Genomic DNA, 55501 nt, shown 5'->3' with positions numbered 1-55501 from the left:
CACTCAGACCCTTCCTTCGACTGTCGATACGGCCATGCCCGGTTCAATCCTGGTGAACGTCGGCGGTGCGCTGGTGCTGATACTGATGATCATTGCCGTATTCGCCTGGCTTGCACGTCGCACAGGGTTTGCCCGCAATCACCCTAAAAGCAACCAGATACTTTCTGTGGTGGCCAGTCATTCTCTGGGGCAGCGCGAGCGTGTAGTCGTCATTGATATGAATGATAAAAGAGTCTTGCTTGGCGTCACGCCGGGCCAGATCAGTTGTCTCGCCACGTTTGATAAGCCACCGGATGAAGGTGCAACACAGGTTGTATCAGCGTCTGTCGATTTCCAGTCCACGCTGATGAATCTGCTGAAAAAACGTAAAACGGAGCCGGCGGAATGAGTTTATTTTCACGTCACAATTCCCGCCGGTGGCTGCCTTCGGGACTGTTTCTTTTAATGATTGTCGGGCTGATGTTACCTGCCCGTGATGTTTTTGCTGCCAACGGCGATGTGATGCTGACCCGTTCAGCCGATGGGGAAAGCTGGTCACTGCCGGTGCAGACACTGGTTCTGCTGACCTCACTCACTTTCCTGCCCGCAATCCTGCTGATGATGACCGGTTTTACCCGGGTGATCATCGTGTTAGGGCTATTGCGCAATGCACTCGGTACGCCCTCTACGCCGCCCAATCAGGTCTTGCTGGGGCTGGCGCTGTTCCTGACGTTTTATGTTATGTCTCCGGTTTTCAATCAGATCTACAAAGACGCCTGGCAGCCTTTATCGGAAGATAAAATCAGCATGGAAACCGCGCTGGAACGAGGCGTTCAGCCACTGCGCAGATTCATGCTGGAACAAACCCGCGAAACCGATCTGGCGCTGTATACGCGCATGGCTAAAGAAGAAAACTTCCAAAGTAAGGAAGAAGTGCCTCTGCGCATTTTACTGCCCGCGTTCGTGACCAGTGAATTGAAAACCGGTTTCCAGATTGGCTTCACCGTTTTCATTCCGTTCCTGATTATCGATCTGGTGGTCGCCAGCGTACTGATGGCGCTGGGCATGATGATGGTTCCCCCTGCGACCATTTCGTTGCCTTTCAAACTGATGCTGTTTGTTCTGGTTGATGGCTGGCAATTACTGATGGGCTCACTGGCACAAAGTTTCTTTAGTTAAGCCGTGAAAAGTTAAAAAGTTAACCGTTAAACAGGACGAAAAATGACACCGGAAAGTGTAATGGCGATGGGGTTTCAGGCCATGAAAGTCGGGTTAATGATTGCGGCACCTTTGTTATTTGCCGCATTGTTCACCGGATTGCTGGTCAGCATATTTCAGGCATCCACGCAAATTAATGAAATGACATTATCATTTATTCCAAAAATACTGATGATCGTGACTGTCGGTATTCTGATGGGGCCGTGGATGCTAAATCTGTTTCTGGATTATATGCGCACGCTCTTTACTAATTTGCCGTACGTCATCGGATAGTTATGCTTACGTTGTCCGTTGCCAGCTTATATGCCGTCATGAACCAGTATTTCTGGCCAATGCTGCGGGTGCTGGCTTTATTCACGACCGCGCCAATTTTTAATGAGCAGGGCATCGGGAAGAAAGCCAAGATAGGGTTGGCGATCGTGATTTCATTACTGATAGGACAACATCAGCCCAACACGCACATTGAAATTTTTTCTTTCGCCGGATTATGGGTAGGCGCGCAACAGTTCATTATCGGTGCAGCCATCGGGCTGACGGTGCAGTTTATTTTCGTGGCCGTGCGTAATGCCGGGGAGATTATCGGTCTGCAAATGGGATTATCCTTTGCCACATTTTTTGACCCGGCAGCGGGGGGAAATATGCCTGTGATTTCCCGCATCCTGAATCTGCTCGTGACGTTGCTGTTTCTGACCTTTAATGGTCATTTATGGATGCTTAATACTCTGGCGGACAGTTTTATATTACTGCCAGTCAGTGCAACGCCGATCAACGCAGATGGTTTGTTAGCGATTACTTACACCGCCGGAATGGTCTTTAAATGCGGGCTGATGCTGGGGCTACCCATTATCACTCTGCTTCTGACACTGAATCTGACGCTGGGACTGCTTAACCGCCTGACGCCTCAGCTTTCCATCTTTGTCGTCGGTTTTCCGCTGACGCTGAGTATTGGCATGATAGCGATGTCGATGATCATGTACACCCTTGCGCCGTTTTTTGAAAATATGATGGAGGATATTTTTGAGCAACTGACAAAAATAATCCTTCTGTTGACCTGACTTTTTTATATCGTAGATTATTGCAGAGGCTTTAATGGCATCCTTCAAAATATCGACCCTGATCAAGACTATTTTATTCCTGCTTTGCTTTATCCTGGTGATTACCTCGGCTTTTTCATTTAAATCCATGTCACAAGCCAGTGATTCTTTCAATGAAATGAAAACGCTGACTCAAAATCTCAGAGAGTTACGCCGCATGAGTACATTTCTTGGCTCTGTTCGCGGGGATATTAACTATGTGTACAATGACCCGACGGCTTCTCATGAGGTACTGGCAGAAAAAGCAGCAGTAATTTCTGAAGGAATTAAAAATGCACAGCGTCATGCCAGTAATTTTCAGCGCGCTGCTGAAAACAGTGAAGAGGGCAAAATTTTTTCGACCAATGTTTATAATAAATTTAACGCATTAATTGAAAACTACACCAATAATATGCGTTCTCTCGAAGCTTACAACAATACCGGCTTCGATAACGGCAAGCTGGAAAATGCGCTGGATGACGCAGTACAGGAATACGCAGATTATAGCGTGAAGGTTGAGAGTAATATTACTGACAAGTTTTCTGCAGACCGTCTTGCATTCCTGATCACCTCAGGGATCCTTCTGGCATTGACTGTCTGTATCTCATGTCTGTCATTTATTCTTATCAAACGATTTGTGTTCAATCGTCTGCAAACAGCGTCATCCATGCTGGATAAAATCAGCTCCGGCGAGTTGTTCCATGAGTTTGAAACAGGGGCTCGCAACGAAATTGGTGTGATGCTGGAATCGCTGCAGAACATGAAAGGATCACTGAGCGGGATTATTACTTCCGTCCGTCTTACATCGGGTAACATCAGAACCGATGCTTCGGAAATCGATACCGGTAACCACGATCTGGCTTCCCGAACTGAAGAACAAGCCAGCGCACTGCAACAGACCGCCGCGAGCATGGAAGAAATTAAAACCACCGTGTCTAACAATGCCGAAAATGCACGTCAGGCAAACCTGCTGTCTCAGCAGGCGCGTACCACTGCGGATAACGGATCTTCGGTGATGGCCAATGTGGTTTCCACAATGGATAAAATTTCCAAAAGTGCCCGCAAAATTTCTGAAATCAATGGCGTGATTGATGGCATTGCCAATCAGACGAATATTCTGGCACTGAATGCCGCGGTTGAAGCTGCGCGTGCCGGTGAGCAGGGCCGCGGTTTCTCCGTTGTCGCCAGTGAAGTTCGCAATCTTGCAGCCCGCAGTGCCGATGCGGCAAAAGAAATTAACCTGCTGATCAATGAGTCTGTTAAAAACGTCGATGACGGTGCGCGCCTGATAGAAGATGCAGGTAAAACGATGCATGAGATTGTCACGTCCGTCACCCACGTCAGCAATATCATGCAGGAAATAACCCAGGCTTCTGAAGAACAAAGTACAGGTGTTTCCCAGATAGCGATGGCGGTGAATGAAATGGATTTAGCCACTCAGCAGAATGCGGCAATGGTGGAAGAGTCATCCGTAATCACTCAAAACCTAAATAATAATGCCCGGCACCTGTTTGATATCGTCTCCTTCTTCCGTGTGGAAAAAGCCGATAATGCAACACAGCCTGTGACGCAGGAGTCTGCTCACGGAGAACCTGTCCGTCAGACGGGCCGGATTAAGAAAAACACTCAGGTGAAAGAACCTGTATTTAAAAAAGACGTCAGCACAACGGAAGGTGCCTGGACCGAATTTTAATTAATTTGATGACTCACGTTATTACCGGAAGAGGCAGATATGTCTCTTCCGTTTTTTTTTACCTGATAACTCTATTTGGTCGTTAAGTTGTCATCTTTTCAAACAATGGACTCTTGGGTTCTGATGATAAAATACCCCCATATTATTACTGTGTAAAAAATAAGGCTGCATTGCGCGAGTCGTGCGGTAGCTTTGCTTACAGATAACTAAAACAAATTTGAGATAACAGGATTTATATTTTGAAAGATTTGTATTCATCTCATCACTTTTCTCCTGCCGGAATTTATACCTCAGCGGCAATGTATGGCGTAAAAGGCGCTGATCCGAAAACGGCGAACGTTCTCCAGATCGGTTGTGGCGAGGGCGAGGATCTCATTCGCTTTGCCGTTGCGAATCCTTTAAGTTCGTCAGCAGGAATAGATGTTGACCCTGATTTTGTCAGAGAAGGGCAACAGAAGGTTTCCGCCTTTGGAATTGAAAATACCCATTTATATTGCCTCGGTTTACAGGATTTGTTTTCCATTGATCCGGGTAAGTTCGATTACATTATTATTCAGCAACTCTTCAGCCTGCTGGATGAGGAAACCCGTTATTCATTGCTGAGTTTCTGTGAGCAACATTTAACAGAACAGGGAATTATCGCGGTAAAGTGGAATACGTTACCGGGCGCACAGGTCACTGACACATTGCGTGAGGCCATTGCACTGCACACCCAAAATTCAGTCAGCGATGAAGAGAAAATCTCATCAGCCAGAGCGATGCTGGGATTTATGAATATTGCTCATCCTGACGGTGCCCTGAAAGAGCGTATCACTGAAGCATTATCATTGCCGGATGCAGAGCTGGCTGTACGTTATATTTACAGTAAAAACGATGCACGCTATTTGGTTAATTTTACTCACGACATTATAAAATCAAATGTTAACTACGTCGGGGATGTGACGCCTCAGTATGAAATAGCGCAGCACTACGGGAAAGAAGTCGCCACTGTACACACAACGGCCACAGAACGACTCGATAAAATCACCGCGCAGCAATATCTGGACTTTGCCGTCGACCGGCAGGTTCGCTTTAGTCTATTGATTTCAAAAAATAATCAATCAGTGATTCATGAACAGATGCAATTCAGCGAAATTGAAAATTTACACTGGGCGGGAAATTATCAAAGACAAGCGGATGCAATAACTTTCTATAATCGCCAGGGAGAATCCCTGACTTCAGATAATGATTTGCTGGGGCGGATACTTGATGTAATGGGAAACAGCTGGCCGCTGAGTGTCAGTACGCAGCAGATTATAAAGAATACGTATTTGCCAGAAGAACCTGAACAGCATGCCGGCAATGTGATTAAAACACTGCAGGCATTATATATTGAAAACGTTTCAGGTATTTATGCGTCTTTAACGCCTTCGCCGTATAACCTCTCACGCTTTGGTAATCTTAAGCTGATTTATCCGACTGACAACATTATCTGGCCCGAATGCGGATACATCGAATCAGAGAATCTGTGGGGGGAGAAGGCTGTTCTGAAGAAAAGTGAAGCCGGGTTTGTTCAGTCTGGTTTACGTCTTTCAGATGAGGAAAGTTATATGCTGGCGATGGATCTGGTGAGCAAAGGGTTGCTAACCGGTTCAGACATTGCCTGGTTGCGCTTATATCAGCAGGTAATGGCATTGCAAGATGTGGATATCGCCCGACGTCGGATTTCAAGCTTAATGCTGTTTTCTGCAAGCACAAAGGAAGGGGGATTCCGTCAGGAGCATGCCGGACATAAAAGCCTCAGTAAAAAAACAGAGAATGATGTAGACCAGAAAGCACTGAGTAAAGTGAAAGGCTTGTATTTATCCGGGCATGTTCAGGAATCTTTTGAAATCATGGAAGAACTGAGAGCCAGATACCCGGACAGTGTTACGTTGTTAAGCGATATATCCTCTATTTATCATCAGGCCAATAATGTCGATGAGGCATTAAGATGCCTTACCAAAGGTTTGTCGATCAATTCGGGGGTGTTTGAATTTTACAGCGGTATTGTATTGTGTCTCTCAAAACTCAATGATCGTCATTATCCTAAAAAGGTTGCACAGCATTTGCTGAGAAATTACCCGAAAAATGCTGAAGCGTGGGATTTACTGGGTAAAGTTTATAACGATCTGCGTAACAGCCTGAAATATGAATACTGCGCACGTAAAGCCGCAGACATGAACAGTAATAACGCAACATACCTGCTCAAATTAGGCAATGTGCTGAGCGAACGTAATCAGATGCGTGAAGCCAGAGAATATCTGGAAAAAGGTGTGAGATTGTCTGAGTCTTCACTCGGATATTTTGCCAATTACAGCAACATGCTTTTTGTCATTCTTCACGATCATCAATGTTCGCCAGAAGAAATCCTTGCCGAGCATCAGAAGTACGGTCAAAAGCTGAGCGCGTGGGCGAAAAATAAGACGGTTGAACGCCCGGTTTCAGTGAATGAGAATCCCCGCCTGCGGGTTGGTTTTGTATCGGGTGACTTCAGGGACCATCCGGTGAGTAACTTCATCTATCCCGTGCTCAGTTCAATCGATAAAACCCGCTTTGACGTCATTGGCTACAATGTTTCTCCGTCTAATGACCGCCATACACAGCTTTATGCGGCATTATCTTCAGAATGGAATGACGTTAAAAGTCTGAGTCATATTGAGCTGGCAGAGAAAATTGCAGCGGATGGGATTGATATCCTGATCGACTTATCGGGCCATACGGCATTCAACCGCTTACCTGTTTTTGGTCTGAAACCGGCGCCGGTTCAGATGTCGTGGATAGGATATCCGGGGACTACCGGCGTAAAAGAGATGGATTACTATCTTATTGACAGCAATTTTGCCGGGCCGGGGGTATTAGACAGTCACTTTACCGAGAAACTGGCTTATTTACCTGCGGCTAAGCAATTCGAACCTGCTGATTACAATATAGATGTTAATGCTCTTCCTGCGCTCAAAAATGGGTATATCACGTTTGCCACGTTTAACCGTCCGCAAAAAATTACCGCCGCTGTGCTCGATACATGGGCAGAAATATTAACTCAGCTTCCTGATGCCAGATTACTTTTCGCGTCAATGAGCGATGAGGAAATGATTGAAAAATACATGCTGGAGTTTGAAAGCCGTGGAGTCCGCAGGGAGCAAATTATTGCCCGTCTGAAGTGCGGATTTGGGCCTTATCTGCAAATGCATAATGACGTGGATATTATCCTCGATACCTTCCCATATACCGGCGGTACAACCACCAACCATGCCAGCTGGATGGGCGTCCCGTCGCTGACACTGGCAGGCGACAGTGTCGTGTCACGTCAGGCCGGCGCAGCAATGAAATTCCTGGGTCTTGAGGAGTTTGTCGCGAGTTCAACCGATGAGTACGTGGCGAAAGCTGTCGCGCTCAATGGACAGTTTGAGCATCTGAACAGTGTGCGCTTGTCTCTTCGTGACCGTATTCTGGAAAGAGAAAAAAGAGTCAGCCATCGCGCATTCTATTTTGAAAAAGTCCTCGAACAGGCCTGGAGCTTGCACCAGCAAGGGTTGCCCGCACAAGCCATAGTCCTTGCCGATGACTAAATTCTCAGATGCTATCGGGGGATATTTCCCCCTTGAGCTTCCCCGCTTGCAGGCGCATTTTTATCCGAATTTAGCGTTATTTTCGTCTGCCCGTGGTGCTTTTTACGCATTGCTGGTGTCAGGCAAACCCGATGCAGTGTGGGTGCCGCGCTATATCTGTGATGCGATGCTTTCACCCCTGGAAACATTGCAGATCCCGGTGAAATATTATTCGCTGGATAGCCAGTTGATGCCGGACTCAGAGGTGGTGCCAGCGGAGAATGAATGGGTATTGTGGGTCAACTATTTCGGGTTATGTGATGTTCAGGAGCAAAAAATGCTCGCCCGGTTTAATCCCCGTCATCTCATCCTTGATCATTCCCAGGCCTTTTATTCCCCGCCCGGCGATTGTCTGGCAACGCTGTATTCACCGAGAAAATTCTTCGGAGTCCCTGACGGTGGCCTGCTGGCAACGTCATTATCTGTGGATGTGCCGCAAACTGACCCGCTGGTTTCCCTGAACCGCTCGGCGCATTTGTTGCGGCGACTGGCAGAGAACGCGGAGTCTGGTTTTGCGGCCTATCAGCAGGCAGAAGAGACGTTTACACAGGCGCCGTCTGCCATGTCTCAGCTGACGGAAACACTGTTAAAAACGATTGATTATCAGCAATGCCGAAAGGCGAGGAACGAAAATTTTCAGTTCCTGCATCAGCACCTCGGACGCTTTAACGAGGCTGCATTTGATAACGTTACTGCTGACGGGGCTCTTTGTTATCCCTTTTTGAACAGAACATCCGGCCTGCGTCAGTTCTTAACTAATGAACGTATTTACACGCCTTCGTACTGGCATGATGCAGCCCGCAGAGTGATGCCATCAGGCATTGAGAGCGACTTTATTCATCATCTGATCCCTTTACCTGTCGATCAAAGATATGGCATTGCGGAAATGGAATTCATTGTTGAAAAAGTCGCTGATTTTCTTAACCCGTCTGCGGGTGTTTAAATGAAAAACTTAAATGAAAAAATTAAACGTTTTAGTATTCCCCTGCGGCTCGGAGAATGCGGGTGAAATATATCAGGCACTCCGGTATTCCGTGCATGTTAATCAGTTAGTGGGGGCGTCAGGCGTCAGCGATCATGGTGAATTCAGGTTCGAAAATTACCGGGGCGATTTGCCGCTGATTGATGACGAAAGTTTTGACGATGCTTTTCTGGCCCTGTTAGAAGAGTGCCAGACGGATATTGTTTTTGCTACCCATGACAGTGTGGCCGTAAAACTTGCGCTACTGGCGCAGCGGCAGGGTTTTTATCTGGTGAATGGCAATGCCACCACTGCACAAATTACCCGCTATAAAAGTGAAACCTATGCGCTTTTCCAGGATTGTCGCTGGGTGCCCGCCTGTTATCACCCGGAATATCCCGTTGCAGAATGGCCGGTGCTGATTAAACCGGATTGCGGGCAGGGGGGAAAGGATGTTCAGAGGGTCGATGATGCGGCTCAGTTACTTCAGGCCATTAAAAACGTTCCTCAGCCACTGGTGGTGGAGTTTCTGCCCGGTGAAGAAATCACGGTCGATTGTTTCACCGATCGAAAAAGGCAACTCATCTGGGCAGGGCCGCGGAGCCGGGAACGTGTACGTGCCGGTATCAGTATGCGTTCGCAAAAACAGAACCCGGATGATGAAATCATGGAAATCATTACCACGATAAATTCCCGCCTGGTGTTTCGTGGTCCGTGGTTTGTTCAGTTAAAAAAAGATAAATATGGCAAATGGAAGTTGCTGGAAATATCTTGCCGTATTGCAGGCACAATGGTTTTCCAGCGCGCGCGTGGAATTAATTTACCTCTGATGACGCTGCATGATTTTCTGGAGCGCAGTATAACGCCGCTCGCCAGTGAACATATCACTCTGGTTGACAGATCCGTTAAAACCGTCAGCCGTATCGATATTCCTGTTGAACATGTTTTTATTGATCTCGACGATACGCTAATCATTAACGGTCATGCGGTTCCGGCTGTGATGGCATTACTTTATCAATGCAAAGCACAGGGAAAATCACTTCACCTGATTACCCGGCATATCAGCGATCCTGTTGATACCCTGCGTCAGTCTGCCATTGCTGAGTCTTTATTCGATCAGGTTATTCATTTAACGGAAAGTACAGATAAGAAGTCATTTTATATTCCTGAGAAGAGTCTTTTTATCGATAACTATTTTATTGAACGTCAGGATGTCGCGAAGCTGAAAAATGTCGCAGTGATGGATGTGGATGCTGTTGAGTTTTTGCTACGTTAACCGGATACGGAAATTATTATGATTTATAAAGATGCTGTTATATTTTGCGAGGAGTTTGCGAAAACCACCCGTCCACGGTTTGTTTTTGGGGTGACGACTCATTCAAAAGATATCGCCAAAAAATTTGCGGTAACCGGATTTATCGATGAGTTTACTGATGCCACGTCGGTTGACGGTCTGCCTGTCGTTTCATGGTCAGAAGTGCCGGCGGATGCCATGGTGGTGTCCGGTATTGCAGATGGTCGTCCCCTGACTGCCCAGAAGATAATGGAACATAAACATTGTGACTGTTTAGATTTCTTTTCCTTCTATCGGTATTTCACGACTTTTTTAAACCCTGTCGCTTTTTACCATGGTCAGGCTTTTATCGATGATTACCGCCAGAATAAAAGCCGCTATGAAAACGTACGTCATCAGCTGGCGGATGCCCTCTCAGCAGAAACGTTCGACAAAATTATTAATTTCAGGCTGACAAACCGCTTAGCGGCACTTGAAGGTTTTACCTGCCGGACGAATGAGCAGTATTTTGATCTGCCGTTTGTCAAAGATTATGCCCGTCACTTCGTCGATTGTGGCGGTTTTGATGGCGCAACCAGCCTGGAATTTGCGAGACGGTTTCCGGATTATAAAAGTATTCAGGTTTTTGAACCCGACATCAGCCAGTGCCAGCGGGTCGCGCAAACGCTGAGTTCTCTCCCCGGTGTCAGGGTTTATCCTTTTGGTGTTTCGGACCAGTCAGAAACACTGCGGTTTTCACGATCCGGCAGTGCATCGAAGATTTGTGATTCAGGCGACGTCACCATTGAGGTTGTTACGCTGGATGGATTGCTTAAAGGAGATGTCAGCTGCTTAAAAATGGATATTGAGGGCTACGAATTGCCTGCATTAGCCGGTGCGCAGAATATTATTAAAACTCAAAAGCCCCTGCTGGCTATTTGTTGTTACCATAAGCCTGATGATCTGTGGACAATTCCTCAGCGGGTTCTCAGCTACAATCCGGACTATAAAATTTATTTACGCCATTATTCCGAGGGGCTTTTAGAGACCGTATTTTATTTTGTTCCTGAAAGTCTTACTGATGAGTGAATTAAAACGCGTTGCTATCATGCAGCCTTACATTTTTCCTTATTTAGGCTATTTCCAGCTGGCTGCTTCAGGCGATATTTTTGTGCTGTATGACAATGTTAACTATATCAAGCAGGGGTATATAAACAGGAATTGTATTCTCAGTGCCTGTCAGATTCAGCGTTTTGTTATTCCTGTCCCCGGAGCGTCCTCATTCAAACCTATAAAGGAACTTGAGTTCAGTCAGGACGTGGGGAAAGTCATCAAAAAAATACGGCAGGCCTATCAGAACAGGCCTTTTTTTGGCGCCGTTTTTCCCCTTATTGAGCAGGTGTTGCAGTCTGAACAGCGAAGTATTGCCCTGATGTGCCAGAAAATGATGCGCTGTATCTTTGATTATCTGGGTATGGAAAAGGCCGTCACTCTTTCCAGCCAGATTAATTATGCTCAGACGGGCAATGCCAGCGACAAAATTATTGCTATATGCCATTCACTTGGTGCAGATGTTTATATTAACAGTGCAGGTGGTGTTGATTTATATGACCGCGAACAGTTTTTAAAATCAAAGCTGGATTTGAAGTTTATAAAAATGAATGACATCCGCTATCCGCAGGGGTGTGATGAGTTTCATCCTAATCTTTCTATTATTGATGTGCTGATGAACTGCTCTGTAGAAACGGTTCGGGACTTATTATCAGAATATCGCTTGTTCTAACCTTTTCAGGATCGTAGCCGTCATGGAAAAAAACATATTTGTTACTCGTCCTTTATTACCTCCGCTTGAGGAGTTCATTCCTTATCTGGAAAATATCTGGGAAAGTCAGCACCTGACAAACGCTGGCCCGTATCATCAACAGCTGGAAAAAGAACTGGCTGAGTATCTGGGTGTGGAACATTTGTGTTTGTTTTCAAATGGTACGCTGGCCTTACTGACCGCTTTTCAGGTGCTGGGGATCACCGGTGAGGTGATCACGACGCCTTATTCTTTTGTCGCTACGGCACATTCACTGCTCTGGAATGGTCTTACGCCGGTCTTTGTCGATACCGATCCTGAGACGTTCAACCTTGATGCAGACAAGCTTGAGCAGGCGATTACTCCGGCTACAACGGCAATCTTGCCCGTCCATTGTTATGGTATCCCTTGTAACACCCGCAAAATCGAAGAGCTGGCGGATGCGTACGGGCTGAAGGTCATCTACGATGCAGCCCACGCTTTTGGTGTTAAACAAAATGGCGTCAGCGTCCTGCGTCAGGGCGACCTGTCTATTTTGAGTTTTCACGCCACCAAAGTGTTCAATACGATTGAGGGCGGTGCCATTATCTGTCACGACGCCAAAATGAAGCAGCGCATCGATTATCTGAAAAATTTTGGTTTCGTTAATGAGACTACCGTTGTCGCGGCAGGTATCAACGGTAAGATGAATGAATTACAAGCCGCATACGGGCTCCTTCAGTTGCAACACATTGATAAAGCTCTTGATGATCGTGGCAGACTCTATCGCCATTACAATATGCTGCTTGCGGATATTCCGGGGATTTCACTGATGTCGATCCCTGAGGATGTGACCTGGAATTATGCGTACTACCCGATCATGGTTAATGAAGATTTTGCTCTCACGCGTGACGAGCTGTACGAATTGCTGAAAGACAATCACATCATGGCGCGACGCTATTTTTATCCTTTAATCAGCAGTTTCTTTATGTACAAATTTGCTGAAAGTGCCAGCAGGGAAAATCTGCCTGTTGCGCACCAGCTCGCGGAAAAAGTCATCTGTTTGCCGCTTTACCCTAGTCTGGAAGAAAGCATACAGAATAAAATTGCCGGACTGATTAAAAATGCCGTCGCCACATCACCTCACTCCTCTCCATTAATCATGGCGCAGTAATCTGGTTAACAAGCTTGTAAAGACGGTGATTTTCAGTTTTTTCGGCTCTGATAATGCTCTACCATATCTGTACCTCTTTTATTGCATGGTTACGGATATCCGATGCGCCACCTGGCAATCATTCTTCCCCTGGTTCTTACACTTTCTGCCTGTAGCAGTAATAAACCCGCGCCTCAGCCCGAAGGGCCGCGTAATCCTTTCTCCGATGGAAGAAATGCCAGCGCCAGTACGGTGCCCGACGGCGGTTTTCTGCTCCAGCCTGAGCATACCGGCGCGGTGCAGACCGGCGATTTTGCCTATGATCCGGCCATGAATCAGTTTGTTGACAAAATGGTGCGTGAGCACGGTTTTGACCGTCAGCAGCTGCATGATGTGTTGTCGCAAACCAAACGTCTGGGATTTGTATTACGACTGATGGATCAGCAGGCACCTTCCGGTCCGCCATCGACCGTGCCAAACGGCGCGTGGAACCGTTATCGCAGCAAATTCATCACGCCGGATAACGTGCAAAATGGTGTGGTGTTCTGGAATCAATATCAGGATGCGTTGCAGCGTGCGGAGCAGGTCTATGGCGTGCCGCCGGAAATCATTGTCGGCATTATCGGCGTGGAAACCCGCTGGGGACGCGTAATGGGTAAAACCCGCATTATCGATGCGCTGGCGACCTTATCCTTTGCCTATCCGCGCCGTGCAGCGTATTTCTCCGGTGAACTGGAAACGTTCCTGCTGATGTCCCGTCGGGAAGGGGATGATCCGCTGAGTCTGCGCGGTTCCTTCGCCGGAGCAATGGGCTATGGCCAGTTTATGCCGTCATCTTATAAAGACTACGCCGTCGACTTTAACGGCGACGGTCATGCCAACCTGTGGGATCCAATTGATGCCATCGGCAGTGTCGCCAATTACTTCAAAGCCCACGGCTGGACTAAAGGCGCGCCAATTGCGGTGCCGGCAGCCGGTCAGGCACCTCTGTTGGAGAACGGCTTTAAAACCAAATATCCGCTGTATACATTGAAAGCCGCCGGACTGAGCCCGTTAGGATCGCTTGGCAACTATCAGGAAGCGAGTCTGCTGCGCCTTGATATGGGCACCAATTACCAGTACTGGTACGGGCTGCCGAACTTCTACACCATCACCCGTTACAACCACAGCGTGCATTATGCGATGGCGGTATGGCAACTGGGTGAGGCGGTGAAAGCCGCGCGCTGACGCCGGATCGTTCAACTCTCATGAGGGCCGCAGATCGTGGCCCTTCTTTTTTTGTTTTCACTCCTGTTCTGAATACATCGCGCAAATTGCTTCAACGGGACTCGCAGACCGGAAGAGAAATGCTAACATCGGGGTAGTTTCAGATGTCCCGCCGGGAGGGGATATGGACGAAAAACGTTTACATGAACTGAGTGTGGAAATCGGGGCGGCGCTGAAAGCCAGGGGATGGTGGATTACCTGTGCGGAATCCTGCACCGGCGGCCTGATTGCCAAGGCGATTACTGACATCGCCGGAAGCTCCGCCTGGTTTGATCGCGGATTTGTCACTTACAGTAATGCGGCCAAACATGAATTGCTGGGCGTGTCTGAAAGCACGCTGGAGCAATATGGCGCGGTGAGTGAGCAGGTGGTGCATGAAATGGCGCAGGGCGTATTGCACGCCGCGGGCGCAGATGTGGCCGTTTCGGTCAGCGGTATTGCCGGACCTGATGGCGGTTCTGCAGAAAAACCTGTCGGCACGGTCTGGTTCGGATTTGCCGGAAAAGACGGGCGGGTTCTGACGGCTAAACAGCAGTTTTCCGGCGATCGCGAAGCGGTGCGTTTGCAAGCTGCTGTTTTTTCGCTACAAACTGCATTGCGTGAGTTTATTAAAAATTAGGCTTGATACTGTATGAGCATACAGTATAATTACTGCCAATTACCTGTACATAAATTATATTCAGTGATGCGGGCGGGATGTTCCCCTGCATCAGACGAGGAGTAAAAATGGCTATTGATGAGAACAAGCAAAAAGCGTTAGCTGCAGCACTGGGCCAGATTGAAAAGCAATTCGGTAAAGGCTCCATCATGCGTCTGGGTGAAGATCGCTCCATGGACGTAGAAACGATCTCTACCGGCTCTTTGTCTCTGGATATCGCGTTAGGTGCCGGCGGCTTGCCAATGGGCCGTATCGTTGAAATTTACGGACCAGAATCTTCCGGTAAAACCACGCTGACTTTGCAAGTTATCGCAGCAGCACAGCGCGAAGGCAAAACCTGTGCGTTCATCGATGCAGAGCACGCACTGGACCCGATCTACGCTAAAAAACTGGGCGTAGATATTGATAACCTGCTGTGTTCTCAGCCAGATACTGGCGAACAGGCTCTGGAAATCTGTGACGCGCTGACCCGTTCAGGCGCTGTTGACGTGATCATCGTCGACTCCGTGGCTGCACTGACACCGAAAGCAGAAATCGAAGGCGAAATTGGTGACTCTCACATGGGCCTCGCGGCACGTATGATGAGCCAGGCGATGCGTAAGCTGGCCGGTAACCTGAAAAACGCCAACACACTACTTATCTTCATCAACCAGATCCGTATGAAAATTGGTGTGATGTTCGGTAACCCGGAAACCACCACCGGCGGTAACGCGCTGAAATTCTACGCCTCTGTGCGTCTGGATATCCGTCGTATCGGCGCGATCAAAGAAGGTGATGTGGTTGTCGGTAGCGAAACGCGTGTGAAAGTGGTGAAGAACAAAATCGCTGCGCCATTTAAACAAGCCGAATTCCAGATCATGTATGGCGAAGGTATCAACATCAACGGCGAACTGATCGACCTGGGCGTTAAGCACAAACTGATCGAGAAAGCTGGTGCATGGTACAGCTACAACGGCGAGAAGATTGGTCAGGGTAAAGCGAACTCCTGCAACTACCTGAAAGAAAATCCGAAAGTGGCTGCTGAACTGGATAAAAAACTGCGTGACATGCTGCTGAGCGGCACGGGTGAACTGAGCGCAGCAACCACGGCCGAAGTCGCTGACGACAACATGGAAACCAGCGAAGAGTTTTAATTTCGCGGTTGTCTGACAAAGACATTTGAAGGGCAGGGGACTTTGTCCGTAACTTTCAAACGTCGCTAAAATGCCAGTCTGGTTTCCAGACTGGCATTTTGCATATAAGGGGAAAACCTTATGTCCGATGAAAACATACCTGATAAAAAAATCGTGAATGAGAACGTCATTGACCTGAAAAAGCTGCTGGAAGAGGTGGCGCAAAACAGCGAGTCAACACTGTTTGAGCCGCCCAAAAAAGATGGCGATGCAGCGAAAATCAATACACTGATAAACCGCGCAATGCGTCTGCTTGCTCAGCGCGACCATGGCGAAACAGAATTACGCCGCAAGTTACTCATTCCTCCGATGCCTTTTGTTAAGCCTCAGAATAAGAAAAGCAGCTGGGCTTCGCGTAAAAAGCCAGCTCAAAATGAGTTCGCCGAAGAAGAGGCGGTGAGAGCCAAACCAGAGCCGCGGCCGGTGCCGGAAGAGATTCCGGAAGAACATGTACAGGCGGTGATCGACTACTGTTATCAACATCAGTGGCTTGATGATGCCAAATTTGCCAGTCGCTATATTTCGGGTCGCAGTCATAAAGGTTACGGTGCGCAGCGCATTCGTTCGGAATTACTGCAAAAAGGTGTCGATAAAGAAATCATCACAGTCGCACTGGAAAACACAGACGTCGACTGGTGCGCGCTGGCACGAGATTTGGCGGTCAGAAAGTTTGGCGAAAATTTACCGACTGACTGGAAAGAAAAATCAAAAGTTCTGCGTTATTTGCTCTATCGGGGCTTCTTTCAGGAAGAAATACAGTCTATTTATCGCGATTTTGACGATTGACCGCATACGGTATTTTACTTCCCCGCGCAGAAATTTTATCTTATCCGCACTTTTTCGTTCGTGAGCTGTACAGATTGCTGCCATATGCAGCGTTATCCGGCTCAAGAGCCGTTCTTCCAGCATGATTCCGGGATATTTATGAGCAAGAGCACCGCTGAGATCCGTCAAGCGTTTCTCGATTTCTTCCATAGTAAGGGACACAACATTGTTTCAAGCAGTTCGCTTGTCCCGACAAACGATCCGACACTGTTGTTTACCAATGCCGGGATGAACCAATTTAAAGACGTTTTCCTCGGTCTGGATAAGCGCGATTACAACCGCGCCACCACGTCCCAGCGTTGTGTCCGCGCAGGCGGTAAACACAATGACCTCGAAAACGTCGGTTACACCGCACGCCATCACACTTTCTTCGAAATGCTGGGCAACTTCAGCTTCGGTGATTACTTCAAGCATGAAGCCATCAGCTACGCCTGGGAATTACTGACCGGCGAAAACTGGTTCAATCTGCCGAAAGAAAAGCTGTGGGTCACTGTCTATGAGACGGATGACGAAGCGTTTGAGATCTGGGAAAAAGAAGTCGGCGTTCCGAAAGAACGTATTATCCGCATTGGCGATAATAAAGGCGGTGCATTCGCTTCTGACAACTTCTGGCAGATGGGCGATACCGGTCCTTGCGGCCCTTGTACTGAGATTTTCTACGATCATGGCGATCACATCTGGGGCGGCCCTCCGGGTTCTGCTGAAGAAGATGGCGACCGTTACATCGAAATCTGGAACCTGGTGTTCATGCAGTTCAACCGTCAGGCTGACGGTACCATGCTGCCATTGCCAAAACCGTCCGTAGATACCGGGATGGGACTGGAGCGTATCACTGCGGTGATGCAGCATGTGAACTCCAACTACGACATCGACCTGTTCCAGAAACTGATCGCTGCGGTGGCTGAAGTCACGGGTGCGACCGATCTGACCAACAAATCCCTGCGTGTTATCGCCGACCACATCCGTTCCTGCGCATTCCTGATTGCAGACGGCGTGATCCCATCGAATGAAAACCGTGGCTATGTGCTGCGCCGCATCATTCGTCGCGCGATCCGCCACGGCAACATGCTGGGCGCGAAAGACACCTTCTTCTACAAACTGGTTGCTCCGCTGATTGAAGTGATGGGCCCGGCTGCAACAGAACTGAAAGAACAGCAGGCGATGGTTGAGCAACTGCTGAAAACTGAAGAAGAGCAGTTTGCCCGTACTCTGGAGCGCGGTCTGGCGTTGCTGGACGAAGAATTGTCCGCTCTGAAAGGCGACACTCTGGATGGCGAAATTGCTTTCCGTCTGTATGACACCTTTGGTTTCCCGCTGGATCTGACCGCTGACGTTTGCCGTGAACGCAATCTGAAAGTGGACGAAGCTGGTTTTGAGAAAGCAATGGAAGTTCAGCGTCGTCGTGCGCGTGAGTCCAGCGGTTTCAGCGCTGACTACAACAGCATGGTTCGTGTTGATGGCGTGACGCAGTTCTCCGGCTACGAACATCTGCAACGCCATTCAAAAGTGGTGGCGCTGTTTGTTGAAGGTCAGCCAGTGAATGAGATCCAGGCGGGCGTTAATGCAATTGTCGTTCTGGATGACACACCGTTCTACGGTGAATCCGGTGGTCAGGTTGGCGATAAAGGCATCCTGAAAACGGCAGCAGGCGTGTTCTCTGTGTCTGATACCCAGAAATACGGCAAAGCGATTGGTCATCAGGGTTCCCTGAATAGCGGTAAGCTGAGCGTTGGCGACAGCGTTGAAGCTGAAGTTGATATGGCACGCCGCGACCGTATCCGTCTGAACCACTCTGCGACGCACTTGCTGCACGCTGCGCTGCGTCAGGTGCTGGGCAAGCACGTTGCTCAGAAAGGTTCTCTGGTCAACGATAACTATCTGCGTTTTGACTTCTCACATTTTGAAGCGATGAAACCAGAAGAGATCCGTCAGGTCGAAGATCTGGTGAATGCTCAGATCCGTCGTAACCTGCCAATCCAGACCACCATCATGGATCTGGAAGAGGCGAAAGAAAAAGGTGCAATGGCGCTGTTTGGTGAGAAATACGAAGACAGCGTTCGTGTTCTGACCATGGGCGATTTCTCCACCGAACTGTGTGGTGGTACTCACGCCAGCCGTACCGGCGATATCGGTCTGTTCCGCATTCAGAGTGAATCGGGCACAGCGGCAGGTATCCGTCGTATCGAAGGGATCACCGGCGAAAACGCGATTAATGCCCTGCATCAGCAAAGCGATTTGCTGCAGGATGTCGCGCATCTGGTAAAAGGTGATGTGAACAGCATTACCGATAAAATCCGTACCCTGATTGAGCGTTCACGTGTGCTGGAAAAAGAGCTTCAGCAGGTGAAAGGTCAGCAAGCTGCGCAGGAAAGTGCTTCACTTTCCAGCCAGACCAAAGAAGTGAAAGGCGTTAAGCTGCTGGTTCGTCAGCTGGATAACGTAGAGCCTAAAATTCTGCGTACGATGGTTGATGACCTGAAAAATCAGCTGGGTTCTGTGATTATTGTTCTGGCAACCATCGCTGACGATAAAGTCAGTCTGATTGCCGGTGTCACGAAAGATCTGACTGATCGTGTTAAAGCCGGTGAGCTGATTGCTTCTGTAGCACAGCAGGTCGGTGGCAAGGGCGGTGGTCGTCCTGATATGGCGCAGGCAGGTGGCAGCGACGTGCAGGCACTGCCTGCTGCTCTGGCGACTGTTGAAGCCTGGGTTGAAGCTAAGCTGTAAGAAGAAATAAATAGCTAACCCTGAAAACGCCATAATCTATTGTGCTGTATGGCGTTTTCAGTCTTAATGGCGGTGTGAGCTTCGCGATTAAAGTCGCGACAATGACGATATCGGCTAAACTTAAAGTACTCATGGCTGAAGTTGCAGGCTGCTTACATTTAATGTAGGGGTCATGGCTTACGTTTTACCCGCTTATGATCGATAATGGCCGGGAAACTGAGAGACCCGACTCTTTTAATTATTCAAGGAGCAAAGAATGCTTATTCTAACTCGCCGAGTTGGTGAAACCCTCATGATTGGCGATGAGGTTACTGTTACCGTTTTAGGTGTTAAAGGTAATCAGGTGCGCATTGGTGTGAATGCGCCAAAAGAGGTCTCTGTTCACCGTGAAGAGATTTATCAGCGCATTCAGGCTGAAAAGTCGCAGCAGACGAGTTACTGATTTACGAGGCGTCTCGCTAATGGCGAGGCGCTGAACCTCTTTTGTCCGCTTTTTCGATTTTCTTTCCCTTAATTTCCTGCTTTTTTCGTTTTTTCATTTCTCTCCGTGATGTATCCAAGAACGACTATTCCAGAAAATGAAGACGTTTTTTCTGCGTTTACACCCTGTTTTTGTCTTCAAACTGCGCAGGTTGCGCGTGAAATGTCCAAACGGGTGATTGTTATCAAAAAAGGGTTTGACTTATAAGGGCCAGAAAGTAATATGTGCGCCACGCAGTGCCGATGAGCTTAAACAAAGTTAGTCAGCACACTCGCAAGAGGCGTATGGTGAGGTGGCCGAGAGGCTGAAGGCGCTCCCCTGCTAAGGGAGTATGCGGTCAAAAGCTGCATCCGGGGTTCGAATCCCCGCCTCACCGCCATTTAAAATGCACCCATAGCTCAGCTGGATAGAGTACTCGGCTACGAACCGAGCGGTCGGAAGTTCGAATCTTCCTGGGTGCACCATACTTTCCTGAACGTATGTTGATTTGCAATCAAATGAGCGTGACGGGCAAAGGCGAAAGCCGATGTAGTACGGAAAAATGGTCAGGTAAATCTGCAGTAAGAATCAAAATGCACCCATAGCTCAGCTGGATAGAGTACTCGGCTACGAACCGAGCGGTCGGAAGTTCGAATCTTCCTGGGTGCACCATTCTTTCTCTTAGTATTTTCCGAAAAAAACTCAGCACGACCCCCAATGCACCCATAGCTCAGCTGGATAGAGTACTCGGCTACGAACCGAGCGGTCGGAAGTTCGAATCTTCCTGGGTGCACCATATTCCAGACATGTTGCAGCGACGGCTTTCATATAGAGTCCTCCGGCATGTCAGAGAAACCCGCTTCGGCGGGTTTTTTGCTTTCCGGTTTTCACCTCTGTTTTCATCTCTTCCTTTTCATTTCCCTGACCTTTCCTACGTGTTCGGATGTGCTGTAGGTGTGCACAAAATGCGACTTTCGAAAGACTTTGCGATAAAGTAGTTTTCCTGTTTTTTCGTGATCATGGAGCTTTCGATGTACGATCGATACGAAGGGCTAATATTTGATATGGATGGCACCATATTGGATACCGAACCGACGCACCGTAAGGCATGGCATCAGGTATTGACCAAATACAGCATGCAGTATGATGTCGAATCCATGGTTGCTCTGAATGGTTCTCCGACCTGGCGCATCGCGAAGTTTGTGATCGACAGTAATAACGTTGAGATGGATCCCCATCTTCTGGCGGCTGAGAAAACGGCAGCGGTTCAGGAAATGTTGCTGGATACCGTCCGTCCTTTGCCACTGATTGATGTCGTGAAGGCCTATCATGGTCGCCGGCCAATGGCGGTAGGGACGGGCAGTGAGCACTGGATGGCGGATGCTCTGTTGCGACATTTAGGCCTGCGTGATTGCTTCGATGCGATAGTGGGCGCCAATGACGTGCAGAACCACAAACCTGCGCCTGACACTTTTTTGCGTTGCGCTGAGTTAATCGGCGTACCTCCCGAAAAATGCGTTGTGTTTGAAGATGCAGATTTCGGTATTGAGGCGGCGAAACGCGCCAATATGGCTTTTGTGGACGTGCGCACGCTGTGAGCAGCGCCGTGGCGCTGGCTTCCTTATTCGGCAGCAGCTTTTTAAGTGCCACACTTTTGCCCGGAAATTCAGAAGTTTTATTAGCGGCTTTATTGTCAGCTGGCAGCGCAATGCCAGCGGCACTGGTTTTGTCTGCAACTGTTGGCAATACCTTAGGTGGCATAACCAACATCATCATCGGACGCTTTCTGCCACAGCTTAAACCTCAGCGTGGGCTCCACGTTGCACAGGGTTGGTTAAAGCGCTTTGGACCGGCAGCTTTATTGCTGAGCTGGTTACCGGTGATAGGTGATGTGTTATGCGTGTTAGCAGGTTGGCTGCGAATGCCGTGGGGGTCTGTGGTTTTTTTCATGCTTATTGGAAAAGCGGTGCGTTACATCCTTTTGACGGTTGTGACGCTGCAGGGGCTCTCATGGTTCGGTTAGATTGGCATCAGCTATCAATTATGGTCACATCTATGCAGACTCAGTATGCTTGCAAATTAATGGTTTCACCGAGCGGGAGGTCAATTTGATCCCGGATGTATCTCAGGCGCTTTCCTGGCTGGAAGCCCACCCTCAGGCATTAAAAGGTATTCGTCGCGGTATTGAGCGTGAAACGTTGCGGGTCAATCCCGATGGTTCATTAGCGACAACCGGCCACCCGGAATCTTTAGGTGCGGCACTGACGCATCGCTGGATTACCACCGACTTTGCTGAAGCCTTATTAGAATTTATTACGCCCGTCGATGACAACATCGAACATCTGATGGCGTTCCTGCGTGACATTCATCGTCACGTAGCCCGTGAGCTCGGCGACGAGCGCATGTGGCCATTCAGCATGCCGTGCTTTATCGAGTCCGGACAGGATATCGAGCTGGCGCAGTACGGTTCATCTAACGCCGGGCGCTTTAAAACGCTTTATCGTGAAGGCCTGAAAAACCGTTATGGCGCGCTGATGCAGGTAATTTCCGGCATCCATTACAACTTCTCGCTGCCGCTGAGTTTCTGGCAGGAAAAGCTGGGCGTGACAGATGCTGAAAGCGGTAAAGAAGCAATTTCTGCGGGTTATTTCAAACTCATCCGCAATTATTATCGCTTTGGCTGGGTGATCCCTTATCTGTTCGGTGCGTCGCCTGCGATCTGTTCTTCATTCCTGAAAGGGCGTGAAACAGATTTGCCGTTTGAATATACCGAAGCGGGATTGTGCTATCTGCCGTATGCGACATCGTTGCGTCTGAGTGATTTGGGTTACACCAATAAATCACAAAGCAATCTGGGCATTACCTTCAATGACCTGACCACCTACGTTCAGGGTGTGAAGAAAGCGATTCGTACCCCGTCTGCTGAATATGCGGAAATGGGTGTGCAGAAGGACGGGAAATATCTGCAACTGAACACCAATGTGTTACAGATTGAGAACGAACTTTATGCGCCAATTCGTCCTAAGCGTGTCACCAAATCCGGTGAAACACCTTCTGATGCCCTGATGCGCAGCGGGATCGAATACATTGAGGTCCGTTCGCTGGATGTCAATCCGTTCTCTCCGGTGGGTATTGATGCCACTCAGGCGCGTTTCCTGGATCTGTTTTTGGTATGGTGTGCGTTAGCCGATGCCCCGGAAATGAACAGCGATGAGCTGCTCTGTACGCGTAAGAACTGGAACCGGGTGATCCTGGAAGGGCGCAAACCGGGTCAGACGATCGGTATGGGGTGTCACGATGAACGCCAGCCGTTAGCTAAAGTGGGTAATGAGTTATTTGCTGATTTGAATCGTGTGGCTCAGGTCATGGATAACCAGAACGGCGATACCCTTTATCAGGACGTCTGCAAAGAGCTGGTTGCTGCGTTTGATGATCCTGAGCTGACTTACTCGGCACGTATCCTGAAAGAGCTGAAACAGCAGGGCGTCGGTAATCTCGGGCTGGAACTGGCGGAGAAGTATCGTCAGATGCTGGTCAGTGAGCCGCTGGAAGTATTAGATGCCAGCGCATTAATGGCTGAGCAGGACGGTTCATGGCAGCGTCAGCGCGCACTGGAAGCGGCGGATAAGCTAAGCTTTGAAGAATACCTGGCTGCGAATGCAGGCAGTAGCGTTGAGTAGAAAAGAAAAAGGCCACAATTAATGTGGCCAAATAAACATCTCTGTTTACAGGGATGATGATAACAAATGCGCGTCTTTCACTAATTAAGACCCGCATGCTGGGAAAAGGTTTCCTGAGTTCGTAAAAAAAATTAATTTATTTAGGAGAGGTGACGATATGCCACTGTTGGATAGCTTTACCGTAGACCATACCCGTATGGCAGCACCTGCTGTTCGCGTCGCAAAAACCATGCATACCCCGCACGGCGATACCATTACTGTGTTCGATCTGCGCTTCTGCCGCCCGAACCTTGAAGTGATGCCAGAGCGTGGTATTCATACTCTTGAGCACCTGTTTGCAGGGTTCATGCGTAACCACCTGAACGGTAGCGGTGTTGAGATCATCGATATTTCTCCGATGGGTTGCCGCACAGGTTTCTACATGAGCCTGATCGGTGTGCCAGAAGAGCAACGCGTGGCGGATGCCTGGAAAGCGGCGATGGCGGATGTTCTGAAGGTAAAAGAACAGCGTCAGATCCCTGAGCTGAATGAATATCAGTGCGGTACTTTCGAGATGCATTCCCTGAAAGAAGCACAGGAAATCGCGCAGCACATTCTCGACCATGACGTTGTGGTAAACCATAACGACGAACTGGCTCTGCCGAAAGAAAAACTGTCCGAGCTGCACATCTAGTTTTGATGTGTTCCAAAGACAAAAAAGACGCGATGTTCGCGTCTTTTTTTATGCCTGAACTTCAGAAGGTTAGTGCTGGTTTACAGTGTTTTTCAGCGGCTGTAACGGACGAACCTGCACCTGTTTGATCATATTGTCCTGCACATCAAGAACCTCAACCTCATAGTCTTCAATGCGCAAACTGGTACCGATATTAGGAATTTCTTCCAGTACTTCCAGCAGCATGCCGTTGATGGTGCGGGGGCCGTCTTCCGGGAGATGCCAGTTAAAGGCTTTGTTCAGCTCACGGACGTTCGCACTGCCTTCAATCAACACAGAACCGTCGCTTTGCGGCGTGACTTCTTCGGCAAGCGTGGGTGACATAGACGTGGTGAAGTCACCGACGATCTCTTCGAGGATATCTTCGACGGTAACCAGCCCCTGAATATCACCGTATTCATCCACCACGATGCCCACTTTCTTTTTGTTGCGCTGGAATTTCACTAACTGAATGTTCAGCGGCGTGCCTTCCGGGATGTAATAAATTTCGTCGGCGGCACGCAGCAGGTTTTCTTTGGTGAACTCTTTTTTCTCGGTCATCAGACGATAGGCTTCACGCAGGCGCAGCATACCAATCGCATCGTCGAGTGAATCACGATAAAGCACGATGCGGCCATGCGGCGAGTGCGTCAGCTGGCGGATGATCGACTTCCAGTCGTCGTTGATATCAATACCGACGATTTCATTGCGCGGCACCATAATGTCGTCCACCGTCACTTTTTCCAGATCCAGCACGGAAAGCAGCATGTCCTGATTGCGACGGGAGATGTTCGAGCGTGATTCGTTAACGATGGTTCGCAGCTCTTCTTTACTCACCGCATCGCTGAGGCTGGTGGTGGTTTTGATGCCGCACATTCTCATCAGCAAACGCGAGAGGCTGTTGAGGATCCACACCAGTGGCATCATGATTTTTTGCAGCGGACGCAACAAAATGCTGCTCGGGAACGCGATGCGTTCAGGATTTAGCGCGGCAAATGTTTTTGGCAGCACTTCAGCAAACAGCAGGACGACAAACGTCAGCACACCGGTGGCAATCGCCACACCGGCATCACCGTAAAGACGAATGCCCACAATTGTTGCCAGAGCGGAAGCAAGGATGTTGACCAGGTTGTTGCCGATGAGCACGAGGCTTATCAGCTGGTCCGGGCGTTTTAACAGCTTTTCGACGCGGCGTGCCCCGCGGTTACCCTGTTTGGCCAGGTGACGTAACCGGTAACGGTTGAGTGTCATCATACCGGTTTCGGAGGCTGAAAAATAAGCCGAAACCACCACCATGATGATCAATGTGATGATCAGGGTTGTTGTCGAGACGTGCTCCAACGGGTATTCCTTTTAATTAATGAACCATGATTTGCTGGATCAGGCGGCTGCCGAAATAGGCAAGAGTAAGCAGGATGGCGCCTGCCATGCTGAACCATACCACGCGGCGGCCACGCCAGCCTTCGTGATAATGGCCCCATAACAGGACGATATAAACGAACCATGCCAGTATCGATAAGACGGCCTTGTCGATATTTTCCGGGCTGAACAGGTTGTTCAGGTACAGCAATCCGGTGCACAGCGTCAGCGTCAGTAAGATCACGCCAATCTGGGTGATGTGAAACAGCTTACGCTCGATGCTCATCAGCGGCGGCATGTCGGCTGTAAACGTCAGGCGTTTATTCTTCAGCTGGTAATCCAGCCACGCCAGTTGCAACGCGTAAAGTGCGGCGATCATCAACGTAGCATAAGAGAACAGCGCCAGACCGATGTGCACCAGTAAGCCTTTGCTTTCTTCCAGATGCGTGATGAATTCGCCCGGAAGAAAGGTGACGAATGCCAGATTGATCAGCGAGAAGCTGTAAACAATCGGTAACACAAACCAGCCGCGGTTGCGTGATGCCACGATGGTCATCACCGTGCCGATGATTAAGCTGACCACAGAGCCGATGTTCACCAGGCTGAGATTCTGGCCGGTGCTGACATCGAAAATACGCTGCTGCAATGCCACCGCGTGGCAGACAAGCGCTACCACAACAGAAATCAGTGCTAAACGCCGGTATGCGCTGTTCTTCCGGATGATGCTCGGAATGATCAGTGCAAGGCTGAGCAGATAGGCCAACATGGCGACGAGAGCAAAAACTGACATAGCGTTTCAGTAGCATCGAAAAGTGAATGAGAACCGCAGTATAACGTTACCGGCGTCACGCTCCAACCTATCTGAGATGCCAAAGCAGAGATCGTCCGCGCTTCGTGTTATAATCCCGCAATTACGTCGCAAAAGCGGCCTGTCATAACGTTGAGCAAGAGACGATGTTTGAGAATTTAAGCGATCGATTGTCGCGCACACTGCGCAATATCAGCGGCCGCGGGCGGCTGACCGAAGAAAATATTAAAGAAACATTACGTGAAGTGCGTATGGCATTACTGGAAGCGGACGTTGCGCTGCCGGTGGTTCGCGACTTCATCAACCGGGTGAAAGAGAGCGCCGTTGGCGTTGAGGTCAATAAGAGCCTCACACCGGGTCAGGAATTCGTCAAAATTGTCCAGAAAGAGCTGGAAACCGCGATGGGCGAGGCGAACACCGAGCTTAACTTAGCGGCGCAGCCGCCGGCTGTGGTTCTGATGGCGGGTTTACAAGGTGCCGGTAAAACCACCAGCGTCGGTAAACTGGCGAAATTCCTGAAAGAGAAGAAAAAGAAAAAAGTACTGGTGGTGTCTGCCGACGTTTATCGCCCTGCGGCGATCAAACAGCTGGAAACCCTGGCACAACAAGTTGAAGTGGATTTCTTTGCGTCTGATGCGCAGGAAAAGCCGGTTGATATCGTCACCCGCGCCCTGCAACAGGCCAAACTGAAATTCTACGACGTTCTGATTGTCGATACCGCCGGCCGTTTACACGTCGACGAAGCGATGATGGACGAAATCAAACAGGTTCACGCCGCGATTAATCCGGTTGAAACGCTGTTTGTTGTCGATGCCATGACCGGTCAGGATGCCGCGAATACCGCGAAAGCGTTTAATGAAGCGCTGCCGCTCACCGGTGTTATCCTGACCAAAGTCGACGGTGATGCGCGTGGCGGTGCTGCACTGTCGATTCGTCACATCACCGGCAAACCGATCAAATTCCTGGGTATGGGTGAAAAAACCGATGCTCTGGAGCCGTTCCATCCGGATCGTATCGCTTCGCGTATTCTGGGTATGGGCGACGTTCTCTCTCTTATCGAAGACATTGAGAGCAAAGTTGACCGTGCGCAGGCTGAAAAGCTGGCCAGCAAACTCAAGAAAGGCGACGGCTTTGACCTGACCGATTTCCTCGAGCAGCTCAAGCAAATGCGTAATATGGGCGGCATGGCGAGTATGATGAGCAAACTGCCGGGTGTCGGTCAGTTGCCGGATAACGTCAAATCCCAGATGGATGACAAAGTGCTGGTGCGCATGGAAGCGATCATCAACTCGATGACGCACAAAGAGCGCGCCAAGCCAGAAATTATTAAAGGTTCCCGTAAACGCCGCATCGCGGTGGGTTCCGGCATGCAGGTGCAGGACGTCAACCGCTTACTGAAGCAGTTCGACGATATGCAGCGCATGATGAAGAAAATGAAGAATGGCGGCATGGCGAAAATGATGCGTGGCATGAAGGGTATGATGCCACCAGGTTTCCCGGGCCGTTAATCGACATCACTGTCTATATATCAGCCACATAGGCGGCTCATGCAAATTGCGGGCTAGGCTATCTACGCTTTAGATTGCTTTTTGCGCCAAAATGAGTAAAATTTTCGGGCTTTTTATATTGCAACCAGACCCCGTTCCCCGATGGGGTCTGGTTGTTTTATTAACTAAAGAGGATGTTATGGTAACAATTCGTTTAGCACGTGGCGGCGCAAAAAAGCGTCCGTTTTATCAAGTAGTAGTGACCGACAGCCGCAACGCTCGTGACGGTCGTTTCATCGAACGCGTAGGTTTCTTCAACCCATTGGCTTCTGGCCAGGCTGAAGCTCTGCGTCTGGACCTGGATCGTGTTGCCCATTGGGTAGATCTGGGTGCAACCGTTTCTGATCGCGTTTCTGCGCTGATCAAAGACGCTAAGAAAGCAGCTTAATCTGTCGCGGTGGTGGCAATGAGCAAGCAATCCAATCCAGTGGTACCCGCTGAGCCGTTAGTACTCGGCAAAATGGGTTCAACATACGGCATTCGTGGTTGGCTCAGAGTGTTTTCATCCACCGAAGACGCTGAAAGCATCTTCGATTACCAGCCTTGGTTTATCCAGCGTGCCGGTAAGTGGCAAGTTGTCGAGCTGGAAGGCTGGAAACGCCACACTCAGGACCTGATCATCAAAGTCAAAGGCGTTGATGACCGGGATGCAGCGAATCTTCTGACCAATTGCGAAATTGTCGTCGATTCAAAGCAACTGCCTCCACTGGAAGACGGTGACTACTACTGGAAAGACCTTTTTGGTTGCCAGGTAGTGACAACTTCCGGTTACGAACTGGGCAAAATCATCGATATGATGGAAACCGGTTCTAACGATGTGATGGTAGTTAAAGCCAACCTGAAAGATGCCTTCGGACTCAAGGAGCGGTTGATTCCGTTCCTCGATGGGCAGGTTATCAAGAAAGTCGATCTCGCTACTCGCACTGTTGAAGTAGATTGGGATCCTGGTTTTTGACCTCCGTAGTGTTTATACACGTAAACAAGGTCTGGTTGAGCGGTCAAACATTTGGAAGGGGTAGGCTATGTGGATCGGTATAATTAGCCTGTTTCCTGAAATGTTCCGCGCAATTACGGATTACGGGGTAACTGGCCGGGCAGTTAAGAATGGCCTGTTGAGCGTAAATTGCTGGAGTCCTCGTGACTTCGCATACGATCGACATCGTACCGTGGATGAGCGCCCTTACGGCGGTGGTCCCGGAATGCTGATGATGGTGCAACCCTTACGGGAAGCGATTCATGCAGCAAAAGCAGCGGCAGGCGAAGGTGTGAAAGTGATTTATCTTTCACCTCAGGGTCGCAAACTGGATCAAACCGGTGTTTGCGAACTGGCGGCTCATCAGAAAATCATTCTGGTTTGTGGCCGTTATGAAGGGATTGATGAGCGCATAATCAAAACCGAAATTGATGAAGAATGGTCAATTGGCGATTATGTTCTCAGCGGTGGAGAGTTACCCGCAATGACTCTGATTGATTCAGTATCCCGCTTTATACCGGGCGTTCTGGGTCGTCAGGCTTCAGCAGAAGAAGATTCTTTCGCTGACGGATTGTTGGATTGCCCCCACTATACCCGCCCTGAAGTGCTGGAAGGCATGGAGGTACCGCCGGTTTTACTGTCGGGAAACCACGCAGATATACGTCGCTGGCGCCTGAAACAGTCGCTGGGTCGAACCTGGCTTAGAAGACCTGAACTTCTGGAAAACCTAGCTCTGACTGACGAGCAAGAGGTGTTGCTGAGAGAGTTCCAAAAGGAACATCGGCTCAGTCAACAAAACTATGAAGGGAACGCCAAAGCGTAACGCGAGGCCGTCCCGATATATCAGTTTACCTAGGGTAAGAGACATATTATGAGCAATATCATTAAGCAAATCGAACAAGAGCAGATGAAGCAAGACGTACCTGCTTTCCGTCCAGGTGATTCCCTGGAAATTAAGGTATGGGTCGTTGAAGGTTCTAAAAAGCGTCTGCAGGCATTCGAGGGCGTGGTTATCGCTATTCGTAACCGCGGTCTGCACTCTGCATTCACTGTTCGCAAAATTTCTAACGGCGAAGGTGTTGAGCGTGTATTCCAGACTCACTCCCCAGTAATCGACAGCATTACTGTTAAACGTCGTGGTGCCGTTCGTAAAGCTAAACTGTACTACCTGCGTGAGCGTACTGGTAAGTCTGCACGTATCAAAGAACGTCTGGGCTAAGGTATCGCTAACGCGACATCTACTAGTTAATATAGAACAAGGGGTTAGCCATCGGCTAACCCCTTTTTTTTGCATCCGTGCCTGCAAAATAACTATGCAGCGGATGGCTGGGTACCGGGTTTTGAGATAACCCGGGCGACCGATTCGTGCGTGGCAAAGGTGCAGCTGCATTCGATATTCTGACACTGATGATAGCGTTCTTTCGTTGATTCACTCAGATAACGGCTTGAACGTGTATGGGCTACTTTTCCACAAAGCGGGCAATGCATCATAAAAACCTCCGGCATGACAGGTAAGCAATGGAGTCATTATGAAACCTGAACCTTGCAAAAGCAAGTCGTGATTATGATATTGAAGATAGGTAAGTGATATCTGCAACATACGGTTTCAGGTTTAATGTGGTCGTGAACCCTTTCTCATTCATCTCGTGTACAGCAGAATCAATCACCCAGTTCTGGCTGTCGATCACGTCTTTAAATCCCTGCACATTCACCGGCGTTTGTGCGCTGAGATCGGCGCGTCCCAATGCCAGCCGTATGCTGAAAGACGCAGAATCATTCTGAATCTGATAAAACACGGCATCTGCTGCGCGCCTTGCGGTCTCTTCATCAGGAAAGATTTTAGACAGTTGCAGAATATTATCGCCTGAGCCTGCGGTATAACTCTTTTCTCCTGAGTTTTTCAACGCCACATTGCTGGTGGTCGCCTTTTGGAGATCGTGCCACTGTGCCTTCACGCCTGTGTAAGCCTTCTTGTCCATCATCTGATAGTTGTGATTATCGCCATCACTGCGGACAATTGTTTTCCAGGGAATAGTCTGCCCGGAAGCAGTCCTGCCGGTGCCAGCTTTAAAAAACAAGATTGCGCCGTTTTTGACAGTCACCTGCGCACCATAGCTTTGTGCCAGACGGGTGATGAAGTAGCTGTCAGTCTCAGCTGTCTGGTCGATATGTGGGATCTTAATGCTATCGAGTTCCTGAGGGATAACCGGCAGATCCAATTTATTTCGGCTCGATATGATGCGCACAATGGCGCCCAGCGTGTAATCGTCATAAGACTGGCTGAGTTTGGTGGTAAACGAACCGCGGAAATCTGCGCTGCGGGCAGTGACTACGATTCTGTCTGGTGAACCTGAATAAACCACGGTATCTACCGTGAAATAGCCGCAGTCATAAAGCGCCTGTTTCGACCATCCCAGATGCAGATGCAAAACGGCACCGCGAACAGGCATCTGTAATTGTCCGTCGCTGTCGTCGAAGGTTAAATTCAAGGTGTCCGCGGTAAAACCGCTGTTATCCGTGACGGATAGACTGATGATCCGATCCGAGATGTTTTCTTCCAGCACCTTATTTTTTATCACCAGGGTGAACACTGGCGCGATGCGCGCCCCCACGGGTAACTGAAGATCAGTAAGCATGTTCAGACTCCGCTTGCGAAATTGCTGATGGTTGAGCTGGCTTTGTTATACAAACCTTCGGCCTGAGTCAGCAAATCACCGAACATGGCGGCCTGCGACCCATCGACGCGGGTCAGGTTGAGCGTAAAATTAATACTTCGCGCCTGGCCGCTGGAATTAAACTCAGCATTGTCATTGGCAATATTTTTGATGACATACATGCCATAAATCGTGCCGCTGCCTTCAATCAACGGCCATGCACGGCCGGAGTCGGCCATGCTCTGTAGTACCTGTAAATAGCGCATACCGCCGGTCATTTCAGGCAATAATTGCCCGGTAATTTTTACCGTTTCCTCACCCAATCCGAGAAATTGCGAAACGGGACGCTGTCCGAAACGCGCGTTCGTGCCCCAGCCATAATTCACCTGACGGGACGTATTCTGATAAGGCAGCGTGCTCAATTTAAATACAAATAAACCCAGCGACATCATCATGAGTAAATCCCTCCGTTGTTGTACTGGCTGAGAAGATTGTTGGTATCGTTCCATTTCTGCTGGTTTATTGAATCTTCAATCCAGGTTCTGATCTGGTTATGATCTGTCTCCGGTGTGGCCGTGAAGCTTAAGTTCACGGTCGTCGCCCGGTTATCCGTCAGGGTATTCGCTACGGAAGTTTTAGCAGGCTGATACAGGCTCAGCGTGCCGCCCGTCGGAGAAATGCTCTCCACCGGCGCTGCCGGAATACCCTGACTTTCGGCATCGTCATTGCCAAAAATCGCATCCCAACCTTTTTTCGCCCAGCTGAAGACTTCACCTATTTGAGAAACCGCTTTATTAAGCGTGACGAAAATCTCTGCAATTGCTTCCCCGACCACTTTGCCAATATTGGTGAAGCCGCTCAGGGTATCCTGACTGAATTTTATCGGTTCAAACAAATCGGTAATCCATCCCAGCGCGGTTCTGAAAGGTGTAAACGCAGCAGTTATTGGTCCCATTACCGAGCTAAATCCTTCAATCACTCCGCCAACAAACGCACTGATCGGCTCCCAAAGTTTCATTACGGCGATACCGATACCGGCGATCAATGCGATCACGGGCAGCAGCGGAAGTCCGATGGCGGCAAAGGCGGTGGCAATAACGCCGCCGGTGCCGGTAAAAATGGTTCCAAGCAGTCCTGCACCTGCCATCAGCATATTGATTCCGCTCAGTACCGGCGCGATGGTCATGCCGAGCGCACCCATTCCGCCGACAATGCCCGTGATGCCTAATGCCAGACCGAGCAGGGAATTCACCAGCACCGGATTATCAGTGATCCAGGTATTGATCGTGCCCAGCCAGCTGGTGGCCGTTTGCGTCAGTTCTCGCAGGGCGGCAGTTTGCCCGTCGAAAAGGTTGATACGGATAGTGTCCCAGGTGGCAAAAAGCTTAGTGATATCACCGTCAAGGTTGTCGCCTTTCACAATCACCGCCATCTGTGCCGCAGGCGTTGTGCCATTCAGTGCTGCCGGTGTTTGTTCCAGAACCTGATCGGCATTCATTCCGTTTTTAGCGAGTGTCTGCTGTTTAGCGACCACTTCCGCCGGTGAATGACCGGCTGCCGCCATCGACAGACTTTGCTGCCGTAAAGCGGCAACATGCGGATCGCCATTTTTCAGACCGAGAACCGACTGCACTTCTTCCAGTCCGGCTTCCAGAGCTGCGCCCGGTTTAAGAAAGTTTTGAGCCAGCGCCAGTTTCGGTTGTGCAAAGGAAAAGGCAGACGAGCTGATATTTTTTAACTGGTCAATTTTCAGTTCACGATTTTTATATTGCTGCCCGATTTCCAGCCCTCGTTGTTCCATTTGCATCGGGCGTTGCTGGCGCAGCTTTTCTGCCGACTGGCTGGCCACTGCCTTTTGCAGACCGGAAAATGCCTGCGTTTCGGTTTCGCTGTCCGCGGCGAAAAGCGACTTTTCAAACTGGAGGGAAGCGTCAGTGATATCTTCTGAGAAGACGCTGAATAACGTCTTCCCGGGCAGTGTCAGCAGGTTGTTTCTGACCTTGTCAGTTTCGGCCCTGAAGGCGGCCAGATCCTGATTTATTTTTTCCAGCGTATGAGGTAACTGTTCGAGATTACTCATCTGTTTTTACTCCGCTGCGTTGCAGTGCCTTATGTCGCCAGTTCAGCAGATCGGTGAGTGACATGCCGTCCATCTCAGACGGCGGCCAGTGAAATATCACCGCGATATCTGCCATCAGGTCATCCACGGTGAGGCGGGGCGCAATACTTACACCACCGGTTTCGGCGATAAAAAACCAATCACCTTGCCTGCGAGCGCAATCAGATCCGGCAGCTCCAGGCGCGAGCACTCTTCTTTGGTCAGGTTCGGAAAGGTGATACGCGGCAAAATGGTGATCAGCGCGTCCACATCTGCGTTCGCCAGTGCCGCAAGACCGATACCGCGTAAGCTGCCCGCAGTGGGTCTGGTGACCTGAACTTCGGTGATTTCCATTTCGCCGCGTTTGAGCGGAACGTCAAGAATCACGGTGTTGTCATTAATGTCAGTCGGGTTCATGTGTTTTCCTGCTTGAGTGGGAAATGAAGCCGGCAATGGCTGCCGGCTTTGGGAGGGAATTACAGGCCGAGTGCGGTACGGTGTTCCGCCAGACGGTCAACGCCGTTGACGACTTCGACCATATTGACGGTGTCGATCTCAATCAGCTCTTTGCCATCGATGGTCAGTTTGAAATACGTACACTGGGTGGTGACTTTGGTTTCAGTGTCTTCACCCTGTTTGTACTCGCCGAAATCAAACTCTTTGTGACGGCCGCGCATCATCACTTCGACCGCGGAAACATCACCGGTGTCGTCACGCTGCAGCGAACCGGCAAAACGCAGTGGAATATCAGATGTGCTGCCCCATTGCTGCAGAACCAGCTCATCCAGACCGCCGATGGACCATTCCAGCGTCAGCGCATCGTCGTCCAGACCGAAGTCCACTGCGACCGAACCGCTCATGCCGCCGCCACGATAGTTTTGCAGTTTGCGGGTGAGTTTCGGCAGCGTCAGCGAAGAGACCAGACCGAGGTAGCTGTTCCCGTCATTAAACAGGTTCAGGTATTTCAATTTCTTAGGAAGTGCCATGAGTCATTGTCTCCTTAGCTGTTAATGGACGCGGCAAAGTTCACCAGGTAAGAGTCGGTGATACGCTGGCGCAGGGTCAGATCTTCCAGTGGAGGAACCGGGGTGTAGTCGTAATCGATATACAGTTTGCCGGCTTTCAGGGTTTCCGCTGTGTTAGCGGTTTCGTCGTACCAGCAGTCACCGTCAATGATGTAACCCGCTGATTTCATTTCGCGCATTTTGGCTTTGATGCCGTCGATCATGTCGCGAACCAGTGAGGGCGTCATTGGTTTATCGACCGCCCACATATGCGCTTCTGCCATGGTATCGGCCAGCACTTGCGCGGTACGGGTGTAGTTTTCAAACAGGAACAACGTGTCATCGCTGCAGGTACGGTTGCCCCAGAAACGGAAGCCGTCTTTGCGAACCAGCGTGGTGACACAGGCTTCGTTCAGCAGATCGGCGTCTGTGCCGGTCGCCTGCAAATCCCAGAAGACGCTGGCTGAAAGGCCGGTCACACCGTTCACGCCGACGTTTGACAGCGTTTTATGCCAGCCGGTTTCCTGGTCGATTTTGGCGCGTAAGCCCAGAGCACGAGCAGTGGCATAAGCGATATCCGACTGGCTGGTGGTGGTATTCCAGTTAATAAAGTCCGGCCAGATCAGCATCAGTTCGCGCTGACTGAAGTTCTCGCGGTATTTAATCGCATCGGAAATGGTTTTTGCGCCATAGACGCCGACATAACCAAAGGCACGAAGCTGCTGGCAAACACCTGCCAGCGCGGTTGCGACTGCCTGATTATCCAGACCAGGAACGCCGAGAATGCGTGGTTTAACGCCAAGCTCAGCCTGAGCAGAAAGCAGCGCTTTCATGCCGGTATAACGGCCATTGGCATCAGAACCGCCGATGATATTACTGGTGGTCTCAGCCTCATCTTCGCCCGTGGCAACACGCACCACGACTGTAACCGGTTTACACTGGTCAGCAATCGCCAGAAGCGCTGCGCGCAACGTGCCGCTGGTGCCTGCTTTACCGCTGGCGGCCAGAACATCAGTGATCAGGACCGGAGTATTCAAAGGAAAAACGGTCGCATCCGCATCTTCTGCGGTACAAACCATGCCGATAATTGCTGTGGAAACGGTAGAAATAACGCGGGTGCCGTCGTTGATTTCAACAACACGTACGCCGTGATGATAATCAGCCATCAGGTTGACTCTCTCTGTTGTGGGTGGTGAAGCAAGGATGCCGGTTCGCAACACAAAGCGCATTTCCTCAGGGGCGTGGGGGCGGTGGCACAACAGCGGGGGGAATAAAAAAGGAGATAAAATATTATCTCCTTTAGCAAAGGTTAGTAAAATCAGTGGCTTAAATAATAATCAGGCTGCCCGTACAATATAATTAAAGGCGATATTACGGGGGCGCATAGTGATCCATATACCATAAGGATCTTTAAGGCTGGCAGGTAACTGTTCTGCTGACATACGGTTGTCCGTCATAATAGAAGCAAGTTCATTATTAGCAGGACTTTTTGCTCCTGTAGGCTGTGCAGCAATAGCTGAATCGGCAGCAACAAATGCAGTCCCTATTGTTCCTCCTATTGTTGTTTCATCGACTCCGAAGTAATCCAACGCAGCGGTTCTTATACCGGTTGCACCCTGAGCGCCATAGATAGCTCGCCCTGTATCAACTCCCCTTCCATCGTCCCAGCCACGAATAAATTCGCCTCGTAAATCAGGCAACAAGCCCAGTGGGTAAACAGCGGCGAGTTTTGGATACTTTGCCTTATCAAATGCCGCGCCATTACATTTCAACCATCCTGCTGGTGGTGTTGCTATCGGCCAGGGAAGGGGAATGCCAACGGGCAGATCGTATTGTGGATGTGGATTCACAGCCGCCACATGCCTCGCCATCAGATCATCCGCATACGCCTTAACCTCAATGACTTTATCATCGACATATTTGCGTGTTGCCAGTACCACAGACGGATCAATTTTCAGCGTTACCGCGTCAGTGCTGTTTACCACTAAAATCATACGTACGGTTTGAGTGCGGCCGCTGCCTTCCTGTAACTGGGGTTTATAGGTTTCAGGGCAGTTGGCGATAGCAATCAGCGTGTTGTCCTGATCAAATAAGCCAATCTCGCGGATCCAAAATCCTCCCTGATCTTCAGGAATGATCTGTTCGGCGATAATCTGATTAGTATTTGCCGGATCAACACTCAGAGAATTAAGTGCTGCCCGGCGTTTCTCACCAATTAACTGAGTTTGAGCCGGGTCCGGTGTTGGCAAAATACCGCCGCCATCACCGACAGCCATTTGCGTCAGACTTAGTTGTGTACCCAGCGCGGTAGCATTGGCCAGTTTCGCTGCACCCAGATTGGTCAGCAACGCATAATATTTAGCTGTCATAATTAACTCTCAGGTTGTCGATTAAATGAATGGCTGAACCGGTATAGACAGAGCCGGATGCAGTAATGGTTTCAGGGAAATAGGGATAAACCGTCAGTTCTTCGCCGTCGTAAGTCGCTGCGGCGATATAAAAATCACCGGTGACGTCCAGATTGATGGAGAGCCCGATCAGATGACGGCTACAGGGTTTGGCATCGGTGATCAGGCGTTCGAGTTCCTGGTACATTTCTTCCGTAATGCCCGTTTCAAGTACGCCGACATCAAGGCGAAAAGTGCCCGGAACATCGTGGGTCTGCCACCATTCGGTGACGCGAATTAAATATCCCAGCGGTTCAACGACCCGTCGCAATGCGCCGATGGTGCCTTTGTGTTTATGAACGAACCAGGCGGCGAGAACGGCAGAGCGTTTCGCCGGTTCGGTCCAGTTTTCATCCCAGCGATCGACCGAAAATGCCCAGGCAAGATAAGGCAGTAACTCCAGCGGACAGGTATCAGGATCCCAAAGTTCACGCAGAGGAACGCTGAGATTACCGATTTGCGATAGTGCCTGTGCGGCCGCAACTTCAAGCTGAGTAGAGCCGGAAGGTAACAGACGATCACTCATCCGAGCCTCCCACTGTCAGTGAGTAATCGGTACAAAGTGACGCCTGAGTTTTATCAAGCACGATATCTGCCAGCGGTGATGACAGTTCAACCCGCTGAACGCCTTCAACATGCAGAGCGGCATAAATTGCAGAAAGCCGGATATCGCGACCTAACCGGCTTTGCGTGTTGATGTAGGTTTTCAGCTGCGCTTCAGACGCCGCACGGACGGGCTCAATTTCAGGTGTAGGCAAAACATACAGCACGGCATCAATCTGATAAGGCACAATCTCAGCTGCCTGTACTGTGACGCGATCGGCAACCGGACGGACATCTTCATCGTTCAGGGCTTTCTCCACGGCAAGGAGCAAATCACTGGAGGCAACGCCGTCGTCATCACGTGACAAAATAGTGACGGTCACTTCAGCGGGCGACGGGCTGATTGCCGATGCATCCGCAATGCGCCCGTCTGCCGAGCGGGCATGATATTCGTAAGCGCCTGTCGGACCGGCCACGCTTAACCCTTCAAATGCCTGAGGGATGCGCATACGTAAATCACTATCAGCTTCCAGAATGGCAGCCGTTGGCGGGATGGTGGTGTTATCCGCTGGCTGTAAAACCAGGCGCTGAACATTAAAATTCGCCGCCAGCTGATCCAGATCGCTGCCTGTCGCATACGCCACCATTACCGCGCGGGCGGATTCGTTAACTCGCTGGCGCAGGATCAGTTCGCGGTAAGCGTTCTCCTGCAACAGCTTGACCAGCGGTTCGGATTCCAGCGTCAGTGTCCGACTGATGGCTTCCTGCTGGTCGGCGGGATAGAGCGAAATCAGCGTCGTTTTACGTTCTTCAAGCAGGGTTTCATAATCCAGTTGTTCGACCACATCGGGGGCCGGTAACTGGCTCAAATCGATCGTTGCCATAAGTGTCAGCTCACAGGAATATTCAGGGAAAAATCCGTCGCCGTATCGTTACGGCTTCCGGTCAGTTCAATCACCATCTTGCCGTCGTAGCCGGTGTTAAAAGTGATAGCAGTCAGTGAAACGCGGGGTTCCCACTGCAACAGGGCGGTGTAACACACGGCCATCATCTGTAGCCGCAGGGCGCCGTTTTGCGGCTGGTCAATCAGCTCCGAAAGCAGCGAGCCGTAATTGCGGCGCATCACTCTTGAGCCCACCGGCGTATTCAAAATATCGCTGACGGACTGGCGAATATGGTCGAGATCTTCGATAGCCAGACCGCTATTTCTGTCCATCCCCAGGTATTTCGGATTGCTCATTGCGGGCCTCCAGTCTGACCGCCACCGGTCTGAACACCGCTGTGGCGATGGGTATGCACAACGATGCCGTTGGATGTCAGGCTGCCGCCGCTATGGATTAAGTTGCCGGTCAGCGTGCCACCTTGTTTCACTTCAAGGGATCCGGTGGTCAGCTTGCTTGTGCAAACTACTTCCGGCGTGTCCAGCGTGATGCGGGTGCTGGCGGTGCAGCGGATTTCCGGCGCTGTTACCTCAACTTTCTGCGATGCGTTGATGACTGCGGTTTTAATTCCCGTCACTTTCAAAGCGCTTTGTGCCGGTTCGTATTCAAAAACGGCGCCGTCCGGGAAGACCAGATGAAGGGCATCTGGCGAAGCCGATGGCGCGGGTGAGGCATCGGAGAAAACGGCGGGTAAGACGAACGCCGTATTCAGTTCGCCGCCCATCGAGAGCAGCAAAACCTGCTCGCCGACGGAAGGCGCCCACCAGCTGCGCGTGCGGCCAGCGCGGTGCGTCATCCACGGCAGCCACGCCGTTACGTTGCTGCCCGTCGCGACGCGGCAACGTGCGTTGGCCAAATCCAGTTCAGAGACGTTGCCGATGCGCACCAGATTGCCAATCAGCCGCATTATGTCGTTGAGTTGAAGAGTCGTATTCATGGGATAAAGGATGCCGTTTCAGAGGGTTGAGCGACAACCGGTGACCGTTCGCCAGCGGCTGACACAACAAGGTTTACCGGGTCACACCGTCCAGCTGCTGATCAGTTCTCCGTTGAGATAAACCTCACGCGGCAGCGTCACGTTTTCCGGCAATGGGGGTTCAGGCAGATGCGTGATGGTGCGGACATCTTCTGAATCTGAAACCTGCACGCGCTCAGTCAGTTGCAGCGTCAGGACCAGGCTGTTCGCCTGCTGAGTGAAAGTGAAATCACTCAGCCGGTGCGCCGCGTTGCCGAGGATCTCAGGCTGATTAACCTGCAGCCAGTCGAGGACGGTGACCACGCTCAGATCGACCAGCGTTTCGCTGATCGCTTCATCCGTAATCGTCACTGTCAGCGGATAGCGATATTCAAAAGACAGCGAAGGTGCCGACGTGGCCACCACGTTGCCGGCGCCGGTAGTCAGGGCCAGTTTTTCCGGTGCGACAGTAAGCTGAGGGATTTGTTCAGTCAGCCGTTGTTGCAACTGAATCGGTTTTTGCATGTTGTGCCTCCTGACACTTTTTGATGGCTTCGATTTGTAAGCTGCAATCCATCAGCGCAGATTCCAGCTGGAGAATGTCGGCGCTCAGATCTTCATTGGTGACCGGTTTGCTGGCCGGGATCGGGCATGAGCTGACCGCCGGACAGCCAACGTAAATAATCGATGGCGGAGCTGAAGGCGGGACGCTGGTGCAGCCGGCTAACATCAGCAGGCAGCCCGGTATCAGCCCACTGACGGGTTTGCAGATTTTCATGAAGGCTCCTCTGCCTTTGTTTTTCGCGGCTTTGCATCATTTGCCGGGCCGTGCTCAGGTCTTCGCGTAACGCCAGTTCAGCCTGCTCGCGCTGGCGCATTTGCTGGTTCAGGACGGTGATCAGCTGCTCCCGTTGCTTCACCTGAGCCGCCAGGGCATCGCGTTGCAGACCAGCGTTGTTGAGGTCGTGCTGTAATGAACGGTTGGAAAGCAGCAGGATGGCGATCAGCAAAACCATCCCGGCCAGAAGTGCCGGTAACAGGCGCATTCAGACCCCTTTCAGGCAGACGGCACGCTCGGCATTTCGCCTGCGTTCGAGCCCGCGATTACGTTCACCATTAACGAAAACCCAGCGCGGGAGCTGATCACAAGCTTTCTGCCACTGCTGCTGGTTGATGAAAAATGCCAGCGTGGATTGACAGGCTGCTCCGGTGCCGACGTTAAAACCGAAGGACACGACGGCATCAAAAACCGGCTGTGGCATGGTCACCGGCATACATTTTTTAATGGCGCGCTCGGTCTGCTGAATATCTGCCAGCAGGTTTTCAGCGGCCTGATGTTCGGTAATGGTTTGTGCCGGTTTAACCCCTGCCGTGTGGCCGATGCCGCTGGTCCATACACCGGCACTGCACTGGTAGGGCTGCAGCTGACAGCCTTCAAAATCGGTGATAAGCCGCAATCCTTCTGCCGACACCTGCAGTGACAGATAGCCCGGCAATACCGCCATCAGCCCTAACACGACGGCAGCACTGCAGCGTTTAAGAGTTGAGGTTTTCATAGGTGTCTTTGCGCAGGCCGCTGCGTGCCAGCAACTGATAGCTTTTGCGCCGGTAATACCAGTTGATCAGAAACGTACCGACCCCGACACCAGAGCCGACCAGAAAGGCGACGTCCTGCGATGTCAGGCTGGCGAGCCAGGTCAGTGAGGTGGCAATAAAATAGGCGCAGCCTGAACTGATGCGCTCAGTACTCAGTCCCATAATTTGATCGCCTCCTGAACCGGTTGTTCTGCAATGTCCGGTAAATCAACGGCCGTACCGTGAGGCAATAACGGGCCTAAATCGGCGATGCCTTTATTGGTGGCAAAGACTTTTTCGACGACCGCAGCGGTACGGTTGTAATAACGCCAGCATAGGGAATCGAGGGTGTCGCCCTGTTGTGCATAGACTTTCATGGGTTTTCTCCGCGAGTGAGTAGGATCGTCAGTTGATGAGATCAGTCTGCGGAATAGGGCGTGGAGCGGCAATCTGGAAGGGATGTGAAACGACTGGCACAACAGAGAAGCAGATAAATAACACAGGGAGAGGGCGGGGCGCTTAGTCCGGAGGGAAACCGGTCGGGCAAGCGCCAACAATGTTGACAACTACCGCCGCAGGGTCTGGCAATTAGTGAGGGTCGTCAGTACTCCCGTTATAGCAGACTGCGTTCTGGTTCTCGTCAGTCAGCGCCTGACCTGCCAGTTCTGAAATCAGCGACATCATGACCAGAAATTCTTTTGGATTGCATTGGGCTGTCTGCGATATGTCTGCGATCAGTTGTATCCTGGACAACGTTAGCTGTTGTTTAGTCAGGTTTTCCATTTTCTCCCCTCGCCAGATACTGTGTTTATATACAGTATTCTTTAATTGATCTAATACGTCAACACTTAGGGCATTTTAAAAATTATAATTCATTGAATTTATGCATTAATTTTTATTGATCCGATTTTTGTATGAATTGATGACTTTGTGCGAAAGCCGGCGATCCACAGTTATTGACAGAACTCCAAGGTAAGCGAATCTCCGGCATTTCCACATAACAAGGCCGGTGACGGACAATCCGCCATTGTTCGGTATGTGTCAGGTAAATAAGCGAAGTACCAAGATGCGGCGCGTAAATGCCGATGACTTTATGACGGGGCTCGCCCCAGGCATTGGTTTCCCCGCTGAGCTGGCGCGCAACGCGAACCGTTTGCTCTTTTCGCGGAATATGTATGCCGCCCTGTGCCTGAATATAACCGGCAAAATCCCCCTGGTCGGCGGCGCTGCGGACGTCCTCAACGCGTGTATCAAAGCGGCTGCTCAGACTCTGATGTCTGATCCGCCGACATTCACGCCACGCGCCGACGGCAGGAATGCCAATGGCGTGAAATTGCGGGATCCGCCACGTCGATGCCCATGAGGTGACCGCGGTCGCGACATCAGTAAGCAGGTGTCCGGAGTCAAAATCCTTTTCGCCATCAAGCGCATAACCATCAATATTCTTGGAGACATATTTCGCAATGTAACCCGCCGCACCGCCGCGGTTCAGCGGCTTACAATTAAAACGTGACTCCGCAGCGCCTGGCTCATCCGGATCTTCTTCCAGTGCGTAACGGCGCATTACTTCAGTCACCTTTTGCTGCTGATCCGCTGGTGTGAACAGCATCATGTGCCAGTGCGGGGTGCCGTCGTGATGCGGTTCGACGACGCGCACACCGTACACTTTCAGGTTCCGGTCTTTAAACGTGGTGCGGATTTTTGCCCAGACCGCGACCAGATAACGTTGTGCATCTTTGGGTGTAAACGCGTGCTGATCCCATTTCTGGTTAAAAATGGGTGATGATCCGGCGCCAGTCGTTTTCAGCGGATGGTATTTTGAAGGTGTGGTCAGCGTGATAAACAGGCCGCAGTCCCGCTGCTGGTCAGCAACATCTTCGATACCGGCGATCAGCGTCATAAGTTCCATACGGCGAAGTTTAGGGTTGGAAATGCTGGCTAATACGGTCTCCAGCAGGCTCAGTGTTTCCCCTGATTCGACATTTTCGAGCTGGCATTGTTTCAGGTAATTAATGGCGGATAAGCGGCGTGACACCACATCACGGATGGCGTTTTTACTGGCATATGGCGATGTTGCGCGGCTCACATAACCGCAGGCAATCATCAGGGCTTCGCGCCATAAACGTTGTTTTGAACGCAGCTGTTTTTCCCACCATTCACCACTGACCAGACGGGAAATACTGGCGACGGCTGAATGTGCGGTCATACGGCCTTTTTGCCATTTCTGCCAGTAAAGAGGCTGTACGCGACACGAGCGGGCCATCGCGGCGATATGCCCGTAAATCTCGTGCTGCGTGCTGTCTTGCAATAACACGTCAGGTTGATCAGGTCGATTTTGCAGCCAGCGTTCACAGTGATATTCGTAAGCATCTTGCATATGCACTGCCAGCTTGCTGGCCAGCCTTCTCAGGCTGTCATCATTAAGATCAGGCAGGCGGTTAAACATTTCTTCTTCCATGAGGAGCTTTTGCGAGATCTGACGGTTCAGGGTGTTTCGCGCATTCACCTGCTGAATCCGCGGCCACAAACGCTGCGTAAACACTGTCATCAGAAAATGAACCGCCGCGCGGACTCCCTTTGTTTTCAGCAAAAACGCATACCGCTGATGTAAAGGCGTACGCAGACAGCGAGGCAATGCCGCCATCCGGGAAAGGGCTGTTTGCTGGCGCAGGCAGAAATCACGGTTAAGAGGTTTTTCCAGCGGACTGCTGAGCGCCGGTCGCGGGGCATTCCACTCCCATTTCCCTGCGAACAATTGCCCCGCTGCCCGGTTAAAAGCCGGCGGCGGGGAAGGCATTACCCTGCCTCTGTTATCTGACATGTTTATTTCCGAAAATTAGAATACAAAAAACCTTCTGGAAATAAGTTTATTTCCAGCGCAGACACGAAAATTAATAGCATTAATCTGAGGGTTTATACGGGGCGATAATTCTTTCTTTTAATTTCCTCAATTTCCTGGCACTCAATACATCGCTGTACGCCGGGAATGATTTTCCTGCGTGGCTCTGCAATGGGAGTGTCACAATCCACGCAGAAGAAGGCAGACGGCGAAGGCTGCGTGCGGATAGCCTGCGTAATCTGTGCTTGAAGGATTTTTAACTGATACTCCTGCGATTCATCTATCCAGTCTGCCATCAGTAAAGTTCTCCTTTAAATATCGCCGTGAAATGGCGTAGTGATAATAAGGCCTGTGTTATTTTCATTTGTTCCTCATCATTTAATTGTGAATATGTCAGTAAGGTATGATGACGTTTAAGGCCGGCATGAAAACATAAGGTAAGTTTCCATTTTTCACTGGCCTGATCATAAATAACCTCAACCCGATCCTTACTCTGAGCGAAATAAATTTCTTTCAGATGAGCGATATGGCGCAGTCCGGTCTGGCGCTGCTGCTCTGTTCCTAAAAACATCGCGTCTCCTTATTTCTCCACGACGCCGTAAATTTGGTATCATGGTCGTCAGTCGGTACATTACATAATCAATCTAAGCTCGTATTTGCGAGTTGTCAAGATGATATTTACAGATTCAGGGGTTTTCGCCAGATGCAATTAGATGAACTTGAAGGTGGAAAAGCTGTTCTGACGCGTATGCTTCAGGCTTACGGCTTCAGCATGCAGAAGGAGCTGGGGGATCTGTACGGTTTGTCATCTGGAACAATAAGTACCTGGGTAAGAAGAGATTATTTCCCCGGTGATGTGGTCGTGGCCTGTGCGCTGGACACCGGCGTGTCATTACGCTGGCTGGCGACAGGCAAAGGAAACATGCAGGATTCAGCGCTTTCAGGCGCAGCAGCGTCCGGTGACATCCGTCAACTTAAAAAATTGAGATTGCGTGGCGGAGCGCTGGAAGAAGAGGGCGTCTGGTCTGTTGATCCTTCGCTGCTGGATGATTCGCTGACTCAACCGGCTTATGTTGTGAAAGGCCATCACTCGTGGATTATTGATCTGGGCAGCACCCATCCGGGCAATGGCCGCTGGTTGCTGGATATCGATGGTGATCTGGATGTTTACGATGTGGCCCGTATTCCCGGTAACCGACTTAGCGTGACCCGTCAGGAAAGCCACTTCGAGTGTGGCGTGGATGAAGTGACTGCCCTGGGGCAGGTCTTTATTACTCTGGATCGTAACCTTTAAATTCTGTTTCCTCAGCAGCATCCCCGCTGCTGAGGGCATTCCCTGCCTCATCCTCTCTATATCTTGTCCTGAATTCCCATGACTTTCCTGCTAACCCGTATGTAACAATTACGGTACACCTGTTTGAGCTAAGATTCTCTTTGTGTAAATATAACTTTCCATTATATGCTTGGTTACGTTGTATTGGTAATATTATGTTTACAAGTAAGGCTTGATAAGTTTACGTGCTGTGTTAATGTTGTCCGCAGATGCCTCTGTGGCAGCCCATTTTCCTTATAGCGGAACACGATCATGCAAAAAGACGCCCTGAATAATGTTCACATCACTGCTGAACAAATCCTTATCACTCCTGAAGAGTTGAAAAACCGTTTTCCTTTAAGCGTCAGCGACGAAAACAGTATTTCCGAAGCACGTAAAACCATCGCCGATATTGTGCATGGTCGTGATCCTCGTCTTCTGGTGGTGTGTGGCCCTTGTTCAATTCATGACGTTGATGCAGCGCTCGATTACGCACGTCACCTGAAAACGCTGGCGGCTGAGCTGAGCGACCGTTTGTACATCGTGATGCGCGTTTACTTTGAAAAACCACGTACCACTGTCGGCTGGAAAGGGTTGATTAACGATCCGCACATGGACGGTACGTTTGATGTGGAAGCAGGGCTGCATATTGCCCGTGATTTGCTGCTGCAACTGGTCGGCATGGGTTTACCGCTGGCGACAGAAGCGCTGGATCCAAACAGCCCGCAATACTTAGGCGATCTGTTCAGCTGGTCAGCAATCGGTGCGCGTACCACTGAATCTCAGACACACCGTGAGATGGCGTCTGGTCTGTCAATGCCGGTTGGCTTCAAGAACGGCACCGATGGCAGCCTGGGCACGGCGATCAACGCCATGCGTGCAGCTGAAATGGCGCACCGTTTTGTAGGCATTAATCAGGCCGGGCAGGTTTGCCTGTTGCAGACTCAGGGCAACCCGGACGGGCATGTGATTTTACGCGGCGGTAAGACACCAAATTACAGCGAGCAGGACGTTCAGGCTTGTGAAAAACAGATGACCGACGCGGGACTCCGTCCTTCCTTGATGATAGATTGCAGTCACGGTAACTCAAACAAAGACTATCGTCGCCAGCCTGTTGTGGCTCAGTCCGTCATCGACCAGATTAAAGCCGGTAACCGCTCTATCACGGGGCTGATGCTGGAAAGTCATCTGAACGAAGGCAGCCAGTCTTCTGAACAACCGCGTTCAGCCATGAAATACGGTGTGTCTGTGACGGATGCCTGTATCAACTGGGAAACGACTGAAGACCTGCTGCGTACCATGCATCAGGAACTGGGCGATGCGCTGGCGGCACGAATCGCAGGAGAGTAAGTTTTTATGGTGGCAGAACTTAACGCGTTGCGCGATCAGATCGACGACGTTGATAAAGCGTTATTAGATCTCTTATCACGGCGTCTTGCGCTGGTGGCCGAAGTCGGGGAAGTCAAAAGCCGTTATGGTTTGCCGATTTATGTGCCTGAACGTGAAGCAGCGATGCTGGCTTCACGTCGTCAGGAAGCGCAAAACCTCGGTGTTCCGCCGGATCTGATTGAAGATGTATTGCGCCGCGTGATGCGTGAGTCCTACTCAAGCGAAAACGATAAAGGCTTCAAGACGCTGCATCCGGCACTGCGTCCGGTGGTGATTATCGGCGGGAACGGGCAGATGGGGCGTTTGTTCACCCGTTTACTGGAGCTTTCCGGTTATCAGGTGAAAGTGCTGGAGCAGGAAGACTGGCCGCAGGCAGAAACATTACTGGCGGATGCCGGAATGGTCATCGTCAGTGTACCGATCCATCTGACCGAAGAAGTGATCGCACGTCTGCCGAAACTCCCTGATGACTGTATTCTGGTGGATCTGGCGTCGGTAAAAAACCGTCCGCTGCAGGCAATGCTGGCAGTGCATGAAGGCCCGGTACTTGGTCTGCATCCGATGTTCGGTCCGGATGTCAGCAGCCTGGCTAAACAGGTGGTGGTGTATTGCGATGGCCGCGAACCTCAGGCATATCAGTGGCTGCTTGAGCAGTTGCAGGTCTGGGGCGCACGGTTGCATAAAATCAGCGCCGTCGAACATGATCAGAATATGGCGTTTATTCAGGCATTGCGCCACTTCGCGACCTTTGCGTATGGTCTGCATTTGTCAGAAGAGAATGTGCAGATCGAGCAATTGCTGGCACTGTCTTCACCGATTTACCGCCTCGAACTGGCGATGGTCGGACGATTGTTTGCGCAGGATCCGCAGCTTTATGCTGACATTATTATGTCGTCAGAAAGCAATCTAGCGCTGATCAAACGTTACTATCAGCGTTTTGGTGATGCGCTTGCTCTGCTTGAAAGCGGCGATAAACAGGCGTTTATCGACAAATTCAGAAAGGTTGAGCACTGGTTTGGCGATTATGCGCCACGCTTCCTGAAAGAAAGTGGTGCGTTACTGAGACAGGCTAACGACAACCGTAAGTAAGTTGTCCTGAAATGAAAAAAGGGCGCTGCCATTGTGTGCAGCGCCCTTTTTGTTTGCGAGAAATTACAGGTTGTTTGTGAAATTACAAATCAACAGAGACGACGTTCTCGCTTGGATAACAGCCGAGCACTTTCAGCGAACGGGTGATCGGAGCCAGATCCTTCAGCGCCTTTTTCATCTCTTCAGAACGCAGGTTGGCCTGCACATCGATATAAAACATCTCTTCCCATGGATTGCCGTTAATCGGGCGAGATTCCAGTTTGGTCATGATGATGCCCTGATCGCGCAGCACCAGCAGCGCATTTACCAGCGCACCTGCCTGCTGGCCGGTCGCCATAATCAGCGTAGTTTTGGCCGGAACCTGATCTGTGACCTCAATCGCTTTGCGCGCCAGAACAATGAAGCGGGTAATGTTTTCCTGCTGGTTCGCCAGATTATGTTCAAGCACCTGCAGTTTATACAGCGCGCCACCGGCTTCGCTGCCGAGCGCCGCCACGTGTGGAGAATTGGCCGCGGCCACTTTTTCCATCGCCGCCGCAGTGCTTTCGCAGTATTCAATTTTCCAGTGAGGGAAGCGGTTGATGAACTGACTGCATTGCTGGAAAGGCTGAGGATGGCTGTAAACCGTCTGTATCTGCGACAAATCAGTATCGGTCGCGACCAGTACGCAATGATTGATAGGATTGGTCAGCTCACCCACAATCGACAGGCTGGTGTGTTGCAGCAGGTCATAAACGTCATTGATTGAACCGGAGCTGGTATTTTCAATCGGCAATACGGCGTAATCGGCCTGACCGGTTTCTACCTGAGAGAAGATATCCTGGAATTTCTGGCAGCCACATTCGATGAACTGGTCGAAATGGCGGGCGGCAAACTGGCGTGCGGCAAGATGTGAATAAGAACCTTTCGGACCGAGGAAAGCGATACGGGCGGAATCAGAAGGGGTTTTATTCAGATGTTGCTGGAGCAGAGCCTGCTGGGTCAGAACGGAATCTTCAATGATCAGCTGATACACGCGGGTGATGTAATGACCGTCGAGCCCCTGTTTTTTTCCTTCCTGAATCAGTGCGTTAATCAGTTCAATTTCACGTTCTTTGTCGCGGATCGGGCGGTGAGAGTGCATTTTGGATTGCGCGACTTCTATCGCCATCGTGCGTCGTTCTGCCAGCAGAGCCAGCAGTTTCAGGTCTAATGCGCTGATGCGTTCGCGCAGAGCCAGTAATGAGTTCTCGGTCATGTTGTTACCCTTTTTGATGTTCTTTCTTTCAGCAAAATGTGTAAAACGCAGGCATAAAAAAAGCCCCCTTTTCAGGAGGCTTTGTTGTTCGTCTTCGCATTCATTCTTTCGCGACGAAACGCCTCCCAATCAGGGGAAGGTAAAAAAGAATGCGAAGAAAAACAGACGGGTATTCATGTGAGCGTTGTTTCCATAAGTTTGAGCAGAGTCTTAAAGTAACCGCTGGCTTTTCCCTGTGTCAATAAGATTTCCTCAGGACACAAAAAACGCGCTCCTGAGAGCGCGTTGTGAACTGCCTTTCCGATAAGCCGGTTATTCCTCTTCTTCCTGCACCGGTTCCAGATTGAGTTCTTTGACGCCGGATTCTGCACGGCGGGCTTCACCCTTGTGCTGCGCTTTGTTGAGCTGACGCTCAAGCTTGGCGGTCATGTCGTTAATCGCAGCGTACATATCATCGTGCGTAGCACTGGCAACCAGTTTCCCGTTTGGTGTACTGATGGTCGCATCGGCGACAAATCCCTGAGGTTCTTTCGACAGGATTATGTGCGGGTTAATGAGCTGAGTTTGCCATTTATCCAGTTTTTTCAGACGGCCTTCGATGTGTTCACGAATCGCGGCGGTGATGTCCATTTGTTTACTGGTAATGTTGACTGTCATATGACTTACCTCTCTTATTTCCGTCTCCGATGAATCCAACATACCAGCCTTTTTTATGAATTGCCTGCCCAAAACCACGGTTTTTTGTCACTTTTTGTCAACTTTGGCGTTTATGTGACCCAGGGTAATTAATGGCGGGAAAGGCCTTGAGACTTCGATAAGGAGCAGGCATGATTGATGGGATCAGTGCATTATCTTCTGCGTTTTTTAACCTGTTTTTTCGTTCATCACGTTCACTCTTCTCTGACTTTTCCCGAATCAAAGCCAAAAAAAACGGCAGCCTGAGCTACCGTTTGTGTGTACGGACATTTTAAAATTATGCTGCGTTATTGGCCGCAATAATTTTCGCAACTTTATCAGCCTGGTTGTTCAGCTGCAGTTCACGATAGGCACTTTCCATCAACGGCAGCGCGTCATGCGTCGCTTTCGTATCCGGGTAATCTTTCAGCATTTGCTCAACACGGTTAACAACAGCGACGTACGCACCGCGTTTAGTGTAGTATTGCACCACTGACAGCTCGTATTTCGCCAAACGATCTTTCAGGAATACCAAACGTTTAGTCGCATCAGTGGCGTACTGGCTGTTTGGATACGTGTGGATCAACTGGCTGAAATCGCGGAATGCTGCACGCGCATGCTGCGGATCACGGTCTGAACGATCAACACCGAAGAATCCTTGCAGCGCACTGTCATCCAACGCCATATCCGTTAAACCACGCATATACATGACGTAGTCGATGTTTGGATGGGTTGGGTTCAGACGCATAAAGCGATCAATAGAAGCCTGAGCCATTGGCAAGTCAGCAGACTTGTAATAGGCATAAATCAGATCTAACTGAACTTGCTGCGAGTAAGGCCCAAACGGATAGCGGTTATCCAGCGCTTCTAATTGCGCAATCGCGCCTTTAAAGTTACCGTCCTGCAGTTTTTGCTGGGCAGTGGCATAAAGGACGTTAGGCGGGTTATCGGGAACCGTTTCTTTGGAACTGGAGCAACCGACCAGCGCCAGGCTCAACGTGGCTGCTGCCACCAGATATTTCACACGCGTCATGACGTTTTGATTATCCTCAGGTGTTATTCTGGGAGACTGTCCGTTAAGCTCCCGACAAAGACCAGCTACAATAGCACATTATTTTAAACGGCATCGCCGTGAAAACCCAACGTTAACCAAGAAGCTGCATATGGCACAACAAGTACAACTCACCGCAACGGTGGCCGAATCTCAACTCGGTCAACGGTTAGATCAGGCTTTGGCCGAATTGTTCCCTGATTATTCAAGATCTCGCATAAAAGATTGGATCCTTGAAGACAGGGTCACGGTCAATGGCAAAAAAGTGACCAAACCAAAAGAAAAAGTGTTGGGTGGCGAGGCTATCGCAATCGATGCGCAAATTGAAGAAGAAGCGCGTTGGCTGCCACAAGATATCGCTTTAGATATCGTGTATGAAGATAACGATATTTTAGTCATCAATAAACCCCGCGATCTGGTTGTTCATCCGGGCGCAGGGAATCCTGATGGCACGGTACTGAATGCTTTGCTGCATTATTACCCGGCAATCATTGATGTTCCTCGCTGCGGCATTGTTCACCGTCTCGATAAAGACACCACGGGTCTGATGGTCGTCGCGAAGTCAGTTCCTGCGCAAACGCATCTGGTCACTGCACTTCAGGCGCGCGAAATCACCCGCGAATATGAAGCAGTCGCTATTGGTACAATGACGGCAGGCGGCACAGTGAATGAGCCGATTGCGCGCCATTCCACCAAGCGTACGCACATGGCGGTTCATCCGACCGGCAAACCGGCGACCACACACTATCGCATTATGGAGCATTTCCGTGCTCATACGCGTCTGCGTCTGCGTCTGGAATCCGGCCGTACGCATCAGATCCGCGTACATATGGCACATATTAACCATCCTCTGTTGGGTGATCAGCTTTATGGTGGCCGTCCGCGTCTGCCAAAAGGCGCTTCCGAAGCATTTATCAATATGCTGCGTAGCTTTGATCGTCAGGCTCTTCATGCGACCATGCTGCGGCTTTATCATCCGGTAACCGGTATTCAGATGGAATGGCATGCGCCACTTCCGCAGGATATGGTTGACCTGATCAATGCGCTTAAAGCGGATACCGAAGAGTTCAAGGACCAGATGAACTGGTAATGAGCCTGCTTATCCAGCCTCAGTGGCCGCAACCGGCATCGGTGCGGTCATGTGCGACAACCCGCGAAGGAGGCGTCAGTCTGCCTCCTTACGGTTCGCTTAACCTCGGCAGTCATGTTGGGGATTCTCCTGAGCATGTTGAGCTGAACCGCCAGCGGTTGATTGAACTTGGCGGTCTGCCTGCTTCGCCACACTGGCTGGAGCAGGTTCATGGCACCGACGTGGTTCGTTTATCATCGCAAACTCCTCTTATTCCAACACAGATTGCCGATGCGGCCTATACCCGCGAGCCAGGCGTTGTCTGTGCAGCAATGACAGCCGATTGTTTACCGGTTCTGTTTTGCAGTAAAAACGGCGATGAAGTGGCTGCAGCGCATGCGGGCTGGCGTGGTTTGTGTGCAGGCGTGTTGGAAAATACGGTTGCCTGCTTTGAGGCTGCTCCCGCAGAAATCATGGCGTGGATGGGACCGGCAATTGGTCCGGCGCATTTTGAAGTCGGCGGTGAAGTGCGTGACGCCTTTTTGGCGGAGAACAGTAATGCATCCGTTGCTTTTACCCCAGCGGGCACCAAATTTAGGGCCGACATTTACCTGTTAGCCAGATTGCGTTTACAGGCCGCTGGTCTCACCGCTATTTATGGCGGCGAGTATTGCACTGTGACCGACAGCACCACATTTTACTCTTACCGGCGCGACGGAATTACCGGACGGCTGGCAAGTTTAATTTGGCTGATATAACCTATCGAATCAAGACGATCCATCGCGCATAGCAGCAGTCCTCCTAATATACTGCCAAGATAACCTTGAAAACGTGAGGGTTGACCTCATCTAATCTCCAGTAGCAATTTTGTTCAGTATTGGAGGTGTTATGCGTCTGGATCGTCTTACCAGCAAATTCCAGCTTGCCCTCGCGGATGCTCAGTCACTCGCGCTCGGGCGCGACAATCAATTTATCGAACCTGTTCACCTGATGAGCGCTTTGCTTACTCAGGAAGGCGGGACCGTTCGTCCTTTATTAACTGCGGCTGGGGTAGATACCCAGAAACTGCGCACGGACGTTGATCAGGCTTTGGGGCGTTTGCCGCAAGTTGAAGGTACCGGTGGGGATGTTCAACCATCCAATGAACTGGTACGTGTTTTAAATCTTTGTGACAAATTGGCACAGCAGCGTGCTGATACTTTTATTTCTTCAGAACTGTTTGTTCTGGCTGTGATGAAAGACCGCGGCTCTTTAACGGATGTGTTAAAAGCCTGCGGCGCAACGGCCGAGAAAATTACTGCGGCTATCGATCAAATGCGTGGAGGTGAGAAAGTGGATGACCAGAATGCCGAAGACCAACGTCAGGCATTGAAAAAATTCACTATCGATCTGACCGAACGTGCCGAGCAGGGCAAACTGGATCCGGTCATCGGTCGTGATGAAGAAATTCGCCGAACCATTCAGGTTCTGCAACGTCGTACCAAAAATAACCCGGTTCTTATTGGTGAGCCTGGTGTCGGTAAAACCGCGATTGCGGAGGGGCTGGCACAACGCATCATTAATGGTGAAGTGCCGGAAGGCCTGAAAAATAAACGAGTGCTTTCATTAGATATGGGCGCACTGGTGGCTGGCGCGAAATATCGCGGTGAATTTGAAGAACGTCTGAAAGGCGTGCTGAGTGATCTGGCTAAACAGGAAGGCAACGTCATTCTGTTTATCGACGAATTGCATACCATGGTTGGCGCGGGTAAAGCCGATGGCGCGATGGATGCCGGCAATATGCTGAAACCGGCTCTGGCGCGTGGTGAACTTCACTGCGTAGGTGCGACGACATTAAATGAATATCGTCAGTTTATAGAGAAGGATGCGGCGTTAGAGCGTCGTTTCCAGAAAGTGTTTGTTGCCGAGCCTTCTGTTGAAGACACCATCGCTATCTTGCGTGGCCTGAAAGAACGCTACGAGCTGCATCACCATGTCCAGATTACTGACCCGGCTATCGTTGCGGCGGCGACGTTGTCCCACCGTTACATCTCGGATCGTCAGTTACCGGATAAAGCGATCGACCTTATAGATGAAGCGGCATCCAGCATTCGTATGCAGATGGACTCTAAACCGGAGTCTCTGGACCGTCTCGATCGCCGTATTATCCAGCTGAAACTGGAACAGCAGGCATTGAAGAAAGAGTCTGATGACGCCAGTATGAAACGTCTGGAGATGCTGGAAACCGAACTGAACCAGAAAGAGCGCGAATATTCTGAGCTGGAAGAAGAGTGGAAGGCCGAAAAAGCTTCCCTGACTGGCACGCAGAATATTAAAGCGGAACTGGAGCAGGCGAAGATTACGCTTGAACAGGCTCGCCGCGTGGGTGACCTGGGACGTATGTCAGAATTGCAGTACGGGAAAATACCGGAACTGGAAAAACAGCTGGCAGCAGCCACTCAGGCGGAAGGTAAAACCATGAAGCTGTTACGCAACCGCGTGACAGATGTGGAAATTGCCGACGTGCTGGCGCGCTGGACTGGTATTCCTGTGGCACGCATGCTGGAAAGCGAACGTGAAAAACTGCTGCGTATGGAAGAAGAGTTGCACAATCGTGTGATTGGTCAGAACGAAGCGGTTGAAGCGGTATCGAATGCAATTCGTCGTAGTCGCGCAGGGTTGTCGGATCCAAACCGCCCGATCGGGTCATTCCTGTTCCTCGGTCCGACCGGTGTGGGTAAAACAGAGCTGTGTAAAGCGCTGGCGACATTCCTGTTTAACAGCGATGACGCGATGGTTCGCATCGATATGTCAGAGTTTATGGAAAAACACTCTGTTTCGCGTCTGGTCGGTGCGCCTCCGGGTTATGTCGGTTATGAGGAAGGGGGTTACCTGACCGAAGCGGTTCGTCGTCGTCCTTACTCTGTCATCTTATTAGATGAAGTAGAGAAGGCGCACCCTGATGTCTTCAACATCTTATTACAGGTGCTGGATGACGGTCGCTTAACGGACGGGCAGGGCAGAACGGTCGACTTCCGTAATACGGTGGTCATCATGACCTCTAACCTGGGCTCAGACATTATTCAGCAGCACTTTGGCGAGGCCAGCTATGCGCAGATGAAAGAATCGGTCATGGAAGTGGTCACACACAGCTTCCGTCCGGAATTCATCAACCGTATAGATGAAGTTGTCGTGTTCCATCCGCTGGGTCATGCGCATATTAAAAACATCGCTAAGATTCAGCTGGAACGTTTGTATAAACGTTTAGAAGAACACGGCTATACGGCAACGCTCACCGATGCGGCGCTCGAGTTGCTGGGCAATACTGGATTTGACCCGGTTTATGGCGCGCGTCCGTTGAAACGTGCCATCCAGCAGGAGATTGAAAACCCGCTGGCTCAGCAAATTTTGTCTGGCAAGCTGATACCAGGCAAGCCAATTACTGTCGATGTGGAAAATGATCACATCATCGCAAGACAGTAATTAGGTAATAAGGGAGCTAAAACGGGCTCCGGAGCAATCCGGAGCCCGTTTTTTATGCATTTTTTGTTCGTTATTAATTCATTTGATGAATTAATGGGCGGTTGATGAGAAAAGTGAAATTAGCCCTTGCGGCCTGCTGAGAACTCCCTATAATGCCGCTCCATCGACAGGGAACAACGTGAACAACATCACGAAGTAACCGGGTCGGAAAGATTAAAAACAGCGGCAACTGAGTA

General features: G+C 50.3%; 61 protein-coding genes, 4 tRNA genes and 1 other annotated feature (1 of these 66 cut by a window edge). Of the genes, 36 read left to right on the top strand and 29 right to left on the bottom strand.

Annotated features, from left to right (window positions below; genetic code table 11):
- The 25 genes from fliO to luxS all read left to right on the top strand — a co-directional run.
- A protein-coding gene (gene fliO / locus ACJY2G_RS21295) for a flagellar biosynthetic protein FliO (protein WP_113878049.1) crosses the window boundary here: on the top strand, positions 1-388 show its 3' portion. Its footprint begins 29 nt before the window's first position; 388 of the gene's 417 nt are visible here — the last part of the coding sequence; its start codon lies beyond the left edge, outside the window; its stop codon occupies positions 386-388.
- Positions 389-501: 113 nt separating this feature from the next.
- A complete protein-coding gene (gene fliP / locus ACJY2G_RS21290; RefSeq protein WP_232829978.1) occupies positions 502-1158 on the top strand; it encodes a flagellar type III secretion system pore protein FliP in 657 nt (218 codons plus the stop codon).
- A 42-nt stretch (positions 1159-1200) separates the two neighbouring features.
- Entirely contained in the window at positions 1201-1470 is a 270-nt protein-coding gene (fliQ, locus tag ACJY2G_RS21285; protein WP_112291438.1) for a flagellar biosynthesis protein FliQ, read from the top strand.
- A 2-nt stretch (positions 1471-1472) separates the two neighbouring features.
- Positions 1473-2252: a flagellar biosynthetic protein FliR gene (gene fliR, locus ACJY2G_RS21280; RefSeq protein WP_120163533.1), complete on the top strand. Its 780-nt coding sequence runs from the start codon at positions 1473-1475 to the stop codon at positions 2250-2252.
- Positions 2253-2286: 34 nt separating this feature from the next.
- The gene (locus tag ACJY2G_RS21275; RefSeq protein WP_430320774.1) at positions 2287-3963 is read left to right on the top strand and encodes a methyl-accepting chemotaxis protein; all 1677 of its coding nucleotides are present in this window, start codon (positions 2287-2289) and stop codon (positions 3961-3963) included.
- A gap of 239 nt (positions 3964-4202) precedes the next feature.
- Positions 4203-7553: an O-linked N-acetylglucosamine transferase family protein gene (locus tag ACJY2G_RS21270; RefSeq protein ID WP_430320775.1), complete on the top strand. Its 3351-nt coding sequence runs from the start codon at positions 4203-4205 to the stop codon at positions 7551-7553.
- Positions 7546-8535 carry a hypothetical protein gene (locus ACJY2G_RS21265; RefSeq protein WP_430320776.1) on the top strand — a complete coding sequence of 330 codons (990 nt, stop codon included), beginning with the start codon at positions 7546-7548 and terminating at the stop codon, positions 8533-8535. Before ACJY2G_RS21270 ends, ACJY2G_RS21265 begins: the two co-directional genes overlap by 8 nt.
- 13 nt (positions 8536-8548) lie before the next feature.
- Positions 8549-9829 carry an ATP-grasp domain-containing protein gene (locus tag ACJY2G_RS21260; protein WP_113878053.1) on the top strand — a complete coding sequence of 427 codons (1281 nt, stop codon included), beginning with the start codon at positions 8549-8551 and terminating at the stop codon, positions 9827-9829.
- Positions 9830-9847: 18 nt separating this feature from the next.
- Positions 9848-10915 (top strand): FkbM family methyltransferase, encoded by a 1068-nt coding sequence (locus tag ACJY2G_RS21255; protein ID WP_439292103.1) that lies wholly within the window; start codon positions 9848-9850, stop codon positions 10913-10915.
- Positions 10908-11609 carry a WbqC family protein gene (locus tag ACJY2G_RS21250; RefSeq protein ID WP_430320778.1) on the top strand — a complete coding sequence of 234 codons (702 nt, stop codon included), beginning with the start codon at positions 10908-10910 and terminating at the stop codon, positions 11607-11609. The genes ACJY2G_RS21255 and ACJY2G_RS21250 overlap by 8 nt, the downstream gene beginning before the upstream one ends.
- Positions 11610-11631: 22 nt before the next feature.
- A complete protein-coding gene (locus ACJY2G_RS21245; RefSeq protein WP_430320779.1) occupies positions 11632-12780 on the top strand; it encodes a DegT/DnrJ/EryC1/StrS family aminotransferase in 1149 nt (382 codons plus the stop codon).
- A gap of 102 nt (positions 12781-12882) precedes the next feature.
- Positions 12883-13986 carry a lytic murein transglycosylase B gene (gene mltB, locus ACJY2G_RS21240; RefSeq protein WP_112291454.1) on the top strand — a complete coding sequence of 368 codons (1104 nt, stop codon included), beginning with the start codon at positions 12883-12885 and terminating at the stop codon, positions 13984-13986.
- A 163-nt stretch (positions 13987-14149) separates the two neighbouring features.
- Complete coding sequence (pncC, locus tag ACJY2G_RS21235; RefSeq protein WP_314721350.1) at positions 14150-14644, top strand: nicotinamide-nucleotide amidase; 495 nt, start codon at positions 14150-14152, stop codon at positions 14642-14644.
- Positions 14645-14751: 107 nt separating this feature from the next.
- The gene (recA, locus tag ACJY2G_RS21230) at positions 14752-15816 is read left to right on the top strand and encodes a recombinase RecA (protein ID WP_112291457.1); all 1065 of its coding nucleotides are present in this window, start codon (positions 14752-14754) and stop codon (positions 15814-15816) included.
- A 258-nt stretch (positions 15817-16074) separates the two neighbouring features.
- Positions 16075-16641, top strand: coding sequence for a recombination regulator RecX (gene recX / locus ACJY2G_RS21225; protein WP_208644641.1), 567 nt, complete (start codon positions 16075-16077; stop codon positions 16639-16641).
- 138 nt (positions 16642-16779) lie between these two features.
- Positions 16780-19407, top strand: a complete 2628-nt coding sequence (alaS, locus tag ACJY2G_RS21220) for an alanine--tRNA ligase (protein WP_430320780.1) — start codon at positions 16780-16782, stop codon at positions 19405-19407.
- Positions 19408-19663: 256 nt separating this feature from the next.
- Positions 19664-19849 (top strand): carbon storage regulator CsrA, encoded by a 186-nt coding sequence (gene csrA / locus ACJY2G_RS21215; RefSeq protein ID WP_013574027.1) that lies wholly within the window; start codon positions 19664-19666, stop codon positions 19847-19849.
- Positions 19850-20174: 325 nt separating this feature from the next.
- Positions 20175-20267, top strand: a tRNA-Ser gene (locus ACJY2G_RS21210).
- Between the two features lie 8 nt (positions 20268-20275).
- Positions 20276-20352, top strand: a tRNA-Arg gene (locus ACJY2G_RS21205).
- A gap of 110 nt (positions 20353-20462) precedes the next feature.
- Positions 20463-20539 (top strand) — tRNA-Arg (locus ACJY2G_RS21200).
- A 47-nt stretch (positions 20540-20586) separates the two neighbouring features.
- Positions 20587-20663 (top strand) — tRNA-Arg (locus tag ACJY2G_RS21195).
- 235 nt (positions 20664-20898) lie between these two features.
- Entirely contained in the window at positions 20899-21465 is a 567-nt protein-coding gene (yqaB, locus tag ACJY2G_RS21190; protein ID WP_112286853.1) for a fructose-1-phosphate/6-phosphogluconate phosphatase, read from the top strand.
- Complete coding sequence (locus ACJY2G_RS21185) at positions 21462-21890, top strand: YqaA family protein (RefSeq protein ID WP_430320781.1); 429 nt, start codon at positions 21462-21464, stop codon at positions 21888-21890. The genes yqaB and ACJY2G_RS21185 overlap by 4 nt, the downstream gene beginning before the upstream one ends.
- An 85-nt stretch (positions 21891-21975) precedes the next feature.
- Positions 21976-23547, top strand: coding sequence for a glutamate--cysteine ligase (gene gshA, locus ACJY2G_RS21180; protein ID WP_112286854.1), 1572 nt, complete (start codon positions 21976-21978; stop codon positions 23545-23547).
- A 157-nt stretch (positions 23548-23704) separates the two neighbouring features.
- Positions 23705-24220 carry an S-ribosylhomocysteine lyase gene (luxS, locus tag ACJY2G_RS21175; protein ID WP_112286851.1) on the top strand — a complete coding sequence of 172 codons (516 nt, stop codon included), beginning with the start codon at positions 23705-23707 and terminating at the stop codon, positions 24218-24220.
- A gap of 69 nt (positions 24221-24289) precedes the next feature.
- Here luxS and ACJY2G_RS21170 read toward each other — a convergent pair whose 3' ends face one another.
- Together ACJY2G_RS21170 and ACJY2G_RS21165 are read right to left on the bottom strand one after the other, a co-directional pair.
- Positions 24290-25579 (bottom strand): HlyC/CorC family transporter, encoded by a 1290-nt coding sequence (locus ACJY2G_RS21170; RefSeq protein WP_120163543.1) that lies wholly within the window; start codon positions 25577-25579, stop codon positions 24290-24292.
- 16 nt (positions 25580-25595) lie between these two features.
- Entirely contained in the window at positions 25596-26387 is a 792-nt protein-coding gene (locus ACJY2G_RS21165) for a cytochrome C assembly family protein (RefSeq protein WP_013574033.1), read from the bottom strand.
- Positions 26388-26551: 164 nt separating this feature from the next.
- Between ACJY2G_RS21165 and ffh the strand changes: the two genes are divergently transcribed.
- From ffh to rplS, 5 genes are all read left to right on the top strand, one after another.
- Positions 26552-27913, top strand: a complete 1362-nt coding sequence (gene ffh, locus ACJY2G_RS21160; protein ID WP_112286849.1) for a signal recognition particle protein — start codon at positions 26552-26554, stop codon at positions 27911-27913.
- 178 nt (positions 27914-28091) lie between these two features.
- Entirely contained in the window at positions 28092-28340 is a 249-nt protein-coding gene (gene rpsP, locus ACJY2G_RS21155) for a 30S ribosomal protein S16 (protein ID WP_056772785.1), read from the top strand.
- A gap of 18 nt (positions 28341-28358) precedes the next feature.
- Entirely contained in the window at positions 28359-28907 is a 549-nt protein-coding gene (gene rimM, locus ACJY2G_RS21150) for a ribosome maturation factor RimM (RefSeq protein WP_013574036.1), read from the top strand.
- A 67-nt stretch (positions 28908-28974) separates the two neighbouring features.
- Positions 28975-29748, top strand: a complete 774-nt coding sequence (trmD, locus tag ACJY2G_RS21145; protein WP_013574037.1) for a tRNA (guanosine(37)-N1)-methyltransferase TrmD — start codon at positions 28975-28977, stop codon at positions 29746-29748.
- Between the two features lie 48 nt (positions 29749-29796).
- Positions 29797-30144: a 50S ribosomal protein L19 gene (gene rplS / locus ACJY2G_RS21140; protein ID WP_095923499.1), complete on the top strand. Its 348-nt coding sequence runs from the start codon at positions 29797-29799 to the stop codon at positions 30142-30144.
- A gap of 92 nt (positions 30145-30236) precedes the next feature.
- Here rplS and ACJY2G_RS21135 read toward each other — a convergent pair whose 3' ends face one another.
- The 23 genes from ACJY2G_RS21135 to ACJY2G_RS21025 form a co-directional block, all read right to left on the bottom strand.
- On the bottom strand, positions 30237-30416 hold the full coding sequence (locus tag ACJY2G_RS21135) for an ogr/Delta-like zinc finger family protein (RefSeq protein ID WP_120163545.1): 180 nt from the start codon (positions 30414-30416) through the stop codon (positions 30237-30239).
- 71 nt (positions 30417-30487) lie between these two features.
- Complete coding sequence (locus ACJY2G_RS21130; RefSeq protein WP_120163546.1) at positions 30488-31561, bottom strand: contractile injection system protein, VgrG/Pvc8 family; 1074 nt, start codon at positions 31559-31561, stop codon at positions 30488-30490.
- Between the two features lie 2 nt (positions 31562-31563).
- Positions 31564-32034 carry a phage tail protein gene (locus ACJY2G_RS21125; protein ID WP_430320782.1) on the bottom strand — a complete coding sequence of 157 codons (471 nt, stop codon included), beginning with the start codon at positions 32032-32034 and terminating at the stop codon, positions 31564-31566.
- Positions 32031-33659, bottom strand: a complete 1629-nt coding sequence (locus tag ACJY2G_RS21120; protein ID WP_430320783.1) for a phage tail tape measure protein — start codon at positions 33657-33659, stop codon at positions 32031-32033. Before ACJY2G_RS21120 ends, ACJY2G_RS21125 begins: the two co-directional genes overlap by 4 nt.
- Positions 33652-33786: a GpE family phage tail protein gene (locus ACJY2G_RS21115; protein WP_013574043.1), complete on the bottom strand. Its 135-nt coding sequence runs from the start codon at positions 33784-33786 to the stop codon at positions 33652-33654. The genes ACJY2G_RS21120 and ACJY2G_RS21115 overlap by 8 nt, the downstream gene beginning before the upstream one ends.
- 20 nt (positions 33787-33806) lie before the next feature.
- Positions 33807-34094 carry a phage tail assembly protein gene (locus ACJY2G_RS21110; RefSeq protein WP_430320784.1) on the bottom strand — a complete coding sequence of 96 codons (288 nt, stop codon included), beginning with the start codon at positions 34092-34094 and terminating at the stop codon, positions 33807-33809.
- Positions 34095-34153: 59 nt separating this feature from the next.
- Complete coding sequence (locus ACJY2G_RS21105; RefSeq protein WP_013574045.1) at positions 34154-34663, bottom strand: phage major tail tube protein; 510 nt, start codon at positions 34661-34663, stop codon at positions 34154-34156.
- 14 nt (positions 34664-34677) lie between these two features.
- Entirely contained in the window at positions 34678-35847 is a 1170-nt protein-coding gene (locus ACJY2G_RS21100) for a phage tail sheath protein (RefSeq protein ID WP_120163550.1), read from the bottom strand.
- Positions 35848-36018: 171 nt separating this feature from the next.
- Positions 36019-37050 carry a phage tail-collar fiber domain-containing protein gene (locus tag ACJY2G_RS21095; protein WP_430320786.1) on the bottom strand — a complete coding sequence of 344 codons (1032 nt, stop codon included), beginning with the start codon at positions 37048-37050 and terminating at the stop codon, positions 36019-36021.
- Positions 37040-37654 carry a phage tail protein I gene (locus ACJY2G_RS21090; RefSeq protein ID WP_129639210.1) on the bottom strand — a complete coding sequence of 205 codons (615 nt, stop codon included), beginning with the start codon at positions 37652-37654 and terminating at the stop codon, positions 37040-37042. Before ACJY2G_RS21090 ends, ACJY2G_RS21095 begins: the two co-directional genes overlap by 11 nt.
- Positions 37647-38555: a baseplate assembly protein gene (locus ACJY2G_RS21085; protein ID WP_112290623.1), complete on the bottom strand. Its 909-nt coding sequence runs from the start codon at positions 38553-38555 to the stop codon at positions 37647-37649. Before ACJY2G_RS21085 ends, ACJY2G_RS21090 begins: the two co-directional genes overlap by 8 nt.
- 5 nt (positions 38556-38560) lie before the next feature.
- Positions 38561-38911, bottom strand: coding sequence for a GPW/gp25 family protein (locus ACJY2G_RS21080; protein WP_430320787.1), 351 nt, complete (start codon positions 38909-38911; stop codon positions 38561-38563).
- Entirely contained in the window at positions 38908-39549 is a 642-nt protein-coding gene (locus tag ACJY2G_RS21075; protein ID WP_430320788.1) for a phage baseplate assembly protein V, read from the bottom strand. Before ACJY2G_RS21075 ends, ACJY2G_RS21080 begins: the two co-directional genes overlap by 4 nt.
- Positions 39550-39630: 81 nt before the next feature.
- Positions 39631-40092, bottom strand: a complete 462-nt coding sequence (locus ACJY2G_RS21070) for a phage tail protein (protein WP_430320789.1) — start codon at positions 40090-40092, stop codon at positions 39631-39633.
- Positions 40055-40297, bottom strand: coding sequence for an Rz1-like lysis system protein LysC (gene lysC, locus ACJY2G_RS21065; RefSeq protein ID WP_244220241.1), 243 nt, complete (start codon positions 40295-40297; stop codon positions 40055-40057). The genes ACJY2G_RS21070 and lysC overlap by 38 nt, the downstream gene beginning before the upstream one ends.
- Positions 40185-40613 (bottom strand): Rz-like lysis system protein LysB, encoded by a 429-nt coding sequence (gene lysB / locus ACJY2G_RS21060; RefSeq protein WP_120163557.1) that lies wholly within the window; start codon positions 40611-40613, stop codon positions 40185-40187. The genes lysC and lysB overlap by 113 nt, the downstream gene beginning before the upstream one ends.
- Positions 40614-41123: a lysozyme gene (locus tag ACJY2G_RS21055; protein ID WP_112290615.1), complete on the bottom strand. Its 510-nt coding sequence runs from the start codon at positions 41121-41123 to the stop codon at positions 40614-40616.
- Entirely contained in the window at positions 41104-41325 is a 222-nt protein-coding gene (locus tag ACJY2G_RS21050) for an HP1 family phage holin (protein ID WP_279920059.1), read from the bottom strand. The genes ACJY2G_RS21055 and ACJY2G_RS21050 overlap by 20 nt, the downstream gene beginning before the upstream one ends.
- Positions 41316-41519, bottom strand: coding sequence for a tail protein X (locus tag ACJY2G_RS21045; protein WP_430320790.1), 204 nt, complete (start codon positions 41517-41519; stop codon positions 41316-41318). The genes ACJY2G_RS21050 and ACJY2G_RS21045 overlap by 10 nt, the downstream gene beginning before the upstream one ends.
- 211 nt (positions 41520-41730) lie before the next feature.
- Complete coding sequence (locus ACJY2G_RS21040) at positions 41731-41925, bottom strand: hypothetical protein (RefSeq protein WP_112290611.1); 195 nt, start codon at positions 41923-41925, stop codon at positions 41731-41733.
- A 112-nt stretch (positions 41926-42037) separates the two neighbouring features.
- Entirely contained in the window at positions 42038-43963 is a 1926-nt protein-coding gene (locus ACJY2G_RS21035; protein ID WP_430320791.1) for a replication endonuclease, read from the bottom strand.
- 92 nt (positions 43964-44055) lie between these two features.
- Complete coding sequence (locus tag ACJY2G_RS21030) at positions 44056-44277, bottom strand: TraR/DksA C4-type zinc finger protein (RefSeq protein ID WP_430320792.1); 222 nt, start codon at positions 44275-44277, stop codon at positions 44056-44058.
- Positions 44277-44552 (bottom strand): DUF5347 family protein, encoded by a 276-nt coding sequence (locus ACJY2G_RS21025; RefSeq protein ID WP_112290606.1) that lies wholly within the window; start codon positions 44550-44552, stop codon positions 44277-44279. Before ACJY2G_RS21025 ends, ACJY2G_RS21030 begins: the two co-directional genes overlap by 1 nt.
- 132 nt (positions 44553-44684) lie before the next feature.
- Here ACJY2G_RS21025 and ACJY2G_RS21020 point away from each other — a divergent pair, with 132 nt between their 5' ends.
- From ACJY2G_RS21020 to tyrA, 3 genes are all read left to right on the top strand, one after another.
- Positions 44685-45275: a phage repressor protein CI gene (locus tag ACJY2G_RS21020; RefSeq protein WP_112290605.1), complete on the top strand. Its 591-nt coding sequence runs from the start codon at positions 44685-44687 to the stop codon at positions 45273-45275.
- Positions 45276-45566: 291 nt separating this feature from the next.
- Positions 45567-46643, top strand: coding sequence for a 3-deoxy-7-phosphoheptulonate synthase (locus ACJY2G_RS21015; protein WP_120163560.1), 1077 nt, complete (start codon positions 45567-45569; stop codon positions 46641-46643).
- Between the two features lie 6 nt (positions 46644-46649).
- Entirely contained in the window at positions 46650-47771 is a 1122-nt protein-coding gene (gene tyrA, locus ACJY2G_RS21010; protein ID WP_112290601.1) for a bifunctional chorismate mutase/prephenate dehydrogenase, read from the top strand.
- An 82-nt stretch (positions 47772-47853) separates the two neighbouring features.
- Here tyrA and pheA read toward each other — a convergent pair whose 3' ends face one another.
- The 4 genes from pheA to bamD all read right to left on the bottom strand — a co-directional run bounded on the left by pheA (position 47854) and on the right by bamD (position 50716).
- Complete coding sequence (pheA, locus tag ACJY2G_RS21005) at positions 47854-49008, bottom strand: bifunctional chorismate mutase/prephenate dehydratase (RefSeq protein WP_120163561.1); 1155 nt, start codon at positions 49006-49008, stop codon at positions 47854-47856.
- A gap of 53 nt (positions 49009-49061) precedes the next feature.
- Positions 49062-49186: a sequence feature (Phe leader region), on the bottom strand.
- Complete coding sequence (locus ACJY2G_RS21000) at positions 49138-49185, bottom strand: hypothetical protein (RefSeq protein WP_369794779.1); 48 nt, start codon at positions 49183-49185, stop codon at positions 49138-49140. (Overlaps the previous feature by 48 nt.)
- Before the next feature lie 134 nt (positions 49187-49320).
- Positions 49321-49665 carry a ribosome-associated translation inhibitor RaiA gene (gene raiA, locus ACJY2G_RS20995; RefSeq protein ID WP_112290598.1) on the bottom strand — a complete coding sequence of 115 codons (345 nt, stop codon included), beginning with the start codon at positions 49663-49665 and terminating at the stop codon, positions 49321-49323.
- A 316-nt stretch (positions 49666-49981) separates the two neighbouring features.
- The gene (gene bamD, locus ACJY2G_RS20990; protein ID WP_112290596.1) at positions 49982-50716 is read right to left on the bottom strand and encodes an outer membrane protein assembly factor BamD; all 735 of its coding nucleotides are present in this window, start codon (positions 50714-50716) and stop codon (positions 49982-49984) included.
- Positions 50717-50846: 130 nt separating this feature from the next.
- Here bamD and rluD point away from each other — a divergent pair, with 130 nt between their 5' ends.
- The 3 genes from rluD to clpB all read left to right on the top strand — a co-directional run bounded on the left by rluD (position 50847) and on the right by clpB (position 55265).
- Positions 50847-51824, top strand: coding sequence for a 23S rRNA pseudouridine(1911/1915/1917) synthase RluD (gene rluD, locus ACJY2G_RS20985; RefSeq protein WP_112290595.1), 978 nt, complete (start codon positions 50847-50849; stop codon positions 51822-51824).
- Positions 51824-52561, top strand: a complete 738-nt coding sequence (gene yfiH, locus ACJY2G_RS20980) for a purine nucleoside phosphorylase YfiH (protein WP_430320793.1) — start codon at positions 51824-51826, stop codon at positions 52559-52561. Before rluD ends, yfiH begins: the two co-directional genes overlap by 1 nt.
- Before the next feature lie 130 nt (positions 52562-52691).
- Positions 52692-55265, top strand: coding sequence for an ATP-dependent chaperone ClpB (gene clpB / locus ACJY2G_RS20975; protein ID WP_430320794.1), 2574 nt, complete (start codon positions 52692-52694; stop codon positions 55263-55265).
- Positions 55266-55501 lie beyond the last annotated feature (236 nt).

Origin of the sequence: Rahnella sp. ATs2 (assembly GCF_051851855.1) — a bacterium.
Taxonomy (GTDB): domain Bacteria; phylum Pseudomonadota; class Gammaproteobacteria; order Enterobacterales; family Enterobacteriaceae; genus Rahnella; species Rahnella variigena.
This window is presented reverse-complemented; position numbering and strand designations above follow the sequence as displayed.

Coding starts and splice junctions, on each gene's coding strand:
- ACJY2G_RS21120 (WP_430320783.1), bottom strand. CDS start 33,659: ATGAGTAATCTCGAACAGTTACCTCATACGCTGGAAAAAATAAATCAG.
- csrA (WP_013574027.1), top strand. CDS start 19,664: ATGCTTATTCTAACTCGCCGAGTTGGTGAAACCCTCATGATTGGCGAT.
- ACJY2G_RS21125 (WP_430320782.1), bottom strand. CDS start 32,034: ATGATGATGTCGCTGGGTTTATTTGTATTTAAATTGAGCACGCTGCCT.
- fliP (WP_232829978.1), top strand. CDS start 502: ATGCTGACCCGTTCAGCCGATGGGGAAAGCTGGTCACTGCCGGTGCAG.
- lysB (WP_120163557.1), bottom strand. CDS start 40,613: ATGCGCCTGTTACCGGCACTTCTGGCCGGGATGGTTTTGCTGATCGCC.
- ffh (WP_112286849.1), top strand. CDS start 26,552: ATGTTTGAGAATTTAAGCGATCGATTGTCGCGCACACTGCGCAATATC.
- bamD (WP_112290596.1), bottom strand. CDS start 50,716: ATGACGCGTGTGAAATATCTGGTGGCAGCAGCCACGTTGAGCCTGGCG.
- ACJY2G_RS21245 (WP_430320779.1), top strand. CDS start 11,632: ATGGAAAAAAACATATTTGTTACTCGTCCTTTATTACCTCCGCTTGAG.
- ACJY2G_RS21110 (WP_430320784.1), bottom strand. CDS start 34,094: ATGAACCCGACTGACATTAATGACAACACCGTGATTCTTGACGTTCCG.
- luxS (WP_112286851.1), top strand. CDS start 23,705: ATGCCACTGTTGGATAGCTTTACCGTAGACCATACCCGTATGGCAGCA.
- yqaB (WP_112286853.1), top strand. CDS start 20,899: ATGTACGATCGATACGAAGGGCTAATATTTGATATGGATGGCACCATA.
- ACJY2G_RS21040 (WP_112290611.1), bottom strand. CDS start 41,925: ATGGAAAACCTGACTAAACAACAGCTAACGTTGTCCAGGATACAACTG.
- ACJY2G_RS21165 (WP_013574033.1), bottom strand. CDS start 26,387: ATGTCAGTTTTTGCTCTCGTCGCCATGTTGGCCTATCTGCTCAGCCTT.
- ACJY2G_RS21030 (WP_430320792.1), bottom strand. CDS start 44,277: ATGGCAGACTGGATAGATGAATCGCAGGAGTATCAGTTAAAAATCCTT.
- rimM (WP_013574036.1), top strand. CDS start 28,359: ATGAGCAAGCAATCCAATCCAGTGGTACCCGCTGAGCCGTTAGTACTC.
- mltB (WP_112291454.1), top strand. CDS start 12,883: ATGCGCCACCTGGCAATCATTCTTCCCCTGGTTCTTACACTTTCTGCC.
- ACJY2G_RS21090 (WP_129639210.1), bottom strand. CDS start 37,654: ATGAGTGATCGTCTGTTACCTTCCGGCTCTACTCAGCTTGAAGTTGCG.
- ACJY2G_RS21255 (WP_439292103.1), top strand. CDS start 9,848: ATGATTTATAAAGATGCTGTTATATTTTGCGAGGAGTTTGCGAAAACC.
- ACJY2G_RS21025 (WP_112290606.1), bottom strand. CDS start 44,552: ATGTTTTTAGGAACAGAGCAGCAGCGCCAGACCGGACTGCGCCATATC.
- ACJY2G_RS21250 (WP_430320778.1), top strand. CDS start 10,908: ATGAGTGAATTAAAACGCGTTGCTATCATGCAGCCTTACATTTTTCCT.
- pncC (WP_314721350.1), top strand. CDS start 14,150: ATGGACGAAAAACGTTTACATGAACTGAGTGTGGAAATCGGGGCGGCG.
- ACJY2G_RS21015 (WP_120163560.1), top strand. CDS start 45,567: ATGCAAAAAGACGCCCTGAATAATGTTCACATCACTGCTGAACAAATC.
- ACJY2G_RS21070 (WP_430320789.1), bottom strand. CDS start 40,092: ATGCAAAAACCGATTCAGTTGCAACAACGGCTGACTGAACAAATCCCT.
- ACJY2G_RS21045 (WP_430320790.1), bottom strand. CDS start 41,519: ATGAAAGTCTATGCACAACAGGGCGACACCCTCGATTCCCTATGCTGG.
- ACJY2G_RS21050 (WP_279920059.1), bottom strand. CDS start 41,325: ATGGGACTGAGTACTGAGCGCATCAGTTCAGGCTGCGCCTATTTTATT.
- ACJY2G_RS21105 (WP_013574045.1), bottom strand. CDS start 34,663: ATGGCACTTCCTAAGAAATTGAAATACCTGAACCTGTTTAATGACGGG.
- lysC (WP_244220241.1), bottom strand. CDS start 40,297: ATGTTAGCCGGCTGCACCAGCGTCCCGCCTTCAGCTCCGCCATCGATT.
- ACJY2G_RS21100 (WP_120163550.1), bottom strand. CDS start 35,847: ATGGCTGATTATCATCACGGCGTACGTGTTGTTGAAATCAACGACGGC.
- pheA (WP_120163561.1), bottom strand. CDS start 49,008: ATGACCGAGAACTCATTACTGGCTCTGCGCGAACGCATCAGCGCATTA.
- ACJY2G_RS21260 (WP_113878053.1), top strand. CDS start 8,549: ATGAAAAAATTAAACGTTTTAGTATTCCCCTGCGGCTCGGAGAATGCG.
- ACJY2G_RS21075 (WP_430320788.1), bottom strand. CDS start 39,549: ATGAATACGACTCTTCAACTCAACGACATAATGCGGCTGATTGGCAAT.
- ACJY2G_RS21035 (WP_430320791.1), bottom strand. CDS start 43,963: ATGTCAGATAACAGAGGCAGGGTAATGCCTTCCCCGCCGCCGGCTTTT.
- ACJY2G_RS21135 (WP_120163545.1), bottom strand. CDS start 30,416: ATGATGCATTGCCCGCTTTGTGGAAAAGTAGCCCATACACGTTCAAGC.
- yfiH (WP_430320793.1), top strand. CDS start 51,824: ATGAGCCTGCTTATCCAGCCTCAGTGGCCGCAACCGGCATCGGTGCGG.
- ACJY2G_RS21130 (WP_120163546.1), bottom strand. CDS start 31,561: ATGCTTACTGATCTTCAGTTACCCGTGGGGGCGCGCATCGCGCCAGTG.
- ACJY2G_RS21275 (WP_430320774.1), top strand. CDS start 2,287: ATGGCATCCTTCAAAATATCGACCCTGATCAAGACTATTTTATTCCTG.
- ACJY2G_RS21055 (WP_112290615.1), bottom strand. CDS start 41,123: ATGAAAACCTCAACTCTTAAACGCTGCAGTGCTGCCGTCGTGTTAGGG.
- rplS (WP_095923499.1), top strand. CDS start 29,797: ATGAGCAATATCATTAAGCAAATCGAACAAGAGCAGATGAAGCAAGAC.
- ACJY2G_RS21080 (WP_430320787.1), bottom strand. CDS start 38,911: ATGAGCAATCCGAAATACCTGGGGATGGACAGAAATAGCGGTCTGGCT.
- ACJY2G_RS21095 (WP_430320786.1), bottom strand. CDS start 37,050: ATGACAGCTAAATATTATGCGTTGCTGACCAATCTGGGTGCAGCGAAA.
- trmD (WP_013574037.1), top strand. CDS start 28,975: ATGTGGATCGGTATAATTAGCCTGTTTCCTGAAATGTTCCGCGCAATT.
- alaS (WP_430320780.1), top strand. CDS start 16,780: ATGAGCAAGAGCACCGCTGAGATCCGTCAAGCGTTTCTCGATTTCTTC.
- raiA (WP_112290598.1), bottom strand. CDS start 49,665: ATGACAGTCAACATTACCAGTAAACAAATGGACATCACCGCCGCGATT.
- tyrA (WP_112290601.1), top strand. CDS start 46,650: ATGGTGGCAGAACTTAACGCGTTGCGCGATCAGATCGACGACGTTGAT.
- ACJY2G_RS21020 (WP_112290605.1), top strand. CDS start 44,685: ATGCAATTAGATGAACTTGAAGGTGGAAAAGCTGTTCTGACGCGTATG.
- fliR (WP_120163533.1), top strand. CDS start 1,473: ATGCTTACGTTGTCCGTTGCCAGCTTATATGCCGTCATGAACCAGTAT.
- ACJY2G_RS21085 (WP_112290623.1), bottom strand. CDS start 38,555: ATGGCAACGATCGATTTGAGCCAGTTACCGGCCCCCGATGTGGTCGAA.
- rpsP (WP_056772785.1), top strand. CDS start 28,092: ATGGTAACAATTCGTTTAGCACGTGGCGGCGCAAAAAAGCGTCCGTTT.
- ACJY2G_RS21265 (WP_430320776.1), top strand. CDS start 7,546: ATGACTAAATTCTCAGATGCTATCGGGGGATATTTCCCCCTTGAGCTT.
- recA (WP_112291457.1), top strand. CDS start 14,752: ATGGCTATTGATGAGAACAAGCAAAAAGCGTTAGCTGCAGCACTGGGC.
- clpB (WP_430320794.1), top strand. CDS start 52,692: ATGCGTCTGGATCGTCTTACCAGCAAATTCCAGCTTGCCCTCGCGGAT.
- fliQ (WP_112291438.1), top strand. CDS start 1,201: ATGACACCGGAAAGTGTAATGGCGATGGGGTTTCAGGCCATGAAAGTC.
- rluD (WP_112290595.1), top strand. CDS start 50,847: ATGGCACAACAAGTACAACTCACCGCAACGGTGGCCGAATCTCAACTC.